Raw genomic sequence first — 43,200 nt, 5'->3', positions numbered from 1 at the left:
CTGTAAGGGCTTTTTTTTTGCCAGACCCTGCCTGAATTGCAGGTTAACAATTCATAGATTTTTTTCCTGGTGGCACTAGAGAAGGAGCCATACCTGATCCCATTCCGAACTCAGAAGTAAAACCCTTCATCGCCGATGGTACTGCACGCAAGAGTGTGGGAGAGTAGGTCGCTGCCAGGTCTTTTGTTCGCCCTTACAGGCTATCCTGTAAGGGCTTTTTTTTTACCTAAATTTAAAGTTGATATTTTATTTCCGTGTCACGTTGGATCCTAATGCACCCACGTAGGCGTGCTTGTGCTTAGATCGGATTGCAAAACTCTTTCTTTAACCGACGACCAAGTGCTATCCCAAATTTTCAAACATAATCGGTGTGGTCAAACTTTCTCTTAAATTCAACCCTCTGTATATACAAATAGATGAGGTAAGACACCCAGCGCATTTCCCTTTTCTAGATAAAATGGTATCCAATCACATGACCAAGGCTCTAACTCACGGATGCAGGTACGGACCGAAATATCTTTTCAGTAGAACGGCTTTTTTTTTCCTTTCCACCTTTTTCTACATGCAACCTCATGCGAGCCTCGCCGAATCGACATATTTTCGATTAACCGATGCAATTGCAGATACCCTCCACAATGATAGACAGGTAGGCGTTTTAATCTTGGATGTGGTCGAGCAGCAAGGGGTTGTTCAGGAAAAAGCGGCTCCCTTTGACTATTATGTTAACAGCGAAATTGAACACGATTCTATCCGTGATGCCCAGGATATATCGACAGGGGTTAAGTCTACGAAATGGGCGCATGAAAACAGGGGGCGGATCGAAGTTGCCAAGAAAACAAGACCGGGAACTCGCATATTGATGGGAAGCGAAGTTCTTCAGTCGCATAATCCGGTATCCAATCTAGTGGATTCAGCAGCGGATGGATCTATCGCAGGGCTTTTCCTGCGCATAGAACAGCCGCTTCTCAAGGACCTTCTTTATGGGAGAGAGCGCGTTGATGAGATTGCAGAAAAGTGGATTTTGGAAGCGGTCAAAAGCAATACCTTGTTAGAAATTTCTGCTAGGATTTTGGAAACGATCGAGTTTTATTGGGATTTGGCTGCCAGCCAAAAAATCATCGATATCCAGATGGATTCAGTTAAAAAAACCGAAGAGTTGATGCGGAACACCGACGATCTGATTAAAGAGGATGAGATACCCAAGTCGGATAGGGTGCAGGTCCTGGCTCTTTTGGCAAATGAAAATATTGCTCTTGAAGCAGCGCGGCAAGAAGCGATCACATCTACGCAACAACTTTTTTTTCTTACCGGTCTCGGAGATCGCATCACAGACCCCGTCGTGATTGACTGGAAATTGGATGATTTTCCAAAGATCAAAAAAATCCCTTTGGGAGATGAACAGATCATCCAAAAGTTCATTTCAATAGGGATTATGAATCGTCCTGAGATTTTATCGTTGAAATCACAACTGATGGCCTCTAAATATATTGTCATCGGAGATCTGAATGCTCTTTTGCCCTCTCTTGATATTGTTGGGGAGATTTCGTCTTCAAATCTTCAGATGGGGCGGAGGACTCGGTCTCTCTCTTCCATCTTAAGCCGGGATCAAAGTGAAACAGATGCTTCAGTCATGCTTCGGTTTTCCATGCCGCTCCAGCAATCCGAAGCGCGAGGACGCTTGCGTCAGCAAGCTGCGGAATCCGAGAGATTCAATCTGCTTTTGAGCAGATCCCGCCATAAGGCGATGGTTAAGATCAGGGAGGCGACGACCCAGCACGCCACCTTAGCCGAGCTTGTAGATAAAGCAGAAGAAGAGGTGAAGTATAACAGCGAACTGGTTTCCAATGAGATTATCAGACTCAACGCCGGAGCAAGCACACTCTTTGTCGTGCTAGACTTTCAGCGCAGGTTGACCAACTCGAAGCGGGAATTGGTGCGCCTGCAGGCGAGGTATGCAAAAAACCTGGCGTTACTCTACTACGAAATGGGTATTTTGCTTAGCAGCACGCCTTGTTTTAACGAATACGCGGTTGCGAACGTGGAGCAGTTTGTTGATGAGTGAAGAAGCGGAACCAGGCTCTCATGAAGACAGCCTGATTGACAAGATGGGAGAGACTCTCGCGGTCGTCGACACAAAGTCGTGGCTGGCAATCATAGCACTGGGCGGGATTTTAACATTTTTATTGCTCTGGTCAATTTTCGGAAAAATCCCCATCAAAGCTGAAGGATTAGGTATTATCCTGAACGAGAAAGGAGTTTTTAGTGTCGAATCGACGACTCCCGGAATAGTTCAGAAAATTTTCGTGAAAAAAGATGACCGTTTCACAGCAGGTGAGAATCTGATTGAGCTGCTAGAGCCTGAAGAGGAGCTCAAGCTCCAGGCAGCAGAGCTGAAACTGACGACAGAGGAAGCGGAGCTTGCGAGGTTGAAAACGCAAGTTGGTGAAGAGTACAAAGCCGAAGTTTTAGCCATGCATGCGGAATTGAAGGCTCTCGAATTCAATCAGGAAAAGTTATTGGAAGAGATTCCAAAGTTAAAGGAAGTATCGGAAAAGAAGCGCTCCCTCTATGAGAAAGGACTGATCAGCCTGCAAGCCCTCCGCGATGCGGAATTTCAAGTCAGCGAGCGGGAGATAAACCTGGAGAAGATGAAAGCCTCGATCTCTTCTTTGAAAGCCAAACTTGCCAAGGAGTACAGGACCGAGGAGATCAAGGGAAAGGAACAGGAGGTGCTTGCAGCAAAGGAAAACTACGAGCTTCTCATGAAGCGAAAAGAGCTTGCTCTCATCAAAGCACCCCAGCCGGGCAAGGTTTTAGAAGTCAACGTACGAGAGGGTACATTCGTCGCTAAAGGAGAAGCTGTAATCTGGTCAGAACATGTTGTCAAAGAGGGCGATCCCATACTGATCTACTCGTATGTTTCTGCAGATATGGGTAAGAGAATTAACCCGGGAGCTAAGGTAAACGTCGAACTTCTTAATGTTAATCCTCAGGAGTTCGGAATGATGAATGCTGAAGTTCTCGATGTCTCGCTTTTTGCCATTTCAGCAAATGCTTTAGAAAAAACTTTGCAAAATGCCACCTTGAGCCAGTATCTGATGGGAAGTAATCGAGCTGTTTTGCAAATCATAGCCAAGCCGGTGGCTGACCATTCTACACCCAGCGGGTTTTCATGGACATCAGGGAGTGGACCGCAAGAGGTTATCACCACAGGAACGTTGGCCAAAATTAAAGTGATCATTGAAGAAGTCCGTCCTATCTCCTATCTTTTCCCCGTTTGGAAACTGAAGAGCGCACTGGATCAATCCCCTGAAAAGGACTCAAAGGCGGTTCAAAAGGATGGTTGATCAATTCTTTCGAAGGCTTTGGAGAAAGGCGGCCGTTAAGACACCTCATGTAGCTCAGTTTGAGGCTGCCGAATGCGGAGCCGCTTGCCTTAAAATCATATTAGATTACTTTGGAAGGCATATTGCCCTTGAGCAGCTGAGGCTCCAGTGCGGAGTGTCGAGGAATGGATGCAATGGGTACGCCCTTTTAAAGGCTGCTAAAGCTAACGGTCTTGATGCGGAAGGTTATCGAATCAGCGCAGATCATTTTGATGAACTTCAATTTCCTGCAATTTTGTTTTGGAAGGGAAATCACTTCGTCGTTATTGAAGATCTCACCTCCAGATATGCATATATCAACGACCCGGCAGCTGGGCGGAGAAAAGTTACGAGAGAGGAGTTTTCAAAAGGATACAGCGGCCTCGCATTTGAGATGGTACCTGGAGAAAATTTCGTTAGAACAGGCTCACTACCTGGAATTTTCTCGCTCGCGATGGAGCGCCTGCAAGGATCTTTCCCAACTCTTTTTTTTCTCCTGCTGGCTCAGACCGCCCTCTCCCTTTTAAGCCTGGCCCCTCCCATCTTCTCAAGAGTTTACCTCGATAGTATTTTATCAAGAGGCATGTACGATTGGCTTTGGAGCTTTGCCGGATTGATGACTCTTCTCACTTTTCTTCTTTCCGGGTTCATATTTTTGCAGGCTAATACAATTAGGCGCCTTGAAACTAAGCTCTCATTGATTTTCTCATTTCGTTACCTTTGGCATCTTCTGCGCTTACCGGTTTTTTTCTTCTATCAACGCTTCGGAGGGGAAGTGATAGCAAGGATGCAGCTTAACGTATCTATTGCAGATATGCTGTCAACTCAAGCCTCTATGATTTTGCTTGGTTTCCTGACGATTTTTTCGTCCGGATTTGTGATCTTTCAATTCAGTCCGGCGATAGCTATTTTAGCTTTAGGCATAGCGATGATGAATGTTTTGCTTCTTTGGAGAGTTGCAGAAACAAGAAAAAGCGCCTACATGGCACTTCAGCAAGATACAGCAACCATCACAGGCGTCAGCCTTGACCTTTTGAGAAGCATAGAGACAATCAAAACATCCGGCTCTGAGAATTTTTTCTTTTCCAAGATTGCCGGGCTGACAACGAAAAAGATCAATTCCCTGCAGAATATCGGAGATAGAGATGCTTATCTCATCAGCTTCGTTCGCTTTTCTCAAAAATTGGCTGAAATCGCTCTGATCGGCCTTGGCGGCTATAAAATCATGGAGGGGCAACTTACTGTAGGGATGTTTATAGCCTTTCAAGCGCTTCTGATGTTCTTCTTGCGCCCTTTCGAGCAGCTCGTATCCATGGGAGTTTTTCTTCAAACCTTAAAGATCGACATGCAGAGAGTGGATGATGTTTTAGGCAATGCGCCTGATGCTACTCTGAAAGCAAAAGGGTCTTCTTTCATGAAATCAGCATCCAAAAGCGGTCATGTGCTGGAATTTAAGAATGTGGCATTTGGCTATTCGCCTTTAGAAGAGCCGTTGATTCATAATTTTTCCTTTCGGCTGGAGCAGGGGCGAACGATTGCAATTGTGGGCCAATCGGGTGCAGGGAAGAGCACGATCTTGCGATTAGCGCTGGGACTATTCTCTCCGCTCAAAGGTGAGATTTTCATCGATGGCCTTTCTTTGAGCAAATTTTCGCGCGATGAGATATCGCAAATTCTGTCTATGGTAGATCAGGATTTTTTTCTCTTCGAAGGCTCTCTTAGAGATAATTTAACGCTTTGGAAACCATCTGGCTCAGACGAACAGTTAAAGAAAAACCTCGAGGATGCTTGTCTTGCTAAAGAGCTTATGGCGCTAGATGGTGGTCTCGATTACCGCGTAGCCCAGGGAGGCAGCAATTTCAGCGAGGGTCAGAAACAGAGGATTGAGATTGCAAGGGCCCTCTTCACCAACCCCTCTATTCTTCTTCTTGACGAAGCGACAAGCGCTCTGGATGCAGACCTTGAAAAAGATATCTTAGTTAACTTGAAGAAAGGTGGTAGAGGGCTCTTGATCATTTCTCATCGCATTAGCGTTGTGCAGCAAGCCGATGAAGTGCTCTGGGTGGAGAATGGAACGATTCAGGATCGGGGAACCCACGCGGAGCTGATGAAAAAAGGTGGAGTTTACGCAAGATTTTGGGAGGGTGCAAATTGAGCAAAGAGCCTACTCACCCCAAAGAGAAAGTGAATCCGGAAACATTGAGGGCTCTTTTTGATAAAACAGCCGAAATCTTTATTTCGGATGAATCATTTGCTTTTTCAAGAGCTTCTGAAAGCGCTTTTTACCAATGTCTCTTTTTGATCGGACAGTTCCAGGGGATTCCCTTTAATCCTTTGAAGGAAAAACGGCACGAGCAGGCAGAAGATCCCTCTCATGTAATTGACGCATTTTGCAGGGAGGCTAACGCCTCTTTTAGGGAGGTTGTCTTAAACAGGGATCTTATCAACAAAAGTCCGGTCCCTTTTCTTGCCTTTCTAAAAAAAAACAGCAAACCCGTTTGCCTTATGCCTGTCCGAGAAGGTGGTCTGGTGCTGATTGAACCGGGTAGCAAAGAACGCTCTCTACTAACGCCGGATAGTTTTTCCCTTCTAAAGCCCCTCGGTTTTCAGTTTTATCGCAATTTTAAAGAGAGCAAAGTCGGACCGTTATATCTGCTTCGCTTTGGCCTCAAAAACGCGAAGCGGGAACTCTTCCTGATATGCGCAACAGCCTTCATGGCAACGGCAGTAAATCTTCTGTTTCCCCTTTCCAATCAGCTACTATTCGATACAATTATCCCTGATTTAAAGTTTTCTCTGTTCAATCAGCTTCTTTTGAGCCTTGGGATCGCAGCCCTAGGGATGCTCGCTTTTTACATCGTCAGGTCTTTAGCGGAGACGAGGCTTACGGGGATCGTGGAAAATACGCTTCAGATGGCCTTTTGGAAAAAAATCATCAGCCTCCCTGCCTCCTTTTTTAGAAAGTACTCCTCGGGAGATTTGATGCTGCGCCTCACACTTTTCGACCAGCTCAGGCGGCAGCTGACAGGTCCTCTCGTACGCCTTTTCATCACACCCGTAGCAGCGTTATGCTTTGCCATATTGATGATTGTTTACAGCCCTTTTCTGGCTGCTATAGCTCTCTTTTTGACATCGCTGTCGTTGGCGATTACGGCCTACTATATTATATACTTGCTCCCCATCATGCGCCGGTTGACAGAAAAAGGAGCGGAGCTCCAAGGGTTTTTGATGCAACTCGTTGTGGGTATTAGCAAACTGCGAGCCACCGGAAGTGAAATTTTTGCTTTTAAATACTGGGGAGAACTCTTCACGGATATTGAAAAAGATAAGCTCAAAGCCAAAAAAGCGGAAGTGATAGCCTCATTGATTCAGTCATTTTTCCCTCCAGTGACAACACTGATTCTCTATCTCGCAGCCTTCCCCCTTTTAACTGCTTCAGATGGAAGAGAGCCCCAATTAACCATCGGAGAGCTGTTGGCATTTCTCTCTGCTTTTGGCGCGTTTTCCCTGGCTTTTTCCGATCTTATCGGCTCTGCCGGAGGTTTATTTGCGTCCATTCCGCTTATTGAACGCGTTGAAGTCATTTTGAAGGAAGGGGCCGAGACCAAAGAATTCCAAAGGCCTGTAAGGAACCTGGAAGGACGGGTCGAGCTGACAAACATAAGCTTCCAGTACCCCGATCAGCCGGTCCCTCTTTTACACAACGTCAACCTTACTCTCAGAAGGGGAGAGTTTGTTGCGATCCGGGGTAGGTCCGGATCAGGCAAATCTACGCTGATCCGTCTCCTTCTAGGTTTGGAGGTCCCTACGAGCGGCGAGGTGTTTTTTGATGGAATTGATCTTTCTGCTATTGATCCCTCATCTTTGAGAGCTCGAATAGGGTGTTTTTTACAGAACTCTCAAGTGTTTATCGGCACTATACGCGATAATATCATGTTGGGTCGTCCACTAAGTGAAGAGGAAGTTCAAAGCGCATTAGTTGACAGTGGATTTAATGAGGTGATCAAAACACTCCCTATGGGGCTGGATACTGTTTTGCCAAGCGGCGGGGCAACGCTTTCCGGGGGTGAAAAGGCGCGCTTGATTCTGGCAAGAGCTTTGGCTCATAAGCCTGACATTTTACTTTTAGATGAACCCACAGCTGCATTAGACGCTGTGAGGGAGAGGGAGTTGATGAGTAGAATTCTAAAGCTTCCTCAGACCAAACTGATCGTTTCTCATCGCAAATCGACCCTTTCTTTTGCTGAGCGAATTTTGACGCTGGACCGCGGAAAACTAGAGTAAAAAACGAGGGCCCCGCCGGGCCCTTTTTGCTTTCGCTTCAACGATATATTGAGAATCAGACACCCTTTCATGGACGCTTGATTCTCTAGTTTACTCTTAGACTATCAAGTCAACATTGGCCAGCAGTCCGGGGCCTTTGGTAATAATATTCCCGAACGCAGTAAATGCTCCCTTCACAGCTTGTGCCGGAGCATCAACAATATTTGTTCCATTCTTGTCATTGATCACACCAGTTTCGAGCGAGAGGCCGCCAACACAATTTTTTAATTCATTGTCCGTCAGCTTTTTCTTATTCATACTAAACCTCACGGGTGTTAAATATTATCTGCCTATAATTTAATAGAGGCTAATTTGCCCCTATACAAACGCGAACCAAGTCACGTCCGTATGTTCATTATAACCAACAATTTGATTAAAGAAAATATTTTAATAATGTTTTATAATAAATTAATATTTTTGTGGTTCTGATTTTTTTGAATACGAGATATTCTTTGAGTTTTGCTTGAAATAGGATTAGGTAGATTAAAAATACGGGGGTTGACAAGTAGTGTGATTTATTTTCTATTTACAAAGTGTTTTGTTTTATTTAACTTTATGCTGTGTTATTTTTGACGTTTGTTTTATAAATTGAATGATTGATGCGTTTGTAATTGGTTCTTGAAGAGTGGAGGGGCTATGACGATAGGTGCGGTGGCAATGGCGCAGTGTATATTGAATGTCGAAGGGGCGCGATCGGTTTTCGACCCGGCTTGGGTCCAGCGCAACCATGGCAATCTCTCGGAAGATTTGACTTTCAAGGCGCAGCAAGGTCTTGATCGAGTCAATAGCATACTTGGGCAAATCCTAAACAATGAAGCCGACCGGATCGGTTTCTCTACAGTAGTCGGTGCAGGTTCTAAAGGGGATGGGCTCTGCGAAACCGTGGGGAATAGAAAGAATGCTGTGATCTTGTTCAGTCCCCATTCTCTTGAAGATATCTCCGGGAATTTGTCTCCAACGAAAAATATTTACTTGACCGCCTGGCTCGATCAGGTGAGTAAACTGCCTGATGACGCAGCCTGTCTGAAGTCCAAGATAGCTTCAGCTGATGAGGGACAAGTCAGCGCCCTGATGGGTTTATACCGTGAGTGCGCTTTCTGCCTTGATGCCGATGAAATTTATTTCATCTTAAAGCACGAACTATCCCATATAAAACAGAGCGATAATGAAAAGCGGCTTGCGCTTCGGCTTGTTGCTGCAACCTGCGCTCTGATCTTTTTGAATCTCTATTCCGATTCAGTAAGTCCAGCCGTCTTTTTTGCGCTAGCGGCTTTGTCCCTATTTTTTCCGCAGCTGTGCGTCAAGAAGAGCGAATACCCGCAGGAGCTCCGCGCGGATGCATGCGGTATCAGAGCCGATGCCCGGGCGAAAAAGGGGGCTAAATCGTATTTTAAAAAGATGGCGGTCTATGAGCTTGCAGCGGAACGGTATTACCAGCTTACCGGTAAGGCGTTCAATTCCGGGACGTTTGCTGCGGAGAAGATATGCCATACAGCGGGGATTGGTCATCCCGCCGCACTTGAGCGCTATAGCGCAGTGATGTCTGCTTAAACGAAGAGGCAGATGTTATGCTGAAAGTGTCATAACACCTGCCTTATTCAGTGATCTATTAACCGAACATCAAGGATTTGCCTGCGCTGTAAGCCCAGCCGAGCGTACCGGTGATCATGCCTGTGACTCCGGTGGCTGCGACAACAACGCTTGTAATTCCGGCTTTTGCAGCCGCTGCGACGGCGGATGTCTCTTGCGGTTTCCCACTCTTGCATTTGCGGCTGATACGGCGACCGCCTACCATTTCCGCCTTTTGAATCTTCATGCTTTTGCGGTTTTTGATCTCTTGCTGCGTACCGTGAAAAGCATAGGTGGCAATCGCGCTGCCGACAGGTCCGCCTACTTTACCGACGGCAAATTTGGCTACTTCGATTCCAACATTGGCAGCATCGTCTTTCACTGCATTGGTTTTAGCGGCTGTCTTCATCGCGGCAATACGGGCCGCCATAGCGCCTTGTTCATGCGCGGGAAGATTCGGGAGTTTATTCTCGAGATCTTTGATGAGGTTGTCGATGGGTGTAGAGGGTTCTGCCTGTACTAATGTTTTAGTAAAGCCAAAGCCTGATGTGATTATGCCAACCATTTTATTATCTCCTTTTAACATTTAAACTTTTTATTTAACTAAATTATAGTTGAGGTTTTTAAATATTAAATTAATCGATTTTAAAGATTTTGTTTTCTTGTTGCTGATTGATCGTTCTATTGTTTTCTTCGATTTAGTTAATTACATCAGCGTCAAACTCTTCTTGTGCCGATATTCCGATCGGATTAAAACGGTTTAAAGCTCTATTTTTTGAGCTCACAATCATCACTATAGAAAGGAGACGCACATGGCTTTTGACTATACTGGAGCACTAACGGCATGGAGAAACCCTGTAGCTCAGGACGCAACAATTCCTGTACCGCAGTACCCGGGGGAGGACATGGACAGGGAGGCAAAACACGACAAGGTATCTGAGACGATTGTCAAATTTGCTCCTTGCCTGTTTAGCCGAAACTACCAAACAAGAGCAGGCTATACGAGTCTTGTTGAAGGGCGTGCCGTCGAAGTGACAGGAAAAGAGGTTGTTGCTACCGGAGCTTTACTGGAGCAGGTCAGCTGTATCTCCAATATCATTTTGGCAAGACTGCTCGATGCGAAGGAGAAAAAAGCCCCGCTCACAGAAAAGCAGACTCTAGAAATCACAACCTGCTTCAAGGAGCTATCCGATTTCTGGAAAGCCCAGGCTGAGAGTGAACAGGCAACTAAGCAAATCAGCGATTCAGTGGAAGTTTTGGCAAACAACATTCCCTATGTGCTGAAAATCTGTGACGCTTTTGTGCAGTACCTGGATGTCTTTGGCCATCAGTTGACTGAAGCGCTTACAACACTTGAAGTGGAGCCAAGCGTTAAAGAAGCTGTCGTGTCGCTATCGGCAATGTTCTTTGATGAGGCATTGCTCTCGGGTAAGATTGTGAACGAATCCATGAGTGTCGGTAAAGTTGATTTCACTCGTGTCAAATTTGATGATGCAGTACTGGCAACGAAAAAAGCCCTGCTGGGTATTTTTGCCAAAGCGGCAAAAGAGGGGAGAGCTGCTGACGAACAGGAGATCGTTTTGGCCAGGGAACTGATCGTTACGTGGAAAGACAGAATGATCGCTCTCGCAAAGGCAAATGAGCTTCAGGTGAATTTTGCATCTGGAACCAAGGAGCTGGAGATGCTTGAGGCTGCAATGAAGCAGCAGGAAGCTCTATTTAAAAGAAGGGTAGAAGACGATACAGCCGACCTGCAGACAAAAGATAAACAGCTGAAGGAATACAAGGCTAGAACTGCCCTAAGCTTGCAGAGCGACGAGGATTTAAAGTCTGCGATCGAAGCGGGTGTAGAGAGCCGCCAGCTAGCAGTTAACACAGCGGCTACCAAGCTGGAAGCAACTAAGGGTGAGCAATCGACAACCCTGGGTGAGCTCTTGGAAGATATCAGACTGCGCAAAGAGAGCCTTGCAGCTTTGAAGAAAGAGATGAGTGAATTCACGTACAATAACTTTTACTATAGTGTCAGTTTAGTGCCTGAATTTACTGTACAGCCCGCAACGTTAGAGCAGATGACTCTGATTGCGGATAACCTCGCACAGCTCTCGCCTCTCTTTGATCAGTATGCCCGTTTCGGTTTGGGAAAAGCTGAAAGGGAACCCAAGGCAAGTGGGTTCTGGTCTCTGATGGGTTATTAATCCATGCTCAAAAAAAGGCCGTCTTGCTTAGGCAGATCGGCCTTTTTTCTCGTGATCAATTCTCCTATTCGCTAACATTTCCACGGAACTCCGGCAGAGGGCGCATGACATGCCAGACAAATGCTCGCCCATCTCAGGAACCTCTATTTGATGAATAGTATTTATGATGAAGGCATTGATATTTAGCATGTGCGCTGCAGGACTTGTATTTGGTTCGCTTTTTTCGGATGACTCAAGCGAAAAAGCTCAGGAAAAAATGATTATTATTCTTTTGGGGCCTCCTGGCTCCGGTAAGGGGACGCAGGCTAAGAAGGTCGCAGGCGAGTTGGGGATACCGCATATTTCCACTGGTGATCTGTTCCGGGAAAACCTCAAACAGGGAACCGATCTTGGCAAGAGGGTCAAAGAGTTTTTAGATTCCGGCAGGCTCGTGCCGGATGCCATCGTTGTCGACATGCTGGAAGACAGGGTTTCCAAGCCTGACTGTCTGAAAGGTTATGTTTTGGATGGATTTCCCCGTTCAATCCCTCAGGCGGAAGCGCTCGATAGGCTTCTTGCATCCACTGGAAGCTATAAAGTGATCAACTTGCAAGTGGCCGATCAAACGATTATCGAACGAATAGAGGGGAGAGAGAGCTGCCCTTCATGCGGAGCGGTCTATAACAAATATTCCAGCCCGAGCAAAAAAGGGGCACTTTGTGAAAAGTGCGGTACCGAACTTGTGCAACGTTCCGACGACAAAAAAGAAGTGGTCGAAGAGAGGCTGAGGCAATACTACTCCCAGACAGAACCGCTGATTGGCTTTTACGAAAAGAAAGGCAAGCTTGTCCATATAGATGGTAGAGAAGACCCGCAGATCGTCTTCAAAGAGATTATGCAGGCGATCAGCGAAAAAAAATAAACTGACGCCCCAAAGACGGCGCCAGGCAATTCAAAGCTTTGTGGTGCCTTGGGCGAACCTTTCGGTATGTACCGAAAGTATCTCAAAAATTGGCATGAGAGCTTTCTCTTTGCAAAAACTAATTTTTAGACACTTTCGGTATAAATCTCTTACTCTTTTACCCTATGCAAAAACTCGTTCAAAAGAGGAATTGAATAGATTTTCTCTCTTTTTAGATCCCCTACGGTTTTGATACCGACTCTCTCTAACTTTGCTTTGGCGAGGAGATGCAGCTCGGTGCTATCTTTTTCAATATCAAGCGATTGTATATCCTCATGATCAAGAAGCCCCTTTTCAAGGTAATCTTGGACATACCAAAGGGATAGGCAAGAGAGTGCCTCGAGGGCCGGGTGATCATTGCTTAAATGGACCTTGCCTTTCTGCGGATCTTTTGTTTCATATACCGAGTCCAGCTTGAGCTTTAGAAGATAATACATTCCCGAAGCGGGCGTCTCCCCATTCCCTTCTTTGCCAATAACCTGGACAATCAACTTCGAAGAGGATTCTTTGGCTGTGCTCAAAGAATCGATCATCTCAGCCCTGCCGCTGTTCCAGGCCAGGAGAAGCAGGTTGCCGAGCAGGTGCAGTATTAAGTGGGCTTTCATCCCCAGACTATCGAAACTCTCCTTGATGCGCTTAAGATCGGCCCCTGTAAGAGTGCCTGTTTCCAGCAGCTGTATGTCGTGTTCGGAGATTTTTAACGAGTCATAGAGTTGCTGAAGGGAGTTGTCGACGGTTTGTACGGCAGCGGCAAGATGGTGTTCTATCGGTTCTCCAAAAGTTTGCCTGCCGAGCGCTGTTAGAGTCTCCTTGGATGCCAGGGATATGCAGTCGAGGAAAAGGGGCTCCGGAAAGCCGGCGAGGAGAGGGTTGAGGATAGAGGGGGTACAAGTCGATGGCTCCTCCAAAAGAGTCAAAAACTGGGAAGGAGTGAGAAGTTTTCCGATCAATGTCAGAGCGGAATTGGATTTTATTCCCGAAAGAAGGGCTGTCAGCTTCTCTTTCTGCTCCTGTGGGGGCAAAAGCAGGAGCTCTAAAAAAAGATCAGGAAGCTGCTCGGCTTTTAGATTCGTGGCATTCTCTTCGATGAACCGGCTGGAGTTACCTAGCCATTTTCTTAATTCTTCCGCACTTTGCATAAATTTCCGTGTCAATTGGTCTATCTCGAAGGTGTCTCAAAACTGAGTTTTTGGCAAAGAGAAAGCTTCCTACGATTGAAAGAGTGCAAGTTACCTCATATTGGTAATATTAGGTGACTTGCGATCACTCAATTGCCTTGCTTTCTCAAGGCCCCGATAACAGATTGAGAGGTTTGTCGGCATAATGATTTAGCTATCGAAGCACACTCATAGAGTGCTTTCGGTTGGATCGGGTATTTCTGTATTATTAACTTCTGTTTCAGGTATACGCAAGGATAAAAAGATATTTTCTGAGAAGGAATAGGGGAATGCAGCCGCGGAAAGCACAAACGATTATCGATGGCCACCTGTTTGAATATGTCAGCTTAAATGATGATAAAGCCGACGAGTCCTGGATGTTCAAAGCGGAGGGTAGAACCCTTGTTTTTTCATCCAGCCTCATCCAATCAACAGAGATCCGGACTCTTTTGGAAGAGATGGCAAATCCACCCAGAGTTTTTATAGCAGAGCATCTTCTTCCGGATGAAGATTTTGATCTGATGCGACAGGAAAAACTGAATGCGTTGGATGCAGAGGCGGCGCTGAAGTGTCAAATCAATTGCATGCCCCTCTCCACCCCGCCGCTCTATTATCCCCCTTTGGATAAACGCCTGGCCGGCCAGTCGGTCTCCGATTTCTTGAAGTTTTTCCAGCTCGAACAGGCCGAGGGAATCTTGGGGTACGCCCAGATTGTCGGGAGGAAAATCGAGAGGTTTCTCTCAGAAATTGCGCCCGAGGAAGTTGAGCGCTACGAACTTGAATGGAAGCTGAAAGATGTAATACACGAGATTGATTCGCCGCTGCTGGCCGTTGTGCGGAAGGAAGCAGGGAAGGCTCTTCAAGAGATGGCCGCCGAGGGAATTCAAAGGAATGAGCTGCTGGCCAAGGAAAAGAGTCTCATGCGCCTCAGAATTGAGCTTAAAGGCATGTTATCTAATCACCTCGATGCGCTTAAAGAGCTCTATCTGGCTCTTGAAAGAATCCTTGAGAAAGAAAACTGGGCGGAAGATCTCTACCTTTCCGTCCTGTCGCTGTCAGTCCTTTATGAAGAAGTGATCAAAGAGAAAGAACTTGCTCTCTCCAATTGGGTGAAACTCTCTCTCCTGATGAATTTTCTTGAACGAGATGAAAACATAAGTATCTTAATCACATCCCCTAAACGGCTCAGGCTGATGGCTCCTTATCTGGTGCGCACGGCCTTTGAGGGCGTGGCCAAAAAATTTACTAAAAGAGAGCAGCTTAATGGAATTTTAGGGATTGATGCCCTTGCTGCGGCTATCCATGAACGGCAACTACAAGGGGATACGAACTTGGCAAACGGAAGCGAGAGATTCGTCGCCGCGCTGCAGCGCGCGTTTTACGGGCTGAGCCGCCTCTTCTCTAAAGAGGTGTTTCCGATCAGAAAACAGGGGAGTGAATTAGATATGGAGGCTTTGGCGACGATTCCCTGCTATCATGAGATTGCATCGGGAGTGGTGCCCCTGATTCAAAGAAGCCCTTCCTCCACCCAGAAATTTGCCCTGACCGATGCAGGAGAGCTCGCTTTCAATTTTTTATCTTAGAGCCTGTCTACAGCTGAAAGTGTCTCAAAATCGTTTTTTTTCGCAAAAAGAAAGCTCTGTGCGATTGAAAAATGGCCAATCGCTCCCTGATTTGAATGGTTGACGATTTGCAATTTTCCAATCGTGGGTGTCTTCTCAAAGCCACAATGGCACTTTCGAGACACTTCGGTATACATCTTTTTGTAGTTTCTGGTAATGTTAGGGGAGTATAGCGAGTAGAACTCTTTGCAACCCATCTTAAGTAACGTATGGCTCTTTTAAAAAGCTTGAAAAAGCAAATAGGTCAGTTCGTTCAATCCGAAGAAGTGGAACCTCTCGATCCCGCCACGCTGCAAATCTACCCTCAAATGGAGGCGGAGAGAAGTTTTTCTGCCGAAAACGTAAAACGAGAACGAAAAGAGCCACAGTCTTTCGAAGTTCCTGTGACCAACGCCTATAGTCATGGCCTCGAAGAGATCTATCAACTCGAACAAGTCGACGTTAAATCCATCCGAAAAATGTCCTCTTGCCAACCCGTTTACCAAGAGAGTATTCCGGAGAATCCGACAAGGATGCTTAGAGTCTCACAAGAGATGGATTTCGGTTTTTTGCCCGAAGGCAGACGATCAATCGATTCTTTTGTTCTTGATGAGCCCGTGATGGTGCTGGGCCTTAGCCAACATGTTGAAACTCTTTTCTCCAAGATGAATATCGTGATGCTGCGCGATCTGATGAACTTGGACAGCAACACGCTCGTGCACATCAAAGGCATGGGACAGGGGCATATCGAAGAGGTAAAAGATAAGCTTAAGAAATATATCGACGGACGCCCTCTTTTCGGCTGCTGCATGATCGATTACGAATCCTGGGTCAAATCGCTGATTCCGTCCGCGCAACGAAAGCGGGCCTATATTCTCTTAGAGCAGTTCGATCTCTCCAATCTTATTTCGCTTTCTCCTCCGGAGAGTGTGGAGATACGCCGTCTTTCCCTAGAGCAGAGGGAAGATTGGATTGCCGAGGCTAAAGAGTTATTCAACACCTATGACAGACGGCGGTTCTTGGAGGGGAGGTTCTCTGAGGTCATCGAAGTTTTCTTAAAACCCTGGATGGTGAAGCGCTTTGGATTTTCAACCAGACTGGACCTTCTGGAGAGGCTTGAGCGTTTATCGGTAAAAAAGGGTGTCTTTCACAAAGCACACGCCTTCTTTTCTGACGTATTCTATACGGGACAATCGCCGCTTGAGAAGCTGATGGGGAAAAAAGAGGGAGATCTTTTCTTTGCCCACGACGCGGGATTCGAGGATTTTCAATTCGTCATGGAGGCTATAAATCCCTATTTTTATAAAAAGGGTGTCTGCTATCCGGTTGCGCAGCTTATAGACTATGTGGAAAAAGAACTCTCCAAAAACTGGAAAGGGTTTCAGACAGGCTTTGTCAAAAGAGTCATCTTCTCCTGTGACGCCTTTACTTTCTCTCAAACTCCCGAGTCAGGTCTTATCGTTTACCGAAAACCGCACTGAAGGCCTCTTCCCTAAGGCAGCAGGCATCACATGCAAGGCAGGGCTCACCCTTCCCGTTTGGGCTGTAGCAGCTGATTGAGAGCTCTATAGGAGCCTTAAGCTGAGCTCCCAGCTCCACGATCTCTCTTTTATCTAAGTCTGCAAGAGGTGTTACGATTATCGGGGGGTGGCTTTCGGTTGAAACCTTGGTTGCTTTGCTGATCAGATGCTGAAACGCTTCGACAAATTCCGGCCGGCAGTCGGGATAGCCGTTTCTGTCTTGTTTGTTACAGCCAAAATAGATCTCTTGAGCGCCTTCAGATTCGGCCAGGCTGAGGGCATGTGCGAGGAAAACGGTATTGCGGGCGGGTACATAGGTGCTTGGAATACCGCCAGTTGAAATTTCCTCTTGGGTTCTTCCCTTGGGAATCTCTCCATCGCCTACAAGCGATGAAGCTGTAAAGAGGTTGTCGGGAAAACGGATGATTTTGTGGCGGATGCCATAGTGCCTGGCGATCCTCTCAGCATGGGTAAGCTCGATTTGATGCTTCTGTCCATAAGAAAACGAGAGGGCAATCACCTCGCGTTGCTTTTGAAGGGCATATGCCAAGGAGACGCAGCTGTCTAAGCCGCCGCTTAAAAGCACGATTGCACGCATCTTGCTAGACTCCCTTTCTTTCGGCACCGAAGATAACTTTATGCATTTGCAGGTTTAGCCTGGCTTTCAGTTTGTCTTTAACCATCCACCATGTCAACTCCTCTGGCGAGAGCACTCCCCACACGGGAGAGAAAAGTACCGGCTCCCTTCGCAGGAAGAGTCCCCATTTTTCGGAGATCGCGCAGGCAAAGTCGTAATCGGCCCTGTCTTTGATCACGAATTTCACCTCGTCTTCTTCTTTGAGAATCCGCAGGTTTTCGTAGAGGTTCTTACTCTCCATGCCGCTTCCGGGGCATTTGATATCTAAGATGATCTTAACACTTTTTGGAACAGCATCGATGGGAAGGGATCCTGAAGTTTCCAAGCTGACGACATAACCCTTTTGCGAGAGCAGTTCCATCAGCGGGATGGCTTCCTTCTGAAGAAGCGGCTCGCCCCCGGTAACGCACACCCAGCGAAGACCAAGAGAATCTACCGTGGCAAGAATGTTTTCGATGGTGCTGGGCTCTCCTCGACCGAAAGAATAGGTGGTGTCGCACCAGGTGCAACGTAAGTTGCAGCTGGCAAGTCGGATAAAAGTTGAGGTCAATCCGGAGAAACTGGTCTCTCCTTGGACACTGGGGAATATTTCGATCAGGCGGATCGTTTGTTTTAAGACGTCATTCATAGCTTTTAAAAAATATTTTTTTTGCCTCTGATTATAAATGCGTTATCAATTAAATGAAACTTTTTATTTGGATAGGCTTTTCGGTTGGGAGAGGCTCTACCGCTAAACTTTAGCGCTGTGTCTCATAAGAGACTGTCATTTAGCTTGTGACATAAAATCGGAAAAAAGCGATAAAAAATCTTTGATAGCGAATGCTCTTCACATCTTTGAAGAACACTCCGTCGTTTTAAACTTTTACACCTGGGGGCTACCTGATGAAACCTGTGATGAATGTTGTGTTGACCGGAGGCGCCGGACAGATCGCCTACAGTGCCGTATTCAGGATAGCGGCGGGTGAAATGCTGGGTAAAGACCAACCGATCAATATCAGGCTGCTGGATATCGAAGACAAAAAGCAGGAAGCTGCGGGTGTCAAGATGGAGTTGGACGATTGCGCTTTCCCTCTTCTGAAAGAAGTAAGCATTCACTCCGACCCGATGAAAGCTTTCGAGGGAGTTGATTTGGCTCTTCTGATCGGCGCCAAGCCGCGCGGCCCAGGAATGGAAAGGAGCGCCCTTCTCGCAGAAAACGGAAAAATCTTTGTGGAGCAAGGCCGGGCTCTCAATCAAGTTGCTCATAAGAATGTGAAGGTGATCGTTGTCGGCAACCCCTGCAACACCAATGCATTGATTGCCATGAGGGAGGCTACACAATTAAATCCCCGCAATTTTTTCGCCATGACCAGACTGGATCAAAACCGCGCAGCTTACCAGATGGCAGCAAAGGCCGGAGTTTCCATTACCGATATCTCAAAGATGATCGTCTGGGGCAACCACTCCTCGACGCAGGTGCCTGATTACTATAACGCCAAAGTGAAGGGCAAACCGGCCGTCGATGTGATAGGGGACGAGGCGTGGTTTGGTTCGACTTTCATCCCCACTGTACAAGCCAGGGGAGCGGAGGTTATCAAGGTTCGGGGTAAATCATCGGCAGCCTCGGCGGCAAACGCGCTTATCGACTCGGTACGTTCATTTATGGTGGAGTCGGATGAGTGGTTTTCACTCGGGGTCTTAAGCGATGGAAACCCCTACGGCGTTGCTGAAGGATTGATATACTCTTTCCCATGCATTTCAAGAGGCAACGGGGAGGTGTCCGTTGTTAACACCGCAAAATTGAACGATGACTTACGAACCAGGATCAAAGCATCCGAAGAGGAGCTTATCCAGGAGAGAGAAATGGCCATGGGAAAATTGGCTGCAGGCAAAAGATAACTTAGGATCGAATCGGGAGATCACAATGGCGAACGAAAAAGATGAAGTATTATTTTCCATCACAAAAGAGCAGCTGGAAACTGGCTTAAGGGGATACCCTGTCGGATACTGCACATCATCTTCGGTAGATCCGATGAAGGGGCTGTTTTATGTCGGCAAGCCTGTGTCTGAGATGACGGAGTGGCAGCCGGAGCGTGTGATGTTTTTACTTCTCTTCGGTTTTGACGGATCTCCCAAGGAAATTGAGGAGTTTTCCAAAGAGATCAAAGAGCGCTCAAAACTTTCAAATGAGCTTAAGGAAGCAATATGGAAGCTTCCCAGGAAAGCGCACCCGATGCGCCTTTTCTCGATCGCGCTTCTTCTTTTAGGAACTTTTGAAGGAACTTCCGACTGGAGGGAAGATTGCCTCAACGTTGTCGCAAAAGTACCTCTTTTGGCAGCCGAAATCATTCATCACCACGCGGGGTGGGGGCCTGTTAAGCCCGTAGACCCAAAATTGGGTTACATGCAGAACTTTACACAGATGCTTTCAGTTCCCGGCGCCAACTATGAAAATTTGGCAGAGGCGTTCCGTCTGTTTAATATCTTGCACTACGACCATGGTGGGGGCAACCTGTCAACCTTCATCGGAAAGGCGGTGTCGTCGTCTCTCGAAGATATGTATGGATCGCTTGCCGCGGCAATGTGCGCTCTTGCCGGACCGAGGCATGGCCGGGCTAACCAGGATTGCCTGGAGTTTGTGCAGCAGGCTCTTGAAGTGCTCGGCGAGGGGGCGGATGAAGCCCAGGTGGAGCAGTACATTCGCAACAGGCTCGACAAAAATGAACTCATTTTTGGATTTGGACACGCAGTCTTAAGGGTAGAGGATCCAAGGGCGCAGGTCTTCTATCAGCTGGCCGAGCGTAAATATGGTAAAAATCCGCTTGTGAAGATCGCGACGATGATCCGCAAGTGCGGTAAAAAAGTGCTTTCCGAAAACCCCAAAATCTCCGATCCAAACCCCAACGTGGATGCTATATCGGGAGTGGTATTATCCGCGGCCGGATTCCCCTATCCTCATTATTTTACGCTTCTTTTTGGCACATCCCGTGCAGTGGGTATCGCACGCCAAATTGTGCACGACAGGGTTGAGGCTCGAGATGGCAAGGGAACCCCGATCGTACGGCCGAAATACCTCTATAAGGCGCCAACTCCCCAGGTTTTTGGGTTCAGGGAGATGAATCTTTCCAAGTGAAGGATGGCGGAGCGTTTGACTTCAAGAGTTTGTAGGAGTAAAGTAGTGGATAAAGCTCATTTTGCCTGAAGCGGAATGAGCATCGGCTACGAAGGGCCAGCGGCTACCCCCGCCGATTTATATCGGATGAATTCAAAACCTGGATTTTCCGGCAAAGAGAGACTTTCGGTTTGAACGATCGTAAACGACCTGATGCGGGTGTTTAAGATCGTTCAATCTTGGAGAGCTTTCACAAAGCCAAAAATCAACTTTTGAGACACTTTCGGAACACATCGAAGTGAAGTCAAAATTTGGGATTTTTAGCGAGAAACCCTCGGCCAAAATCCCCAATTTTGAATTCTTTTCGCTATAGGATGAATTATGACAGCAGAAGATCTCAGTTTCATATTTAACCGCGCTTTTTACGGATCCTTTTCGCTAAAAAAGATGCTGTTTGTCTTTTGGGTGCTGGCGCTTTGCGGTGTCCTGGTCGTGTTTTTTAGAGGACTGGCCGTGAACGTAGGGGGATGGCTGCTTTTGAGCCTGACATTTCTCCCCATGTTCCTCACAGGCGGCGTTTTACTCTCATTGGGGGTAATGCTGATCCGTATCTACCACGATGAGGTGAAGGGCAAAGAGGTAAAATATCGGAAAATATTTTCTAAATCCTGGGAAGTCATATTAGGGGCATCCTACTTCACGATCCCTATCATTTTGCTTTATCTGGTGATGTGGATGGTGCTCGGAATTTTCGTCATGCTGACGCAAATTCCAATCATCGGAGCTATTTTTTCCTCCATCCTCTCATTCGGCCCTTTCCTTTTGAATTTCGCGTCGCTCCTGCTTTGCGTCGGCATGCTGGCATTTCTCTTTTTTGTCTCACCTGCAATCGCTCTTAAGGGGTTAAACGGTCTTCAACTTTCCCAGTGGTTGAATAAGCGTTTTAAAAACGACCCTTTTGCCAACCTCGTCGCGATCATCGTTGGTGTCTTGCCAGTCGCTTTTGTATCGATTCTCCTGGTGCTTGCAGCTTATCTTTCAGGGTCCATGACCGACCTAGGCTTTGATAGCACGCTCTATACAATGACCCGATGGTTCTTTATGATGATTCCGTTCGTGTTTGTCCTCTCGCCTGCGATCATCTTTTTCTTCAATTTTGCCGCAGAGTCTCATGTGTTGATGAAGCGCGCATTCTCACCTAAATAGCTTCTGAAGCCGCGGAATGCGCGGCTCATTTTCCCTGCCTATAAAGAATCGATCTCCCCGGCGAGGCGCTTGCCAAGAAATGCGTGATAGAGAAGCCCTTTTGAGCCAAGCCCGGAAAAGACCCAGGTGTTTTTCTCAAGGCGATGGACATAGGGCATATGAGAGGCTGTGGTGAGCCTCACATGCGACCTAATTGCCAGAGGTTCTTGCTCGGCAAGAGACGGTATCATGGCTTTCAGTTTTGGATAGATCTTCTCCTTGGCGACTTCAAGATCGGCGGCAGGATCTGCATTTCCCCTTTCGAATGTCGCACCTACAAAGAGCCGTTTCTGATCCCTGAGCATCACAGCATAGAGGTCGCCGTTGATCGCATACTTAAACGGCAAAACACCATTCGGTAGCGCAAATTCAAAGCCTTGGCCTTTCAGAAAGCGAAACGGGATATCAAATCCGTGGGTTAGCTCGCAAGTTTTGTAGCCGCAAGCGATCACAGCCGCATCAAAGGAGTGTAGATCCTCTTTGTCGCTGATGCTTTTGTCGACAAATGATACTCTTTTTGCCTTAAGCCCTAGCTTCAACGCCTCAAGGTAAAGCTGTGGGTCAATCGCCAGGGCCTTTTCCACGAAGAGCCCGGGAAGGGGAGATAAGAGGGGGAAGTGTTGGCGGCACTCTTCCTTTTCAAACCAGCGGAGGTGAGAGTGTGTTAATGCCGAGTTTTTGTAATCCAACTCCTGCTCTTTCGTCATAGCAAGCCTAAGCATTCCGCGGTGCAAGACGAAATCTTGGCTTTGGTACTTTTTAGCCTCTTCAAACAAGTTGAGGGCTGCTTGAAAGGCCTCTTCGCCCCATTTGGCCAGATTGCCCCGTTTGCCGCTGAAGGGGTGGACGAGGCCGGCAGCAGTCGATGATGCTCCCCCTGGGAAAGAGTGGGGATCAAATACGGTGATCTGATGGTGTTTTGTCGCATGGAAGGCAAGGTGCCAAGCCACGGATAAACCGGCGAACCCTGCACCGGCGATTGCGATTTTCATGTCCTTCCAACCAATCAATTCTCTAAAAACTAAAAAGATTATAGTGTATATACAGAGCGATTTCAAATCCCTGGAGAAACAGTATATATGGACTTAAGGCAGAACGCACCTCTAAAAAGTGAAGTCCGAGGATTGATTATTTTGCTCATGCTCTCATTTTTGACCGCAGTGGGAATAGCCCTGTTTCTGATCATGACTTTTGGGCCCACAGGAAGCTATGTCGGAAAGAATACGGTTCTTTCGCCAGAGGCCTTGGAAAGTTTGAATTTTAGGGACTCACGCATTGAGACTCCCTTCAAATATGTTTTCGACAGGATCGAATACACCTTCCACCAAGAGGGGAGAGCAAAGTCTGCCGTAAAAATAATTGGGATGGATGAGTACGAGTCGTTCTATCTTTTGACAAGTTCCGATGAGAGTGTCGATGACAAGAGGGTTGACAGCGCTCTTTTTGATGAGATCACAGCGTCGATCGCGATTTACGTCAGGCAAGAAAAGGAGATAAAAGGGGAGCCTTCGGCCCGGTTGCTGCAAAAGATTGAAGTAGGAAAGGATGGCAGCACCTATCGTGTGGAGTTAATCGGAAGCGCAGAAAATCCGTGGGCCTACTTTTTCCATGAGGGCATTTCCGGTAAAATCCGTTCCTTGTTCATACCTTAAGATGGGGCAAAAAATGCATGGGCGTTTTCTCTTTCTTGGAACCGGCGGCTCTATGGGAGTGCCCGTTGTGGGCTGCTCTTGCCCGGTTTGTTTATCGGAGAGTGTGAAAAACAAGCGCCTCCGCTCGTCGGGTCTTTTGGAGGTTGACGACAAGAGGCTGCTTATTGATTGCGGGCCTGATTTTCGCCAGCAGGCGCTATCCCATCGGATCCATCAGATTGATGGCTGCTTGATTACTCACTTGCATCACGACCACACCGCCAGCATCGACGAGCTGCGCTGTTACACAATGAAAGAGAAGCATCCCCTGCCATGCGTTCTCTCTAAAGAGACAGCCGATGACTTGAAAAGGCGCTTTGATTATATCTTCCGTGGCGATGAGGCGCGGCTTGTCTCGAAAGTTCAGCTGCAGGAGCTCGAGGAAGAGAGGGGAAGCCTCTCGCTCCGGGGGGTGCCTCTCTCTTATATGACGTTCGAGCAGGCAGGTGTCAAAGTCACAGGATTTCGCATGGGACATTTCGCTTATCTTTCCGATATCAAAACCTATCCTGAGACAATATTCGAGGATCTCGCGGGGGTGAGAGTGTTGGTTTTAAGCGCGCTGCGCCTGACGCCATCTCCTCTGCACTTCAGTGTTGATGAAGCGGTTGATTTCGCAAGAAAGGCCGGTGCAAAAGAGACCTATCTGACGCATATTTCCCACGATCTCGATCACGAGAAAACAAACGCCTACCTGCCGCAAGATATCCGCATGGCCTATGACGGTCTTTTAATCAATTTTTGAGATACTTTGGGTATACCTTAAAAGGTTGCCCTCAAACACAAATCATACGATTTCAATTCTAGTACAAGCTCTAAGAGCTTGTCCTTTCAAGTTGTTTCGGCATTAAAAATGGTGATCTGGTAAGATCTGTTCGCACTTAATTAAATGGGATCAGGCTCATGGCTCTTGAGAATATCTATGAAAAAAACGAGTTGTCGACGACAGGAGTTATTTTAGTTTCGTCTTATTTCGAGCATTGGGAGAAAGACTCCTGTCTTGAGCATTTGAATGAATTGAAACTTCTTTGCGATACGCTCGGTCTGAAGACGCTAGACCGGATGGCGTGCCACACCCGTAAAGTCAGCGCATCTCTATTTATCAGCACTGGGAAGCTCGAAGAGCTGAAGGAAAAGATCCAGGCCACCGGCGCCGACCTCGTGGTCTTCGACGACGAAATCTCTCCCGCGCAGCAGAGAAACCTGGAAAAAGAGCTTAAAGTTCATGTGATCGACCGGACGGAAGTGATCATCGGTGTCTTTGCCGAAAGAGCGGAGACAAAAGAAGCGAGGTTGCAAGTTGAGCTCGCTGAGGTGAAATACCAAGCGCCCAGGCTTAAAAGGCTTTGGACTCACCTCTCGCGGCAGGCAGGGACGGCCGGCGGGGGTGCCGGTGGCGGCGCCGGAGGGGGCGGCTATCTCAAAGGCGAGGGTGAAAAGCAGATCGAGATCGACCGCCGTATCATCAAAAGGCGCATAGACCGACTTGAAAAAGAGATCGAAGAGGTCAGGGGGCAGCGGCAAGTACAGAGGCAAATGAGAGAGAAGGGGGGGATTCCTGTCTTCGCTATCGTCGGCTACACCAATGCGGGCAAGTCGACCTTGATGAATGCCTTGACAGACGCTAATGTCTTTGTTGAGGACAAGCTCTTTGCCACTTTGGACACCAAAACCCGCAAATTTGTTTTAGACAACAACCAGGAGCTTCTCTTGGTAGACACGGTAGGGTTCATCCGCAAGCTTCCTCACCAGCTTGTTGCAGCATTCAAGAGTACTCTTGAAGAGGCTGTCAAGGCAGATATTTTGATTCATCTGGTCGATTCCAGTCATCCGAACGCCATAGAACAGGCCAAGACCACGATGCAGGTACTGGAAGAGCTGGGAGCGAAGGACAAGCCTGTGATCACAGTCCTTAATAAAATTGACAAGCTGGAGGGGGATGCGGAGATCTCCAGGCTCCGTCTTCTCTATCCCAAAACAGTGAGAATCTCAGCCCTGCAGCGCGTGGGATTTGAAGAACTTAAAGAGGCTATCCAGCGGGAAATTGAAGCTCTACGGAAGGTAGTTCAGTTCAAGATTCCCCAGAGCGAGTATCAGATCGTCAGTGAAATCATGCGACTTGGCCGGGTTATCCATCAGGATTATGAGGAGAATGATGTCTTGATCAAGGCGGAGGTTCCCCTATTCCTGGCGGAAAAATTTCGTGTCTATGCGCAGGTAAATTAAAAACTTTGATTTCAAAGCAAAGAATTGATAAAATAACCCATCAATTAAACTAATTTACCCCTTTGATTATGCAAACGAAACTCTCAGCCCTGGATTTATCAAGTGAGGAATGGAATGCCTGGCTCATGGAGAGGGGCCATCCGCGTTTTGCCGCAGCGCAAATTATGCGATGGATCTTCTGCAAAGGCGTTGTCAATCCCTCCGATTTTACTAATCTCTCCTTAAAACTGAGGGATGAGCTCGCCGCCTCTTTCTCCTTTGAGTTGCCTCTGGTTGATTCTGTCTTGAATTCATCAGACGCAAGTCAAAAGGTTCTCCTGAAAACGTGCGATGGACAGCTCTTTGAAATGGTGATCATGCCGGCAGATGGCCGTGTAACCCTCTGTATCAGTTCGCAAGTGGGATGCAAGATGGGCTGCGGTTTTTGCCAGACGGGAAAAATGGGGTTCAAACGCAATTTGACGAGCGGTGAAATCCTTTCCCAGCTTATTTTGGCCAATCGCTTTTTAAACGAAGCGGGCAGGCCGAACGTCAGTAACGTAGTTTTTATGGGCATGGGAGAGCCTCTTGATAACTATGAGGCGGTTGTTAAGGCGTGTCAGATAATGATCCACAAGGATTTTTTTGCACTGTCCAAGCATCGAGTGACAGTATCCACCTCCGGGCTTGTGCCGGAAATCCGTCGCTTAGGAGTTGATCTGCCGGTACGCTTGGCAATTTCTTTGCACTCGCCGGATGATGTTAAACGCTCCACGCTGATGCCCATCAACCGCCGATATCCTCTGGATGAGCTGAAAAAAGCGCTTCTGGAATACCCGGCTCCCGATCGTTACGGCATCACGTTTGAGTATATCATGATCGATTCTCTGAATGATTCGATCGAAGATGCCAAAAAGCTGGTCCGTTTTGTGCATGGACTGAAGGTCAAGGTCAACCTTATTCCTATGAATCCCTTCCCGGGAAGCCCCTATAAGGCATCCTCGAAAGAGAATATCCGCGCCTTCCAGCTCTATTTAAGCGACAGGTCGATTCCCGCTCCTGTGCGTTATAGTAGAGGTCCTGACGTCAGCGCAGCCTGTGGGCAGCTCGCTGCAAAACGAAAGGACGAGCTGGAGATGGACCCGAGGGTCCTGCATAGGCAAAGACGTGCCCTAAAAGTCATTCAATAAAGAATTGTCTTAAAGATTCGGTAAGATAGAGGGACAGGAGTTTGAACTACCCCTGTCCTCGCAGAATTAGCGTTTAGTTGGAATAGGTTTTCTTCGGGTGGTCTGCCGAATTGGGGACTTTTGTGTTGGTCGCGTCTTGCAGCTTATCTTTGATTTCGTTTTTGTGCCCGTTCACGCCCTCTTTTGTTTTGCTCATGTCCTGAGCTTTCGCATCTTCGTCTGAAGGCTCGATGACATCGACATCGACTTCTTCTTCAATTACTTCTTCTGGTACAGGAGCTGTATCATCTTCGGCAAGCTCATCGCTGTCTAGCAGGTCGCTAATATTTTTTTCTTCTTTAGCTGGCGCTTCACCATTTTTTTTGGGCTCCTCTTTTTTATGCTCTTTATTGCAGCCTGTGAAGCAAAAGGCGGCCAGGCAGAGTGCTGAAAGGGTGGATACTAACTTTTTCATTTTTTACTCCTGAACTTTTCACTTTGTAACACTGAATTTGGTCGAGGGGGTAAACCTTCCGCCACCAAAATAGTTCGCTGCCCCCTAAGTATAGGGGACTCTGTTTAGCTAGAGTGCAACATCCTTTAAATGGCAGTTAATGTCAAGCCGGTCGTGGTGAGGTTGAAAGCAGAACCTCACGGCTTTTTACCTTTGAGATGTGGCGGCAGGCCCCCTGTTGCCGTGAGTGCATAACCATGTGAAGGGTAGTGGTTTACACTCACGCAAGAGTGGGTCGCCATTTTAGCCGCGGAGAGTCTTTACTGCCTTACGTGGATGACTCTTAAAGGCGTAATATTGAACCACACTGTATCTGATTCGACTTGCTTCTCTTTCAAGAAGGAGTTCTTTGTTTTGAGGATTTTTCGTAGATGCGTGTAGTTATCCGGTTTGATCTTGCGGCAAAGCGTGTAGTAGCAAAGGCGTAACTCTGGTAGGGCAAGGTATTCGTAATAGGTAAACAGCCCCTCTTTTTCGAGCAGTTCGTTTTCGAGCTTACTGTAGAAGGCAACAACCTGTTCCGGTGGGAACATGGTCAGGGGCAATCCCGAGATGACCTGGTCATATTTTTTGGGGGGATGAAAATCTTCAATGAGCAACTCATGAAGAGTTACCTGGCTGCTCTTTCCTGAGCTGTCGATGATAGCTCTCAGTTTGGGTATCAAATCGGGGACGCACTCGATCACATCGAGGTGATCGCCTGGGTTAAGCTCATGAATAAGCAGCTTTGTGACAACGCCTGTGCCAGCGCCGATTTCCAGCAGGCGTCTGTTGGCTTTTATTTCGCGGCGCATTCTTCTGGCAATAGCTTTTCCAAGAAAGGGTGAACTGGGAGTCAAAGCTCCGATTACTCTGGGCTTATCGATGAATTGGTGAAAAAATGTGCTCAACTCCTGGAGGGGTTTGACGACAATGTTTTCGAATTTACACTGGAAATTTTCAGCGGTTTTTTTTGGTTTGGAATCTTTGGTTTGGTTCATTGTATCCTCTTGTATTAGAGATTAATTATTAAAGGAAGTTGCCTCGGTGCCGAACCGGATGTAGTCTTTGGTAAATGTTAGCCCCGAATCGGCACCGAACGTGTTTTAGAGACTTTTCAAAACTTAACATCAGTGGCTTTGCCGCTGAATTGAGCTTTAAAGCCCAATTCAGCGAACAAATCATACGATTTCAATTTGCGGACAGTCTCTTAAGATTGGGGTTTGGCAATGAGAGACCTCTTGCCCAAGAAAGAGAGCTATCAACCCGTGGGCGGCCTGCAATCTTCCATCCCAAGGTTTTCTATAAAGCCGCAATGCCAAATTTTGATAGGCTTTCGGTAAGAGTTTGTGGGCAGTCTCCAAAAGCTGATTAATTAATTGATGAAAGTGTCTTCAATGTATTCGCTTCCCTTAATCCTGACAAGAGGCAAACATTTCAAATAGCGCAGTCGCTCTTTTTTTCTCTTTAAAGTTTCTAGGGATCTGCTATCATTTTTGTTTGATGGGAATATTCTTTTTCTCAATCCCTTTCTTGACTTTTTTTTAGACCATAGTAATTTGTAAATCTTTACGGGCATCCGGGACATAGCAGCAGCGTTTGAAGAAACGAACTTATTGCCAGCTTTTTACATTCAATCAAGCTGGGGAGCATGTTTTTTTTGAGATCCAGTGAAAGTAAGGTGTGAAACTTAAGGGAAGACGCAGAGCGCTTTGCCAAGATATCATTGATGGACTGGGTAAGTGGACGGACTCCGAGATTTTTTTCATGCTTTTATAGATTGACAGCCGATTTATACTGAAAGTATCTTGAAATTTGGCAGAGGAGCTTTCTTTCTCGAAACCAAATTTTGAGACACTTTCGATATAACCCTGCGTTCGAACAACCAGGGGTACTGTTTTTGAATAAGTGAACCGATTCCCTGGGAATGCAATGGTAAAAACCGTCATCGTCGTCGATAAGTTATCCGACTGGACGTGGGACGGCCTCGAAGTCGAGGTTGTAACAGCCGATCAGTACTTGAAAGGTGGGCAATATGAGAAGGTGGGAAACGTCCACCTCTTGAATCTCTGCCGCTCTTTTTCCTACCAAAAAAGGGGGTATTACGTCTCCTTGGTCGCTTCGGCGAGAGGCCATAAGCCGCAGCCGAGCATGCACTGCATTGCTGATTTCAATTCACAGTCCACTCTCAAAAGGTTGCTCTCCTCGGAATTTGATGAGTTGATCCAGTCGAGCCTAAACCACATTTACTCGACAAGTTTTGTCCTAAGCGTCTATTTCGGAAAAAACTTAGCCAAGTGCTACGACAGGCTGGCGACGTACATTTTCAAGCAGTTCCCTGTCCCTTTCCTCCAGGCTAAATTCACTAAAACCAAAGACAAGTGGACGCTTTCGTCTCTGACGCCGATAGGTCCTCATCAGATACCCGACTTTCACAAAGAATTTGTTCTAGAGCAGACGAAAAGATATCTTTCGCAAAAAAAAGTATATGGAGCCATCAAGAGAAAAAACTCCATCTTCGACCTCGCGATTTTAGTCGACCCCGAAGAGGAGCACCCGCCATCGAACAAGAAGGCCATGAAAAAATTTGAGAAGGCCGCGGAAGCGCTGGGTTTTTCGGTGGAGTTTATTCAAAAATCAGATTTTGGGCGCGTTGCCGAGTTCGATGCTCTATTCATTCGTGCGACAACAAGCGTCAATCACTATACCTACCGTTTCTCAAGGCGTGCCTATGCCAACGGGATAGAGGTTGTCGATGATCCGCTTTCCATCCTGCGCTGCTGCAATAAAATATACCTCTATGAGCTATTGACGAGGCATCAGTTGCCTACCCCAGAGACTAGGCTTTGCGATCTGAGCATGCTGAAAGAAACAGCCGCCTCCATCACTTATCCGGTGGTTTTAAAAGAGCCTGACGGCTCTTTTTCCCAGGGAGTATTCAAAGCCGAGAACCCCCAGGAGTTTGAGCTGATTGCCAAAAAGATGCTCGACAAGTCCGAGCTGATATTGATCCAACAGTTCATGCCATCGGAATATGACTGGAGGATCGGGGTGCTCGACGGCCAGCCGCTTTTCGCATGCAAATATTTTATGGCAAAAGATCACTGGCAAATTTATAAGAAGAAGGGGTCGGGCAAAGTCGAAGAGGGCGATGCCGATCCCCTCCAGATTAAAGAGGTGCCGAAAAAAGCTCTGCAGCTTGCTATCAAAGCATCCAATCTGATTGGCAAGGGCCTCTATGGAGTGGATATGAAAGAGGTCGGGGGCAATTTTTATATTATTGAAGTGAACGACAATCCGAACATCGACGCCGGTTGCGAGGATGCTGTACTAGGAGATGAGCTTTACCTATCGGTAATGCGCGTGTTCTATAACAGGATCCAGGAAAAGAGGCGTTTTTTCACCTATGTCTAGCGATGTAATGAAAGAATATAAATACTCCTTGTTTAAAGTGTTCGGCGTAGAGCTCGAATACATGATGGTAGACCGGGAGACCCTTGATATACTTCCGGCTGTCGATACACTTTTTAAAGAGATCGCCGGAGAAATTACCTCTGAGATTGAGGGCGATGTTCTTTCGCTTAACAATGAACTTGCTCTTCATGTTGTCGAGCTTAAGACGACAACTCCCGTACCGGCCCTTTCGGGTCTCTCGGAGGAATTTCAGAGGAAAATACGGGAGCTCAACAAGCTTTTGAGCGCAATGGGCGGGTGCCTGATGCCGACGGCGATGCACCCTTGGATGGATCCTCACAAGGAAACAAAGCTATGGCCTCACGGCTCATCGGAGATCTATAACGCTTTCAATGCCATTTTCAATTGCAAGGGTCATGGATGGGGCAACTTGCAGAGCGCTCACCTGAATTTACCCTTTAAATCGGAAGAAGAGTTTGTCAAGCTGCACAGCGCTATTAGGATCGTCCTTCCACTGATTCCTCTCATCGCCGCCTCGTCGCCTTACGCTGACGGGCACAAGACCGGCCTTAAAGACACAAGGCTTAATGTCTATCTTTCCAATTGCAAGCGTATCTTCTCCGTGACCGGCCACGCCATTCCGGAATCTTGCGCCTCTTATGAAGACTATGAGAGGAAAATATTAGGCAGGATCTATGAGGATTTGTCGCCTTTTGATCCGGAAGGTGTGCTGCGCCATGAGTGGGTAAACGCGAGAGGTGCCATTACGCGGTTTGAGAGGGGATCGATCGAGATCAGGTTGGTCGACATTCAGGAAGAGCCCCGCCAGGATATGGCCATCCTTGACTTTTTATCGCGACTGACAAAGTTTCTCTCCGACAAGGGACGCCAGGCAATTGATTTGTTCAACTCTTTCGAAGAAGAGAGGCTGAAGGGGATTTTGCTGAGGGGGATTCAATCCGGAGAGGATGCGCTGATCGAGGACAGGGAATACCTTTCTTTATTCGGCCTGCAAAGAAGTGCGTCGGGCAATGAGATCATACGGCATATTGTCGACAATCTGATCGGACCGTCGAAGGACTACAAAGAGGCTATGGACATCTTGGTGCAGGAGGGTACCTTAGCGACAAGATTGCTCAAAAATGAAGCAAAAAACCACGCTCAGCTTAAAGAGAAATACAAAAAGTTGTGCCGCTGCCTGGATCGGGGAGAACCCTACCTACCCTAAATATACCGAAAGTGTCTCAATATTTGGTTTTGGCAAAGAGAATTCTCCCCAAGATTGAAGGATCCCAAAACATCTATGCATTAGGTGACTTGTGATCTTTCAATCTTGGAGGCGCTCTCACAGGACTCATGCCAAATTTTGAGATGTTTTCGGCATAGAACGAGAATATGAGGCATCATGACCGGTAAAAGACTGAAAATTAAAAGCCAGCCCACGGACAGCACCTGCGGACCTACCTGCCTTAAAGCTATCTACGATTATTACGACCTCCCGATTGAATTGGACAGAATCATCGAAGAAGTGCACAGCCTGGAAACAGGGGGCACGCTTGAGGTTTTCTTAGGGATACACGCCTTGGACCATGGCTTCAAAGTCAAGATGTACACCTATAATCTGGAAGTGTTTGACCCGACCTGGTTTTTCCCAAAACCCCTTGATACGAAGCATATTATCGAAAAGCTGCAGCAGCAAATTGAAGCTAAAAAGAAGAGAAAGCTTGAGGTTGCCTGCAAAGCCTACATCGAGTTTTTGCAGAAAGGGGGCAAAATCATGATGCAGGATCTGTCCGGAAACCTGATTTTGCGTTACCTGAAAAGGAGAATTCCGATCCTTACGGGCCTGTCGTCGACCTATCTCTATAAATGCGCGCGGGAATATATTCAGGAGGGTAAACAACACCGGAGCGATATCTTAGGACACTCTGAAGGTCACTTTGTCGTGTTGGAAGGCTATGACAAGGAGACTAAAATTGTCACGTTGATGGACCCTTGGCCGGACAACCCCTATTCGAGAGACCAGCGCTACTCTCTTTCCCGAGATCATTTGATGACGGCGATCATGCTCGGTGTCTTGACTTATGACGCTAATCTGATGATTATCACCAGAAAAGAAAACCACGATGAGCTGACAAACGGATTCTAGGGTCTCTATTGGATCAGTCTAAGAGGCTGTCCACAAGCTGAGCCCATGATGGGTTTCTTTGGCAAGGAGATGGCTCTTTTCGGTTTATACCGAAAGTATCTCAAAACTTGGGATTTTGGCTTTGAGAAAGCCTCGGGATTGAATGATCGTAAGCCACCTCATGTTTCTAATATTAGGTGGCTTACGATCATTCAATCGCGAGAGCTTTCTCTTTGCCAAAAACCAAATTTTGAGACACTTTCGGTATAGATAATCAAAAGAAAATGAATATAAATTAAGCTGCTTGATTAATTGATGGCACACCCGAATGTGCAATTAAGAATTTTTCACCGAGGTGATTTCATGGACTATTTCACAGTTGAAGGCAACTTGTTGGATTTAGACCGCAGGGAGATCTATCCGGCAGCCATCACCGTTCAGAACGGAAGAATCGAAGAAGTGAAACAAATTCCGAGGGGCGGGCCTGATTTTATCCTGCCGGGATTTGTCGACGCCCACGTGCACATCGAAAGTTCGATGCTGCTTCCATCGGAATTTGCCAGGCTGGCAACGCCGCATGGAACGGTCGCCACGGTGTCAGATCCCCATGAGATCGGCAACGTACTTGGCATCGAAGGCATTCGCTATATGATGCGGAATGCAAAAAAAACACCATTAAAAGTCTTTTTTGGAGCGCCCTCCTGCGTCCCGGCAACGGTTTTTGAGACAGCCGGTGCAGAGGTGACGGATGAGGATATAGAATCTCTTTTCAGGGACGATGGGCTTCTCTACCTCAGCGAGATGATGAATTACCCAGGTGTTATCCATAAAGACCAGGGTGTCTTAAAAAAAATCGAGGTGGCAAAGAGGTATGGCAGACCCATCGACGGCCATGCCCCGGGTCTGACCGGTAAAGAAGCAGAAGAGTATTTCAAAGCAGGCATATCCACTGATCATGAGTGTTTTACACTGGATGAAGCCACATTTAAGGCCTCGCTTGGAGTCCATATTCTTATTCGGGAGGGCTCGGCTGCAAAAAACTTCGAAGCGCTGCATCCGCTTTTTAAAACCCATCCCCGGCAGCTGATGCTCTGTTCGGATGACAAGCACCCAGATGACTTGCTTAGAGGTCATATCAATCAGCTGGCGGCAAGATGCCTTGCTAAGGGGTATCCTCTATTCGATGTGCTGGAAGCTGCCTGCAGGAATCCGGTCAGGCACTATGGTCTTCCCGTCGGACAGTTGAAGAGGGGAGATCCGGCCGATTTCATTGTGGTGAAAGACTTGAAGACGCTTGAAGTGGAGAAAACCTATATTGATGGCCAGCTGGTTGCTTTAAAAGGAAAAACAACGATACAAAGCGTTGAAGAGCAGCCTATCAACCACTTTAGAATCGGGAAGAAGCAGCCTAAAGATTTTAGCTTGAAATCAGAGGGTGGTAAGATGCGCGTGATCTCTGCGCTGCCCAATGAAATCGTTACCGATTCATTAATCGCTGTACCGAAGGTGGAGAACGGAGCGGTTGTCTCAGATGTTGTAAATGACATACTCAAAATAGCCGTCGTTAATCGCTATAAAGAAGCGCCTCCGGCAATCGGATTTATCAAGGGAATCGGCTTAAAAAAAGGGGCCCTGGCAGCCTCTGTCGCCCACGATTCACACAATATCATCGTTGTCGGCGTCGACGATGCCTCCATCACACAGGCAGTGAATGCCTTGATCGCAGAGGGTGGGGGTCTTTCAGTAGCTTACGCTGATGATGTGGAGGTGCTCTCATTGCCGGTTGCGGGTCTGATGTCTCTGAGGAGCGGTCAGGAAGTGGCTTCTGAATACGAGAGGTTGAATGCGAGGGCTAAGTCGCTAGGCACGCCTCTATACGCACCTTTCATGACTCTATCTTTCATGGCGCTTTTGGTCATTCCCAAGCTCAAGATGAGTGATAAAGGCCTGTTTGATGGCGAAGCGTTCAAACCCGCCTCGCTTTTTTTTGATTATGCCACAATTGTTTGACCGAAAGTGTTTCGAAATAACTGTGAGTCATTTTCTGTCTGTAATAGGAAAGGAGCTTTTTCATGAGGGCGAGTTCAATCAAGAAAGCGACCTTTGCCGGAGGGTGCTTCTGGTGCATGGAGCCTCCTTTTGAAGGTGTTGAAGGAGTGGTGGGCTTTCAGGTGGGCTATACAGGTGGAGCAGTGGCCAATCCCCGCTATGAAGAGGTTTCCACAGGCAAGACAGGGCATCTGGAAGCGATTCAGATTGTCTTTGATGAGGCAGTCGTGTCTTTCGATAGGCTCTTGCGGATCTTTTTTTTTAATATCGACCCTCTCGACCCGGAAGGCCAGTTTGTGGACAAGGGAAGCCAATATCAGACAGCTGTCTTTTACCACAGCGAGGAACAGAAAAAGGTTGCGCAGCAGGTAATTAAAGAGTTGATGGAGACCAGAAGGTTTTCCCGAATTGAGACAAAGTTGATTCCATACGTCTCTTTCTATCCGGCCGAAGAGTGGCACCAGCGCTTTCATAGAAAAAATAACGCACATTACGAGCGGTATAAAAGGGGATCGGGTAGAGAAGAGCGCCTTAAAGATATTTGGGGTCCTAAAGAGGGGTGTGAACCTTGTGGGTGATGCCTATCAAGAAGTGGTTGAACCTATACGCTCTTTAAGGAATGTAATCCAGTGATCCCTCGCTTCCGTCATGTGAGCCTCCGGATCCATCCAGACAGGGCCCTCGTCATGGAAGTGTCCGACATCCGCTTCGACAAAGGTGAAGAGTTCGGGCTTAGGATGAGCCTCGATCATCTTCTTTAGCCGATGGACATCATGGCCCGACATGCTGATGTCTTTTCTCCCCCGGAAAATAAACACGCGCGAGCGGCAATTCTCTAGTCGTTTCAAGGTGTTTAGCGGAAAGCACGACCGTGCCAGAAACTTCCCCACGATGCGGTAAAGTTTGTTAATCTTCTTTTTACACATGTAGTGATGCACAACATCGGGAAATGTCGCAAATGTGCGATCAAGGACGACGTCAATTCCTTGGGACCGGGCAATCTCTGCGACAATACCCCCGCCAAGAGAGTAGCCGTGCCCCAGAATCTCGTGAGGTGAAAAGCCTTTATCTTCCCGCAAAAAGCGATAGATCGCCTCGGCGTCTTGGATGAGGCCCTCTTCTGTCGGTGATCCGGTGCTGTTGCCGAAACCCCGATAATTAAAGACTACCACGTTGAATCCGAGATCATAATAGGCTTTAGCGATTGGATAGGAGTGGAGTTCGTGCGATTCGAGCCCTCCCGAGCAGATAAAAACCGCTTGGCCCGCCTTGGCGTGTTGGCTCGGCACAAAAATTGCTTCAAGATTTTGGCCGTCAACAGTTTTAATCAGATGCGGTTCGGCGGAGGGAATATTGTGAAAAAGCGCGCGATCCTCCTCTGAGACCTTTTTTGTCTCTTTGTTGGAGATGGCTTTCTCAACCACAATGGGAAGAAAAATGGATTTCAGAATGGATTGGATGCAATTCAAATCTTTTACGCGGTTTGAGAACCGCTCCTCCCTGCCTATTTTATTCGATACGCTGAATTCAAAAAAGTGTTATACCGAAAGTGTCTCAAATCTGGGGTTTTGAGACACTTTCGGTATATAAAGCAAAAGAGCCACTCATCATCTCAAGGGGGAAAGTATGCCATATCAGCCAATAGAAAACTATGGTGTCATCGGTGACTTACACACGTGTGCGCTTGTTGGAATGGACGGCTCCATCGACTTCATGTGTTTTCCCAACTTCGACTCTCCTTCACTTTTTGCAGCCCTTTTAGACGATAAGAAAGGCGGCAGATTCCGTATCAGCCCCGTCATGGATTCCCCCTCCTACAAACAGCTCTATTTTCCTGATTCTAACATTCTGCTCACCAGGTTTTTAAGTAAAAGCGGTATTTGCGAAGTCTCCGATTTCATGGTCATTGAAGAGGAGCGGAACGCGCACACCTTGGTTCGCAGGGCCAAGTCCGTGAGGGGCGAGATCAAGTTCCAGGTTCATTTCGATCCCCGTTTTGATTACGGCAGGTCAAGCTACAAGATCCAGCGGGGCGACAAAGAGCTCTACTTTGTCCCCGATGGCGTGGGTTTGCCAACCATACGCCTGAGAACCGACATTATGTTGCAAGAGTCGCCCGATGGAGGGATCAAGGGCGAGTTTGTCTTGCTGCCGGGTGAAACGATGTCCTTTGTCATGGAGGAGGCCAAGCCCCATGAGACCTCGCCGATCGGCAAACCCGACTTTGTCTCCAATTCCTTCAAGGGGACGTTGAATTTTTGGCAGAAGTGGATAGGCCAGTCGACCTACCAGGGACGTTGGAGAGAGATGGTGAATCGCTCCGCTCTATCGCTTAAGCTTCTGACATCGAGAAAATATGGATCGATGGTGGCCGCTCCAACCTTCGGTGTCCCGGAAGTAATTGGGGGCGAGCGCAATTGGGACTACCGCTACACCTGGATCCGTGACGCATCCTTTACCCTCTATTCATTGATGAGGCTCGGCTACATGGATGAGGCGCGCGCGTTCATGAGGTGGATTGAAGAGCGCTGCGGTGACTTAAACCCTGATGGTTCGCTGCAGATCATGTATGCGCTGGATGGTCACAAGGTACTTGTTGAAGAGACATTGGATCATCTTGAAGGATATATGGGTTCAAAGCCGGTGCGAGTCGGTAACGCCGCTTATAACCAGCTTCAGCTTGATATTTATGGCGAGTTGATGGACTCCGTGTATATCTACAATAAATTTGGAGAACCCATCTCGATAGATCTCTGGGAAAATTTGACACGCCTGATTAATTGGGTATGCGAAAACTGGCAAAAAAAAGACGAAGGGATTTGGGAAGTGCGCAGCGGCAAGCAGGAGTTTATCTACTCGAGGCTAATGTGCTGGGTGGCTATCGACCGGGGCATACGGCTTTCACAGAAGAGGTCATTTCCAGCCCCTCTTGATAAGTGGTACAAGACCCGGGACATCATCTATCATGAGATCGTCAAAGACTTTTGGAATCCCAGAGTCAAAGCGTTTGTCCAGCACAAAGGAGCGTCCTGCCTTGATGCGTCTTGTCTTTTGATGCCGATGGTTAAGTTTGTCGGGCCGACCGATCCTAAGTGGGTTTCGACAATGACGGGTATTAAGCGGGAGCTCGTAGATGATTCGCTGGTTTACCGTTATCGCCTTGGCGAAGGAGCTTCAACGGATGGACTTATGGGTGAAGAGGGGACTTTCAATCTCTGCTCGTTCTGGTACGTGGAGTGTTTATCAAGAGGGGGGGATGTTCACCAGGCACGTTTCTTTTTTGAGAAAATGCTAGGTTACGCCAATCACCTGGGTCTTTACGCCGAAGAGATGGGAGCCGATGGACGCCAGCTCGGCAATTTTCCCCAGGCTTTCACACACCTGGCTTTGATCAGCGCTGCCATTAACTTAAATAAGAACCTCTCGACGCATAAGATCAGCTGGTAACTCTTTACCAGGGAATCTCCTTCATATTGCGGAAGAACTTTCCTGTCGGGCCGCCCTCCGGGAGGGTGGCCAGCCAGACGGGCGTTTTGGCGCCCTGTTCGACGCTCAAAGGAGCGTTTAAACCGCCCATATCTGTTCTGACCCAACCGGGGCAGACAGCATTGACCAAAATGTTGTAGCCGCAGAGCTCTTTTGCCTGAAGGATCGTGACAGCATTGAGTGCAGCTTTAGATAAACGATAGGCGGGGGCGGTCAATGCTGAAGAGGGAGGCGATGCCGCCATGTCGTTCAAAGAACCCATGGTGGAGGAGATGTTGACGATCCTTCCATACCTGTTCTTCATCATGAGAGGGGCGAGGTGCTGTGTCAGCAAGAGGGGGGAGATTGTGTTTGTCTCCAGTGTCATCCTGAGGTCGCTCTCTGGTAGCTCGGAGAGTGTGGCATCCCTGTCCATTAGCACTCCTGCATTATTGACCAAGATATCGAGACGGTTAAACTCCTCTTCTATCCAGTCCTTGGCTGAGAGTATGTCATCGCGGTTGTTCACATCGAGTAATAGATGCACTACATTTAAGCCTTCGGTAGCGAGCTTATCTGCAGAGTCAGATCCGCTTTCCCGACGTGATGACATGATGACAAGATGTCCTTGTCTTGCCAGCTGTCTGGCAATTTCTTGTCCAAGGCCTTTGTTAGCCCCTGTGATGAGCGCAATTTTCTTATCTGACATAAAGCACATGCTCCTGATGTCTTGCGTTGGGATATTGGGATTGATCCGGCAAAAATTAAATCAGGGGAAGGGCTTAGCAGTTTCGGTATACCCGATAAAATAATCACTTAGATCCGGTTCCAAGCCGGCAAAGAGGAAACTCGGTTGAACCGGGACGCTGGTTTGGGGGAATTTCGCCGAAGCTCTCTTAAGAGCGGGCTCAACTCTTCCTCGCTGACTTTTTCAAGATCGCAAGGGAAGAGTTTTGCTGCAAGCGGAAAAAGAACCTTTCCTCTAGGTAAGATTTTTTCTTTGGAAAAAAACTTCTCCGAGAGATTTTTGCTGGTTTCTTCGTATGTCGTTGACGTAGATCAGAGCGCTCATCCCCATGCTTTCCACATAGTCCGTGTCGAAGTTGTAATCGGGAAAATCAATGGTCAGACCATCGTAAAGTGCTGTATACAAGATAGAAGCATCCTTTTGATAAGGTGCTATGCAAAGAGGAATAGGATATTTATCTTGCATGTGCTTGTAAAAACCGTTGGCGGCGACATAAGCGTAACATGTGATCGCGTAGTTGAGTATTTCCGGTACAACGTTGGGAGCCAGTGTGTAATTTTTTCTAAAAAACTGGATCAGCACATGGGATAATGTAATCCGATCCTTAGGCTCTTCCTCCGGAGTGATCTTGCGGTCTATAAACAGGTGCATAAAAGTCCAGACGATCTTAGTGATGTCTTGTGCCTGAGGCTTTTGAAGAGTTTTTAAAATTAGGGGGTCCTCGGCAGCGGACATCTGACGGTCCTTGGCGGCGGGCATCTGATAAAGGGCAGCACATACATCCTGTATTTTTTGGCGGCCCAGGATTTGCTGGGGAGTATCAAAGGATATCCATCCTCGGGAATTCAAGCGTGATGAATTGGACTCAATTAGATTGCAGGAAACGCGTTCAGGAACCTCGACTGGCCCGGGATAGGAACATTCCGGTGTGTAGAAAGTGGGCGAGAGTGGTGAGGCTGATTGCATTTCTTGCATTGTTTTAATTCCTTTATAGATTAAACGAACAGTCTATAGTAATACAAGTTTGCATTCAATGTAATAAATAGGAGGCTGCTTTCTTCCTATTTCCATTTATGATATTTTATTCCGAAAGAGTTTCCAAAGACGTGTATCGATCAATCATTTTAAGAGCTCACTTGCCGGGGAATGGCGGAAACAGTGGAAGAGAAGCAGAGGGAAGAAGCCCTTTTTTTTCGGTGGCGCTATCGCCTTTTTTGAGTGCACGGCGGGAGCATTGTTTCATTCGCTCCACATTCCTTTGACAGGGCAGTGGCTATCACTGATCCAGATCGGTCTGCTCTCGCTGGCATCGCGCTTTGACGTGGGTAGATCTCCTGTATTTGCAATGAATGCCTCGTCGTACGCAATGATCATCAAAGCTGCTGTGTCCCCCGGAAAAAAGTTGACCCCTATGGTGGCGATTTTCATACAAGGCGCCCTTTTTAACGCCCCTTTTTTTGTGTGCGGAACTTCTTTTTTCTCGCGTGTCCTGGGGGCCTTCCTGGCATCTTTATGGGGCGTTTTTCAGCCGCTTGCAACCTTATGGATTGTGTTTGGGGGCGATGCCTTCGACGCATGGGCAAAAGCACTAAGCTTCCTAGCGCTCGATCCTTCATCAACGCTGCTGCTGATTGTCGCAGTTAAAACGGGTCTTGCCATCGCAACCGCCGTCACGATCTCGCTTCTAAATCTGGATTATTTAACATCCCTTAGGGGGCGGCTGAAGAGTATTGGATTGACCGAAGCGTCCCCCGAGGGAGCCTCTTTGGAGTCATCTCTCTTTAGAAGAATGGGGAAACGAGTTTTTAAATGGCCGATGATGACCACCCTTTTGATCGTGCCTGTTGTTATTGCTGCCAACAAGCCTGACGCTTTTGTTGAAGGCACTCTGTATTTTATTGCCCGATCCTTTGCTGGCCTTCTCCTTCTGGAGGTGCTGCCGTGGGGAAGGCTCTTTTTATGGTTGCACCGAAAGTATCTCGAAAATTTATTTTGTCGCGGCCTCGATACAAAATTTTGATAGGCTCCCTGTGTAATATCACGCTACGGTGGTTAAGTGCACTTTGTCGCCAACAGAGATCACGGAAGCTCCTGTCAGGATGGCGTTCACTCCGAAGAGGATTTTCTTCTCTTGCGTGCGGAAGCTGGCCAGCGTTTTCAGCGGCTCAGCGCCGCGTTTGCAAGTGTTCGGGTCGACATTGACGATGCTGCAGCGGCCGCACGGTTTGACGAGATGAAAGAGGGCGCCGCCTATCTCAGCGCGCTTCCAGCAGTCTTCTTCAAATGGGGTTGTGCTCTCAATCACGATATTGGGCCTGAATCGGATCATATCGAGCTCCATCCCGGTTCGCATCGAGAGGTCTCTCAGAGAGGCTGTCGCAGCAAAGAGGTAGGGGGAATCCATCGACAAAGAGCGTGTTGTCCTGATCGGTGACTTTGTAACGGGGATCGACGAGGCGTATTTCTCCTTTTTTCATCCTGACGATGCTGCACTTTTCCCCCATGAAAGTGGAAATCCAGTCAGAGTGCCCCCTTGAAACTTCCTGAACCTGGCATTTATCATCCCAGATGATCCCTTCCTTGACCTCTCCCTCCGCTTCGAAGGGGATGATGATCTCGGGCAGATCAGGGGCGGATAGGGTGACCCCCTCCGGAGTGATCGCGGTTTTTATGCTTCCCATTTTTGGGTGCAGTCTTTGGGACATGAACTTGCCCTTCGAGTCAATGACCATCCATTCACGGTCGTGCTTAAAGCCTTCAGGAAAAGCCTCTGCTTGTGTAACTTGAATGCCTTTTGCCGACTTGAGCGGATATATGTACAAGCTGTGTACGTTATAGGCGGACTGCTCCATAGGGTCCTCACTTACTGGTTTGACTATCATTTCTCGTGTCTTGCAAGATCCCCCAGGAGAAGGTCTCTTCCGGCAGGCTGATCTCACTGACATTGATTGCCGGTTTTTTCTCCCTTGAGGTGAAGAGAGCGCGAAATCTTTCCGCCACAGCTTCTTTAACCCGCTCGGAAGTTAAGTTAAGGCGAAGACGTCCGGGGGTCACTTCCCAATATCTGGCGAGTATCTTCACTTTCGAGGCATAGGGCAGTTGCATCCAACGCTCTGGCGTGAGCTCCGCGGGCTTTTTGGGCTGGAAGCAGAATGCTGCGTAGAGGAATATGCCTTTATACGTTGTTTTGAGGGTGACTTTGTCTCCGCCTTTTGCATGAATGGCTTCAAGGGCAGAAGACAAAAGCAGGGTTCCGGCCCCTCTTCTCTGATAATTGGGAAGGACGTCAAGTGAATGAATATGCGCCAGCCCTCGCTTGGCTCCTTCAACGATAGTTTCAAAATGAATGGCGCCGATAACATCATGGGATTCATCCTCGAGCAGGGTCATTTCATGAACATGCTTTTTGTGGGTATAGGTGCCATCAGAGATTAGGGAGTCGAGTTCTTCTTCTCGGAGGTTTTTCTCAAATGCCAAGATACCGGAGTAGAGGTTCCTTTTGATATGGTCTGCATCCTGCCAGTGGGGCCGGCGCAGTGTCAGCTGAAGCTTCGCTGCGGCGATGGTCAGAAGCTGAAGGGGATGTTCGCCGAGCAGCGGTTTGATGGCGCACGCTCTTTCAACCTCTGACACCTCTTCATCCAGGAAAAGATTGGAGAGCCGCTCGTTTTCATGATCAGCTGAAGTGCTGTTATTTTTTGGGGGATAGGCTGGCTGGGTGATGGGACCAATCGTCATGATGTAATAATTCCGCTGAAATGGGTATGTGATTTTGCTCCTTGAGCCTGAAAAAGAAAAGAAAAATGAAAAAAATGAATGTAAAATATTTGTTGATAATTGCCGAGGGGCGCTCTATTTTGCTCTTAGTCTAGACGGAGGTCGATATGACAGATAAGCCCCCCCTATTAACTACGATGGCCGGGAACCCCGTTCCCGATAACCAAAATTCGATCACAGCAGGCCCAAGAGGCCCAGTTCTTCTGCAGGATGTGCATCTTATTGAGAAACTTGCGTTTCAAAACCGGGAACGCATTCCCGAGAGAGTTGTCCATGCCAAGGGGTGGGGAGCGTATGGATCGTTGACTGTCACCCAAGACATTACGAAATACACCAAGGCATCACCTTTTCAGAAAATTGGCAAAAAGACAGATCTTGTGATGCGGATGTCCACTGTTGCCGGCGAGCAGGGTGCTGC

At 47.6% G+C, this 43,200-nt stretch carries 38 protein-coding genes, 1 rRNA gene and 1 pseudogene (1 of these 40 cut by a window edge); 26 read left to right on the top strand and 14 right to left on the bottom strand.

Features of this window, described 5'->3' with window-relative positions; all coding sequences use genetic code 11:
- The first annotated feature begins 65 nt into the window (after positions 1-65).
- The 5 genes from rrf (at position 66) to ELAC_RS05030 (ending at position 7,649) form a co-directional block, all read left to right on the top strand.
- Positions 66-180, top strand: a 5S ribosomal RNA gene (gene rrf / locus ELAC_RS05050).
- Positions 181-472: 292 nt separating this feature from the next.
- Positions 473-2,062, top strand: coding sequence for a TolC family protein (locus tag ELAC_RS05045; protein ID WP_158227812.1), 1,590 nt, complete (start codon positions 473-475; stop codon positions 2,060-2,062).
- Entirely contained in the window at positions 2,055-3,347 is a 1,293-nt protein-coding gene (locus ELAC_RS05040; protein WP_158227811.1) for an NHLP bacteriocin system secretion protein, read from the top strand. The genes ELAC_RS05045 and ELAC_RS05040 overlap by 8 nt, the downstream gene beginning before the upstream one ends.
- On the top strand, positions 3,340-5,520 hold the full coding sequence (locus ELAC_RS05035; protein ID WP_098038178.1) for a cysteine peptidase family C39 domain-containing protein: 2,181 nt from the start codon (positions 3,340-3,342) through the stop codon (positions 5,518-5,520). Before ELAC_RS05040 ends, ELAC_RS05035 begins: the two co-directional genes overlap by 8 nt.
- Entirely contained in the window at positions 5,517-7,649 is a 2,133-nt protein-coding gene (locus ELAC_RS05030) for a peptidase domain-containing ABC transporter (RefSeq protein ID WP_098038177.1), read from the top strand. The genes ELAC_RS05035 and ELAC_RS05030 overlap by 4 nt, the downstream gene beginning before the upstream one ends.
- Positions 7,650-7,745: 96 nt before the next feature.
- Here ELAC_RS05030 and ELAC_RS05025 read toward each other — a convergent pair whose 3' ends face one another.
- On the bottom strand, positions 7,746-7,946 hold the full coding sequence (locus ELAC_RS05025; protein ID WP_098038176.1) for a hypothetical protein: 201 nt from the start codon (positions 7,944-7,946) through the stop codon (positions 7,746-7,748).
- 378 nt (positions 7,947-8,324) lie between these two features.
- Here ELAC_RS05025 and ELAC_RS05020 point away from each other — a divergent pair, with 378 nt between their 5' ends.
- Positions 8,325-9,239, top strand: coding sequence for a M48 family metalloprotease (locus ELAC_RS05020; protein ID WP_098038175.1), 915 nt, complete (start codon positions 8,325-8,327; stop codon positions 9,237-9,239).
- Between the two features lie 58 nt (positions 9,240-9,297).
- Here the strand turns inward: ELAC_RS05020 and ELAC_RS05015 are convergent, their stop codons facing one another.
- A complete protein-coding gene (locus tag ELAC_RS05015; RefSeq protein WP_098038174.1) occupies positions 9,298-9,822 on the bottom strand; it encodes a hypothetical protein in 525 nt (174 codons plus the stop codon).
- A gap of 247 nt (positions 9,823-10,069) precedes the next feature.
- On the opposite strand from ELAC_RS05015, the gene ELAC_RS05010 reads away from it, so the two are divergent.
- Together ELAC_RS05010 and ELAC_RS05005 are read left to right on the top strand one after the other, a co-directional pair.
- A complete protein-coding gene (locus tag ELAC_RS05010; protein WP_098038173.1) occupies positions 10,070-11,452 on the top strand; it encodes a hypothetical protein in 1,383 nt (460 codons plus the stop codon).
- A gap of 256 nt (positions 11,453-11,708) precedes the next feature.
- Positions 11,709-12,353, top strand: a complete 645-nt coding sequence (locus tag ELAC_RS05005) for an adenylate kinase (protein ID WP_098038202.1) — start codon at positions 11,709-11,711, stop codon at positions 12,351-12,353.
- 149 nt (positions 12,354-12,502) lie between these two features.
- On the opposite strand, the gene ELAC_RS05000 is transcribed toward ELAC_RS05005, so the two are convergent.
- Positions 12,503-13,531 (bottom strand): hypothetical protein, encoded by a 1,029-nt coding sequence (locus tag ELAC_RS05000; RefSeq protein ID WP_098038172.1) that lies wholly within the window; start codon positions 13,529-13,531, stop codon positions 12,503-12,505.
- 308 nt (positions 13,532-13,839) lie between these two features.
- Here ELAC_RS05000 and ELAC_RS04995 point away from each other — a divergent pair, with 308 nt between their 5' ends.
- Together ELAC_RS04995 and ELAC_RS04985 are read left to right on the top strand one after the other, a co-directional pair.
- Entirely contained in the window at positions 13,840-15,132 is a 1,293-nt protein-coding gene (locus ELAC_RS04995) for a hypothetical protein (RefSeq protein WP_098038171.1), read from the top strand.
- A 248-nt stretch (positions 15,133-15,380) separates the two neighbouring features.
- Positions 15,381-16,631, top strand: coding sequence for a DNA-directed RNA polymerase subunit alpha C-terminal domain-containing protein (locus ELAC_RS04985; RefSeq protein ID WP_098038169.1), 1,251 nt, complete (start codon positions 15,381-15,383; stop codon positions 16,629-16,631).
- On the opposite strand, the gene queC is transcribed toward ELAC_RS04985, so the two are convergent.
- Both queC and ELAC_RS04975 read right to left on the bottom strand, forming a co-directional pair.
- Entirely contained in the window at positions 16,606-17,268 is a 663-nt protein-coding gene (gene queC, locus ELAC_RS04980; RefSeq protein WP_098038168.1) for a 7-cyano-7-deazaguanine synthase QueC, read from the bottom strand. The genes ELAC_RS04985 and queC overlap by 26 nt on opposite strands.
- A 4-nt stretch (positions 17,269-17,272) precedes the next feature.
- Positions 17,273-17,935, bottom strand: coding sequence for a radical SAM protein (locus ELAC_RS04975; RefSeq protein ID WP_098038167.1), 663 nt, complete (start codon positions 17,933-17,935; stop codon positions 17,273-17,275).
- A gap of 254 nt (positions 17,936-18,189) precedes the next feature.
- Here ELAC_RS04975 and ELAC_RS04970 point away from each other — a divergent pair, with 254 nt between their 5' ends.
- The 3 genes from ELAC_RS04970 to ELAC_RS04955 all read left to right on the top strand — a co-directional run bounded on the left by ELAC_RS04970 (position 18,190) and on the right by ELAC_RS04955 (position 21,604).
- Positions 18,190-19,185: a malate dehydrogenase gene (locus ELAC_RS04970; RefSeq protein ID WP_098038166.1), complete on the top strand. Its 996-nt coding sequence runs from the start codon at positions 18,190-18,192 to the stop codon at positions 19,183-19,185.
- 25 nt (positions 19,186-19,210) lie between these two features.
- Positions 19,211-20,419: a citrate (Si)-synthase gene (locus ELAC_RS04965; RefSeq protein ID WP_098038165.1), complete on the top strand. Its 1,209-nt coding sequence runs from the start codon at positions 19,211-19,213 to the stop codon at positions 20,417-20,419.
- 360 nt (positions 20,420-20,779) lie between these two features.
- Positions 20,780-21,604: a hypothetical protein gene (locus tag ELAC_RS04955; RefSeq protein ID WP_098038163.1), complete on the top strand. Its 825-nt coding sequence runs from the start codon at positions 20,780-20,782 to the stop codon at positions 21,602-21,604.
- Positions 21,605-21,642: 38 nt separating this feature from the next.
- On the opposite strand, the gene ELAC_RS04950 is transcribed toward ELAC_RS04955, so the two are convergent.
- Positions 21,643-22,635, bottom strand: coding sequence for an NAD(P)/FAD-dependent oxidoreductase (locus tag ELAC_RS04950; protein ID WP_098038162.1), 993 nt, complete (start codon positions 22,633-22,635; stop codon positions 21,643-21,645).
- A 147-nt stretch (positions 22,636-22,782) separates the two neighbouring features.
- Between ELAC_RS04950 and ELAC_RS04945 the strand changes: the two genes are divergently transcribed.
- The 4 genes from ELAC_RS04945 to rlmN all read left to right on the top strand — a co-directional run bounded on the left by ELAC_RS04945 (position 22,783) and on the right by rlmN (position 26,729).
- Positions 22,783-23,295, top strand: coding sequence for a hypothetical protein (locus tag ELAC_RS04945; RefSeq protein WP_143406444.1), 513 nt, complete (start codon positions 22,783-22,785; stop codon positions 23,293-23,295).
- A gap of 13 nt (positions 23,296-23,308) precedes the next feature.
- A complete protein-coding gene (locus tag ELAC_RS04940; RefSeq protein WP_239414371.1) occupies positions 23,309-24,079 on the top strand; it encodes an MBL fold metallo-hydrolase in 771 nt (256 codons plus the stop codon).
- Between the two features lie 158 nt (positions 24,080-24,237).
- Positions 24,238-25,560 (top strand): GTPase HflX, encoded by a 1,323-nt coding sequence (hflX, locus tag ELAC_RS04935; protein WP_098038160.1) that lies wholly within the window; start codon positions 24,238-24,240, stop codon positions 25,558-25,560.
- A 68-nt stretch (positions 25,561-25,628) separates the two neighbouring features.
- Positions 25,629-26,729 (top strand): dual-specificity RNA methyltransferase RlmN, encoded by a 1,101-nt coding sequence (gene rlmN, locus ELAC_RS04930; protein WP_098038159.1) that lies wholly within the window; start codon positions 25,629-25,631, stop codon positions 26,727-26,729.
- A 73-nt stretch (positions 26,730-26,802) separates the two neighbouring features.
- On the opposite strand, the gene ELAC_RS04925 is transcribed toward rlmN, so the two are convergent.
- Both ELAC_RS04925 and ELAC_RS04920 read right to left on the bottom strand, forming a co-directional pair.
- Entirely contained in the window at positions 26,803-27,183 is a 381-nt protein-coding gene (locus ELAC_RS04925) for a hypothetical protein (protein WP_098038158.1), read from the bottom strand.
- A gap of 299 nt (positions 27,184-27,482) precedes the next feature.
- Entirely contained in the window at positions 27,483-28,202 is a 720-nt protein-coding gene (locus ELAC_RS04920; RefSeq protein WP_098038157.1) for a class I SAM-dependent methyltransferase, read from the bottom strand.
- A 931-nt stretch (positions 28,203-29,133) separates the two neighbouring features.
- Here ELAC_RS04920 and ELAC_RS04905 point away from each other — a divergent pair.
- The 5 genes from ELAC_RS04905 to msrA all read left to right on the top strand — a co-directional run bounded on the left by ELAC_RS04905 (position 29,134) and on the right by msrA (position 35,370).
- The gene (locus ELAC_RS04905; RefSeq protein ID WP_098038154.1) at positions 29,134-30,615 is read left to right on the top strand and encodes a RimK family protein; all 1,482 of its coding nucleotides are present in this window, start codon (positions 29,134-29,136) and stop codon (positions 30,613-30,615) included.
- Positions 30,608-31,843, top strand: coding sequence for a carboxylate-amine ligase (locus ELAC_RS04900; RefSeq protein ID WP_098038153.1), 1,236 nt, complete (start codon positions 30,608-30,610; stop codon positions 31,841-31,843). Before ELAC_RS04905 ends, ELAC_RS04900 begins: the two co-directional genes overlap by 8 nt.
- Before the next feature lie 177 nt (positions 31,844-32,020).
- Positions 32,021-32,764, top strand: a complete 744-nt coding sequence (locus ELAC_RS04895) for a C39 family peptidase (RefSeq protein WP_098038152.1) — start codon at positions 32,021-32,023, stop codon at positions 32,762-32,764.
- Positions 32,765-33,106: 342 nt separating this feature from the next.
- Positions 33,107-34,753, top strand: a complete 1,647-nt coding sequence (gene ade / locus ELAC_RS04885) for an adenine deaminase (protein ID WP_098038150.1) — start codon at positions 33,107-33,109, stop codon at positions 34,751-34,753.
- Between the two features lie 62 nt (positions 34,754-34,815).
- Positions 34,816-35,370, top strand: coding sequence for a peptide-methionine (S)-S-oxide reductase MsrA (gene msrA / locus ELAC_RS04880; protein ID WP_204250532.1), 555 nt, complete (start codon positions 34,816-34,818; stop codon positions 35,368-35,370).
- A 6-nt stretch (positions 35,371-35,376) separates the two neighbouring features.
- Here msrA and ELAC_RS04875 read toward each other — a convergent pair whose 3' ends face one another.
- Positions 35,377-36,261, bottom strand: coding sequence for an alpha/beta hydrolase (locus ELAC_RS04875; RefSeq protein ID WP_158227810.1), 885 nt, complete (start codon positions 36,259-36,261; stop codon positions 35,377-35,379).
- Positions 36,262-36,415: 154 nt separating this feature from the next.
- Here ELAC_RS04875 and ELAC_RS11980 point away from each other — a divergent pair.
- Positions 36,416-36,829, top strand: a pseudogene (locus tag ELAC_RS11980) (trehalase-like domain-containing protein); the annotation flags it as partial.
- A gap of 63 nt (positions 36,830-36,892) precedes the next feature.
- Complete coding sequence (locus ELAC_RS11975; protein ID WP_338030003.1) at positions 36,893-38,239, top strand: glycoside hydrolase family 15 protein; 1,347 nt, start codon at positions 36,893-36,895, stop codon at positions 38,237-38,239.
- A gap of 4 nt (positions 38,240-38,243) precedes the next feature.
- Here the strand turns inward: ELAC_RS11975 and ELAC_RS04865 are convergent, their stop codons facing one another.
- Together ELAC_RS04865 and ELAC_RS04860 are read right to left on the bottom strand one after the other, a co-directional pair.
- Positions 38,244-38,966 (bottom strand): SDR family oxidoreductase, encoded by a 723-nt coding sequence (locus ELAC_RS04865; RefSeq protein ID WP_098038147.1) that lies wholly within the window; start codon positions 38,964-38,966, stop codon positions 38,244-38,246.
- Positions 38,967-39,239: 273 nt separating this feature from the next.
- On the bottom strand, positions 39,240-39,980 hold the full coding sequence (locus ELAC_RS04860) for a hypothetical protein (RefSeq protein WP_098038146.1): 741 nt from the start codon (positions 39,978-39,980) through the stop codon (positions 39,240-39,242).
- Positions 39,981-40,239: 259 nt separating this feature from the next.
- On the opposite strand from ELAC_RS04860, the gene ELAC_RS04855 reads away from it, so the two are divergent.
- Entirely contained in the window at positions 40,240-41,025 is a 786-nt protein-coding gene (locus ELAC_RS04855; RefSeq protein WP_143406443.1) for a hypothetical protein, read from the top strand.
- 18 nt (positions 41,026-41,043) lie between these two features.
- On the opposite strand, the gene ELAC_RS04850 is transcribed toward ELAC_RS04855, so the two are convergent.
- Genes ELAC_RS04850 through ELAC_RS04840 form a run of 3 tightly spaced genes read right to left on the bottom strand, consistent with a single transcriptional unit; the run spans position 41,044 to position 42,743 of the window.
- Positions 41,044-41,409, bottom strand: coding sequence for an MOSC domain-containing protein (locus ELAC_RS04850; RefSeq protein WP_098038144.1), 366 nt, complete (start codon positions 41,407-41,409; stop codon positions 41,044-41,046).
- Positions 41,303-41,857, bottom strand: a complete 555-nt coding sequence (locus ELAC_RS04845; RefSeq protein ID WP_158227809.1) for an MOSC N-terminal beta barrel domain-containing protein — start codon at positions 41,855-41,857, stop codon at positions 41,303-41,305. Before ELAC_RS04845 ends, ELAC_RS04850 begins: the two co-directional genes overlap by 107 nt.
- 7 nt (positions 41,858-41,864) lie before the next feature.
- Complete coding sequence (locus ELAC_RS04840; RefSeq protein WP_098038143.1) at positions 41,865-42,743, bottom strand: GNAT family N-acetyltransferase; 879 nt, start codon at positions 42,741-42,743, stop codon at positions 41,865-41,867.
- Between the two features lie 146 nt (positions 42,744-42,889).
- On the opposite strand from ELAC_RS04840, the gene ELAC_RS04835 reads away from it, so the two are divergent.
- Positions 42,890-43,200, top strand: partial view of a catalase gene (locus ELAC_RS04835; RefSeq protein WP_098038142.1) — the 5' portion only. It continues 1,141 nt past the right edge of the window; only the first 311 of its 1,452 coding nucleotides appear in the window; it begins with the start codon at positions 42,890-42,892; its stop codon lies beyond the right edge, outside the window.

It is taken from the genome of Estrella lausannensis (assembly GCF_900000175.1).
GTDB lineage: Bacteria > Chlamydiota > Chlamydiia > Chlamydiales > Criblamydiaceae > Estrella > Estrella lausannensis.
The sequence above is the reverse complement of the archived record's forward strand: the minus strand, read 5'-3'. Positions and strand labels throughout refer to the sequence as shown.

Coding starts and splice junctions, on each gene's coding strand:
- ELAC_RS05045 (WP_158227812.1), top strand. CDS start 473: ATGACCAAGGCTCTAACTCACGGATGCAGGTACGGACCGAAATATCTT.
- ELAC_RS05040 (WP_158227811.1), top strand. CDS start 2,055: ATGAGTGAAGAAGCGGAACCAGGCTCTCATGAAGACAGCCTGATTGAC.
- ELAC_RS05035 (WP_098038178.1), top strand. CDS start 3,340: ATGGTTGATCAATTCTTTCGAAGGCTTTGGAGAAAGGCGGCCGTTAAG.
- ELAC_RS05025 (WP_098038176.1), bottom strand. CDS start 7,946: ATGAATAAGAAAAAGCTGACGGACAATGAATTAAAAAATTGTGTTGGC.
- ELAC_RS05020 (WP_098038175.1), top strand. CDS start 8,325: ATGACGATAGGTGCGGTGGCAATGGCGCAGTGTATATTGAATGTCGAA.
- ELAC_RS05015 (WP_098038174.1), bottom strand. CDS start 9,822: ATGGTTGGCATAATCACATCAGGCTTTGGCTTTACTAAAACATTAGTA.
- ELAC_RS05010 (WP_098038173.1), top strand. CDS start 10,070: ATGGCTTTTGACTATACTGGAGCACTAACGGCATGGAGAAACCCTGTA.
- ELAC_RS05005 (WP_098038202.1), top strand. CDS start 11,709: ATGATTATTATTCTTTTGGGGCCTCCTGGCTCCGGTAAGGGGACGCAG.
- ELAC_RS05000 (WP_098038172.1), bottom strand. CDS start 13,531: ATGCAAAGTGCGGAAGAATTAAGAAAATGGCTAGGTAACTCCAGCCGG.
- ELAC_RS04995 (WP_098038171.1), top strand. CDS start 13,840: ATGCAGCCGCGGAAAGCACAAACGATTATCGATGGCCACCTGTTTGAA.
- ELAC_RS04985 (WP_098038169.1), top strand. CDS start 15,381: ATGGCTCTTTTAAAAAGCTTGAAAAAGCAAATAGGTCAGTTCGTTCAA.
- queC (WP_098038168.1), bottom strand. CDS start 17,268: ATGCGTGCAATCGTGCTTTTAAGCGGCGGCTTAGACAGCTGCGTCTCC.
- ELAC_RS04975 (WP_098038167.1), bottom strand. CDS start 17,935: ATGAATGACGTCTTAAAACAAACGATCCGCCTGATCGAAATATTCCCC.
- ELAC_RS04970 (WP_098038166.1), top strand. CDS start 18,190: ATGAAACCTGTGATGAATGTTGTGTTGACCGGAGGCGCCGGACAGATC.
- ELAC_RS04965 (WP_098038165.1), top strand. CDS start 19,211: ATGGCGAACGAAAAAGATGAAGTATTATTTTCCATCACAAAAGAGCAG.
- ELAC_RS04955 (WP_098038163.1), top strand. CDS start 20,780: ATGACAGCAGAAGATCTCAGTTTCATATTTAACCGCGCTTTTTACGGA.
- ELAC_RS04950 (WP_098038162.1), bottom strand. CDS start 22,635: ATGAAAATCGCAATCGCCGGTGCAGGGTTCGCCGGTTTATCCGTGGCT.
- ELAC_RS04945 (WP_143406444.1), top strand. CDS start 22,783: ATGCTCTCATTTTTGACCGCAGTGGGAATAGCCCTGTTTCTGATCATG.
- ELAC_RS04940 (WP_239414371.1), top strand. CDS start 23,309: ATGCATGGGCGTTTTCTCTTTCTTGGAACCGGCGGCTCTATGGGAGTG.
- hflX (WP_098038160.1), top strand. CDS start 24,238: ATGGCTCTTGAGAATATCTATGAAAAAAACGAGTTGTCGACGACAGGA.
- rlmN (WP_098038159.1), top strand. CDS start 25,629: ATGCAAACGAAACTCTCAGCCCTGGATTTATCAAGTGAGGAATGGAAT.
- ELAC_RS04925 (WP_098038158.1), bottom strand. CDS start 27,183: ATGAAAAAGTTAGTATCCACCCTTTCAGCACTCTGCCTGGCCGCCTTT.
- ELAC_RS04920 (WP_098038157.1), bottom strand. CDS start 28,202: ATGAACCAAACCAAAGATTCCAAACCAAAAAAAACCGCTGAAAATTTC.
- ELAC_RS04905 (WP_098038154.1), top strand. CDS start 29,134: ATGGTAAAAACCGTCATCGTCGTCGATAAGTTATCCGACTGGACGTGG.
- ELAC_RS04900 (WP_098038153.1), top strand. CDS start 30,608: ATGTCTAGCGATGTAATGAAAGAATATAAATACTCCTTGTTTAAAGTG.
- ELAC_RS04895 (WP_098038152.1), top strand. CDS start 32,021: ATGACCGGTAAAAGACTGAAAATTAAAAGCCAGCCCACGGACAGCACC.
- ade (WP_098038150.1), top strand. CDS start 33,107: ATGGACTATTTCACAGTTGAAGGCAACTTGTTGGATTTAGACCGCAGG.
- msrA (WP_204250532.1), top strand. CDS start 34,816: ATGAGGGCGAGTTCAATCAAGAAAGCGACCTTTGCCGGAGGGTGCTTC.
- ELAC_RS11975 (WP_338030003.1), top strand. CDS start 36,893: ATGTTGCAAGAGTCGCCCGATGGAGGGATCAAGGGCGAGTTTGTCTTG.
- ELAC_RS04865 (WP_098038147.1), bottom strand. CDS start 38,966: ATGTCAGATAAGAAAATTGCGCTCATCACAGGGGCTAACAAAGGCCTT.
- ELAC_RS04860 (WP_098038146.1), bottom strand. CDS start 39,980: ATGCAAGAAATGCAATCAGCCTCACCACTCTCGCCCACTTTCTACACA.
- ELAC_RS04850 (WP_098038144.1), bottom strand. CDS start 41,409: ATGGATTCCCCCTACCTCTTTGCTGCGACAGCCTCTCTGAGAGACCTC.
- ELAC_RS04845 (WP_158227809.1), bottom strand. CDS start 41,857: ATGGAGCAGTCCGCCTATAACGTACACAGCTTGTACATATATCCGCTC.
- ELAC_RS04840 (WP_098038143.1), bottom strand. CDS start 42,743: ATGACGATTGGTCCCATCACCCAGCCAGCCTATCCCCCAAAAAATAAC.